The sequence below is a fragment of the Oryzisolibacter sp. LB2S genome (genome assembly GCF_040732315.1).
GTDB lineage: Bacteria > Pseudomonadota > Gammaproteobacteria > Burkholderiales > Burkholderiaceae_C > Alicycliphilus > Alicycliphilus soli.
This window is the reverse complement of the sequence record NZ_CP160388.1, coordinates 2,336,484-2,390,670: the sequence shown is the minus strand read 5'-3', so window position 1 is coordinate 2,390,670 and position 54,187 is coordinate 2,336,484. Positions and strand designations below refer to the sequence as shown.

At 68.5% G+C, this 54,187-nt stretch carries 52 protein-coding genes, 4 tRNA genes and 1 pseudogene (1 of these 57 running past the window's edge); 31 read left to right on the top strand and 26 right to left on the bottom strand.

Annotation, left to right across the window (positions count from 1 at the left end):
• Window positions 1–21: 21 nt before the first annotated feature.
• The 8 genes from ABUE11_RS11305 to ABUE11_RS11270 all read right to left on the bottom strand — a co-directional run bounded on the left by ABUE11_RS11305 (window position 22) and on the right by ABUE11_RS11270 (window position 8,168).
• Window positions 22–1,806, bottom strand: coding sequence for a nitrite/sulfite reductase (locus tag ABUE11_RS11305; protein ID WP_367065415.1), 1,785 nt, complete (start codon window positions 1,804–1,806; stop codon window positions 22–24).
• Window positions 1,807–1,832: 26 nt separating this feature from the next.
• Window positions 1,833–2,636 (bottom strand): sulfite exporter TauE/SafE family protein, encoded by an 804-nt coding sequence (locus ABUE11_RS11300; RefSeq protein ID WP_367065414.1) that lies wholly within the window; start codon window positions 2,634–2,636, stop codon window positions 1,833–1,835.
• A gap of 110 nt (window positions 2,637–2,746) precedes the next feature.
• A complete protein-coding gene (gene mnmC, locus ABUE11_RS11295) occupies window positions 2,747–4,618 on the bottom strand; it encodes an FAD-dependent 5-carboxymethylaminomethyl-2-thiouridine(34) oxidoreductase MnmC (protein ID WP_367065413.1) in 1,872 nt (623 codons plus the stop codon).
• Between the two features lie 12 nt (window positions 4,619–4,630).
• Complete coding sequence (locus ABUE11_RS11290; RefSeq protein ID WP_367065412.1) at window positions 4,631–5,296, bottom strand: trimeric intracellular cation channel family protein; 666 nt, start codon at window positions 5,294–5,296, stop codon at window positions 4,631–4,633.
• A gap of 75 nt (window positions 5,297–5,371) precedes the next feature.
• Window positions 5,372–5,644, bottom strand: a complete 273-nt coding sequence (locus ABUE11_RS11285) for an oxidative damage protection protein (RefSeq protein ID WP_367065411.1) — start codon at window positions 5,642–5,644, stop codon at window positions 5,372–5,374.
• 372 nt (window positions 5,645–6,016) lie between these two features.
• Window positions 6,017–6,445, bottom strand: a complete 429-nt coding sequence (locus ABUE11_RS11280) for a hypothetical protein (protein WP_367065410.1) — start codon at window positions 6,443–6,445, stop codon at window positions 6,017–6,019.
• A gap of 172 nt (window positions 6,446–6,617) precedes the next feature.
• Complete coding sequence (locus ABUE11_RS11275) at window positions 6,618–7,082, bottom strand: low molecular weight protein-tyrosine-phosphatase (RefSeq protein ID WP_367068810.1); 465 nt, start codon at window positions 7,080–7,082, stop codon at window positions 6,618–6,620.
• Between the two features lie 183 nt (window positions 7,083–7,265).
• Window positions 7,266–8,168, bottom strand: a complete 903-nt coding sequence (locus ABUE11_RS11270) for a transglycosylase SLT domain-containing protein (protein WP_367065409.1) — start codon at window positions 8,166–8,168, stop codon at window positions 7,266–7,268.
• A gap of 220 nt (window positions 8,169–8,388) precedes the next feature.
• Between ABUE11_RS11270 and ABUE11_RS11265 the strand changes: the two genes are divergently transcribed.
• From ABUE11_RS11265 to ABUE11_RS11245, 5 genes are all read left to right on the top strand, one after another.
• A tRNA-Ala gene (locus ABUE11_RS11265) sits at window positions 8,389–8,464 on the top strand.
• 27 nt (window positions 8,465–8,491) lie between these two features.
• Window positions 8,492–8,567: transfer RNA gene (locus tag ABUE11_RS11260), tRNA-Glu, on the top strand.
• Between the two features lie 47 nt (window positions 8,568–8,614).
• Window positions 8,615–8,691, top strand: a tRNA-Asp gene (locus ABUE11_RS11255).
• Window positions 8,692–8,970: 279 nt separating this feature from the next.
• On the top strand, window positions 8,971–9,288 hold the full coding sequence (locus ABUE11_RS11250) for a DUF1153 domain-containing protein (protein ID WP_367065408.1): 318 nt from the start codon (window positions 8,971–8,973) through the stop codon (window positions 9,286–9,288).
• Window positions 9,285–9,416, top strand: a complete 132-nt coding sequence (locus tag ABUE11_RS11245; RefSeq protein ID WP_367065407.1) for a hypothetical protein — start codon at window positions 9,285–9,287, stop codon at window positions 9,414–9,416. The genes ABUE11_RS11250 and ABUE11_RS11245 overlap by 4 nt, the downstream gene beginning before the upstream one ends.
• A gap of 56 nt (window positions 9,417–9,472) precedes the next feature.
• Here the strand turns inward: ABUE11_RS11245 and ABUE11_RS11240 are convergent, their stop codons facing one another.
• The 3 genes from ABUE11_RS11240 to ABUE11_RS11230 form a co-directional block, all read right to left on the bottom strand.
• Window positions 9,473–10,198 (bottom strand): class I SAM-dependent methyltransferase, encoded by a 726-nt coding sequence (locus ABUE11_RS11240; protein ID WP_367065406.1) that lies wholly within the window; start codon window positions 10,196–10,198, stop codon window positions 9,473–9,475.
• A 24-nt stretch (window positions 10,199–10,222) separates the two neighbouring features.
• Window positions 10,223–10,310: transfer RNA gene (locus tag ABUE11_RS11235), tRNA-Ser, on the bottom strand.
• Window positions 10,311–10,338: 28 nt separating this feature from the next.
• The gene (locus ABUE11_RS11230) at window positions 10,339–10,710 is read right to left on the bottom strand and encodes an Mth938-like domain-containing protein (protein ID WP_367065405.1); all 372 of its coding nucleotides are present in this window, start codon (window positions 10,708–10,710) and stop codon (window positions 10,339–10,341) included.
• Between the two features lie 118 nt (window positions 10,711–10,828).
• Here ABUE11_RS11230 and ABUE11_RS11225 point away from each other — a divergent pair, with 118 nt between their 5' ends.
• The 6 genes from ABUE11_RS11225 to ABUE11_RS11200 all read left to right on the top strand — a co-directional run bounded on the left by ABUE11_RS11225 (window position 10,829) and on the right by ABUE11_RS11200 (window position 17,132).
• Entirely contained in the window at window positions 10,829–12,061 is a 1,233-nt protein-coding gene (locus ABUE11_RS11225; protein WP_367065404.1) for a pyridoxal phosphate-dependent aminotransferase, read from the top strand.
• A gap of 71 nt (window positions 12,062–12,132) precedes the next feature.
• Window positions 12,133–13,470, top strand: coding sequence for a homoserine dehydrogenase (locus ABUE11_RS11220; RefSeq protein WP_367065403.1), 1,338 nt, complete (start codon window positions 12,133–12,135; stop codon window positions 13,468–13,470).
• A gap of 15 nt (window positions 13,471–13,485) precedes the next feature.
• Complete coding sequence (gene thrC / locus ABUE11_RS11215; protein ID WP_367065402.1) at window positions 13,486–14,910, top strand: threonine synthase; 1,425 nt, start codon at window positions 13,486–13,488, stop codon at window positions 14,908–14,910.
• Window positions 14,911–15,079: 169 nt separating this feature from the next.
• Complete coding sequence (mobB, locus tag ABUE11_RS11210; protein ID WP_367065401.1) at window positions 15,080–15,631, top strand: molybdopterin-guanine dinucleotide biosynthesis protein B; 552 nt, start codon at window positions 15,080–15,082, stop codon at window positions 15,629–15,631.
• Window positions 15,628–16,857, top strand: a complete 1,230-nt coding sequence (gene glp / locus ABUE11_RS11205; RefSeq protein ID WP_367065400.1) for a gephyrin-like molybdotransferase Glp — start codon at window positions 15,628–15,630, stop codon at window positions 16,855–16,857. Before mobB ends, glp begins: the two co-directional genes overlap by 4 nt.
• A complete protein-coding gene (locus ABUE11_RS11200; RefSeq protein WP_367065399.1) occupies window positions 16,854–17,132 on the top strand; it encodes a MoaD/ThiS family protein in 279 nt (92 codons plus the stop codon). Before glp ends, ABUE11_RS11200 begins: the two co-directional genes overlap by 4 nt.
• A gap of 11 nt (window positions 17,133–17,143) precedes the next feature.
• On the opposite strand, the pseudogene ABUE11_RS11195 reads toward ABUE11_RS11200, so the two are convergent.
• From ABUE11_RS11195 to ABUE11_RS11185, 3 genes and pseudogenes are all read right to left on the bottom strand, one after another.
• A pseudogene (locus ABUE11_RS11195) lies at window positions 17,144–17,470 on the bottom strand (hypothetical protein).
• Between the two features lie 87 nt (window positions 17,471–17,557).
• Window positions 17,558–17,698 (bottom strand): DUF3149 domain-containing protein, encoded by a 141-nt coding sequence (locus ABUE11_RS11190; protein WP_367065398.1) that lies wholly within the window; start codon window positions 17,696–17,698, stop codon window positions 17,558–17,560.
• 133 nt (window positions 17,699–17,831) lie between these two features.
• Window positions 17,832–18,086, bottom strand: coding sequence for a hypothetical protein (locus ABUE11_RS11185; protein ID WP_367065397.1), 255 nt, complete (start codon window positions 18,084–18,086; stop codon window positions 17,832–17,834).
• A gap of 52 nt (window positions 18,087–18,138) precedes the next feature.
• Between ABUE11_RS11185 and ABUE11_RS11180 the strand changes: the two genes are divergently transcribed.
• The 10 genes from ABUE11_RS11180 to ABUE11_RS11135 all read left to right on the top strand — a co-directional run bounded on the left by ABUE11_RS11180 (window position 18,139) and on the right by ABUE11_RS11135 (window position 30,184).
• Complete coding sequence (locus ABUE11_RS11180) at window positions 18,139–18,618, top strand: molybdenum cofactor biosynthesis protein MoaE (RefSeq protein ID WP_367065396.1); 480 nt, start codon at window positions 18,139–18,141, stop codon at window positions 18,616–18,618.
• A gap of 132 nt (window positions 18,619–18,750) precedes the next feature.
• Window positions 18,751–18,849, top strand: a complete 99-nt coding sequence (kdpF, locus tag ABUE11_RS11175) for a K(+)-transporting ATPase subunit F (RefSeq protein WP_367065395.1) — start codon at window positions 18,751–18,753, stop codon at window positions 18,847–18,849.
• A 120-nt stretch (window positions 18,850–18,969) separates the two neighbouring features.
• A complete protein-coding gene (gene kdpA, locus ABUE11_RS11170; RefSeq protein WP_367065394.1) occupies window positions 18,970–20,676 on the top strand; it encodes a potassium-transporting ATPase subunit KdpA in 1,707 nt (568 codons plus the stop codon).
• A gap of 13 nt (window positions 20,677–20,689) precedes the next feature.
• Entirely contained in the window at window positions 20,690–21,397 is a 708-nt protein-coding gene (gene kdpC / locus ABUE11_RS11165; protein WP_367065393.1) for a K(+)-transporting ATPase subunit C, read from the top strand.
• A complete protein-coding gene (gene kdpB / locus ABUE11_RS11160; RefSeq protein ID WP_367065392.1) occupies window positions 21,387–23,498 on the top strand; it encodes a potassium-transporting ATPase subunit KdpB in 2,112 nt (703 codons plus the stop codon). Before kdpC ends, kdpB begins: the two co-directional genes overlap by 11 nt.
• 29 nt (window positions 23,499–23,527) lie before the next feature.
• Complete coding sequence (locus ABUE11_RS11155) at window positions 23,528–23,665, top strand: hypothetical protein (RefSeq protein ID WP_367065391.1); 138 nt, start codon at window positions 23,528–23,530, stop codon at window positions 23,663–23,665.
• Window positions 23,666–23,685: 20 nt separating this feature from the next.
• Window positions 23,686–26,430 carry a DUF4118 domain-containing protein gene (locus ABUE11_RS11150; protein ID WP_367065390.1) on the top strand — a complete coding sequence of 915 codons (2,745 nt, stop codon included), beginning with the start codon at window positions 23,686–23,688 and terminating at the stop codon, window positions 26,428–26,430.
• Window positions 26,427–27,113 carry a two-component system response regulator KdpE gene (gene kdpE / locus ABUE11_RS11145; protein WP_367065389.1) on the top strand — a complete coding sequence of 229 codons (687 nt, stop codon included), beginning with the start codon at window positions 26,427–26,429 and terminating at the stop codon, window positions 27,111–27,113. The genes ABUE11_RS11150 and kdpE overlap by 4 nt, the downstream gene beginning before the upstream one ends.
• A 92-nt stretch (window positions 27,114–27,205) precedes the next feature.
• Window positions 27,206–29,809, top strand: a complete 2,604-nt coding sequence (clpB, locus tag ABUE11_RS11140) for an ATP-dependent chaperone ClpB (protein ID WP_367065388.1) — start codon at window positions 27,206–27,208, stop codon at window positions 29,807–29,809.
• 60 nt (window positions 29,810–29,869) lie between these two features.
• Window positions 29,870–30,184, top strand: a complete 315-nt coding sequence (locus tag ABUE11_RS11135) for a hypothetical protein (RefSeq protein ID WP_367065387.1) — start codon at window positions 29,870–29,872, stop codon at window positions 30,182–30,184.
• 60 nt (window positions 30,185–30,244) lie between these two features.
• On the opposite strand, the gene ABUE11_RS11130 is transcribed toward ABUE11_RS11135, so the two are convergent.
• Entirely contained in the window at window positions 30,245–30,649 is a 405-nt protein-coding gene (locus ABUE11_RS11130; protein ID WP_367065386.1) for a GFA family protein, read from the bottom strand.
• Between the two features lie 112 nt (window positions 30,650–30,761).
• On the opposite strand from ABUE11_RS11130, the gene ABUE11_RS11125 reads away from it, so the two are divergent.
• From ABUE11_RS11125 to ABUE11_RS11110, 4 genes are all read left to right on the top strand, one after another.
• The gene (locus ABUE11_RS11125) at window positions 30,762–32,195 is read left to right on the top strand and encodes a coniferyl aldehyde dehydrogenase (protein ID WP_367065385.1); all 1,434 of its coding nucleotides are present in this window, start codon (window positions 30,762–30,764) and stop codon (window positions 32,193–32,195) included.
• A gap of 140 nt (window positions 32,196–32,335) precedes the next feature.
• A complete protein-coding gene (locus tag ABUE11_RS11120) occupies window positions 32,336–32,857 on the top strand; it encodes a GNAT family N-acetyltransferase (RefSeq protein WP_367065384.1) in 522 nt (173 codons plus the stop codon).
• Window positions 32,858–32,888: 31 nt separating this feature from the next.
• The gene (locus ABUE11_RS11115) at window positions 32,889–34,040 is read left to right on the top strand and encodes a class I SAM-dependent methyltransferase (protein WP_367068809.1); all 1,152 of its coding nucleotides are present in this window, start codon (window positions 32,889–32,891) and stop codon (window positions 34,038–34,040) included.
• A gap of 88 nt (window positions 34,041–34,128) precedes the next feature.
• Window positions 34,129–35,079 (top strand): tRNA-dihydrouridine synthase, encoded by a 951-nt coding sequence (locus ABUE11_RS11110; RefSeq protein WP_367068808.1) that lies wholly within the window; start codon window positions 34,129–34,131, stop codon window positions 35,077–35,079.
• Here the strand turns inward: ABUE11_RS11110 and ABUE11_RS11105 are convergent.
• The 6 genes from ABUE11_RS11105 to ABUE11_RS11080 all read right to left on the bottom strand — a co-directional run bounded on the left by ABUE11_RS11105 (window position 35,058) and on the right by ABUE11_RS11080 (window position 41,900).
• Window positions 35,058–35,858 carry a hypothetical protein gene (locus ABUE11_RS11105; RefSeq protein ID WP_367065383.1) on the bottom strand — a complete coding sequence of 267 codons (801 nt, stop codon included), beginning with the start codon at window positions 35,856–35,858 and terminating at the stop codon, window positions 35,058–35,060. The two genes, ABUE11_RS11110 and ABUE11_RS11105, sit on opposite strands and share 22 nt — an antisense overlap.
• 154 nt (window positions 35,859–36,012) lie before the next feature.
• The gene (ribD, locus tag ABUE11_RS11100) at window positions 36,013–37,125 is read right to left on the bottom strand and encodes a bifunctional diaminohydroxyphosphoribosylaminopyrimidine deaminase/5-amino-6-(5-phosphoribosylamino)uracil reductase RibD (RefSeq protein WP_367065382.1); all 1,113 of its coding nucleotides are present in this window, start codon (window positions 37,123–37,125) and stop codon (window positions 36,013–36,015) included.
• A 49-nt stretch (window positions 37,126–37,174) separates the two neighbouring features.
• Window positions 37,175–38,428 (bottom strand): M20/M25/M40 family metallo-hydrolase, encoded by a 1,254-nt coding sequence (locus ABUE11_RS11095; protein ID WP_367065381.1) that lies wholly within the window; start codon window positions 38,426–38,428, stop codon window positions 37,175–37,177.
• Window positions 38,425–40,200, bottom strand: a complete 1,776-nt coding sequence (gene uraD, locus ABUE11_RS11090) for a 2-oxo-4-hydroxy-4-carboxy-5-ureidoimidazoline decarboxylase (protein WP_367065380.1) — start codon at window positions 40,198–40,200, stop codon at window positions 38,425–38,427. The genes ABUE11_RS11095 and uraD overlap by 4 nt, the downstream gene beginning before the upstream one ends.
• A gap of 66 nt (window positions 40,201–40,266) precedes the next feature.
• Entirely contained in the window at window positions 40,267–41,226 is a 960-nt protein-coding gene (gene puuE, locus ABUE11_RS11085; protein WP_367065379.1) for an allantoinase PuuE, read from the bottom strand.
• Window positions 41,223–41,900, bottom strand: coding sequence for a GntR family transcriptional regulator (locus ABUE11_RS11080; protein WP_367065378.1), 678 nt, complete (start codon window positions 41,898–41,900; stop codon window positions 41,223–41,225). Before ABUE11_RS11080 ends, puuE begins: the two co-directional genes overlap by 4 nt.
• A gap of 108 nt (window positions 41,901–42,008) precedes the next feature.
• Between ABUE11_RS11080 and ABUE11_RS11075 the strand changes: the two genes are divergently transcribed.
• On the top strand, window positions 42,009–43,331 hold the full coding sequence (locus ABUE11_RS11075; RefSeq protein WP_367065377.1) for a glycerate kinase: 1,323 nt from the start codon (window positions 42,009–42,011) through the stop codon (window positions 43,329–43,331).
• A 39-nt stretch (window positions 43,332–43,370) separates the two neighbouring features.
• Here ABUE11_RS11075 and ABUE11_RS11070 read toward each other — a convergent pair whose 3' ends face one another.
• The 3 genes from ABUE11_RS11070 to ABUE11_RS11060 all read right to left on the bottom strand — a co-directional run bounded on the left by ABUE11_RS11070 (window position 43,371) and on the right by ABUE11_RS11060 (window position 46,692).
• Window positions 43,371–45,050, bottom strand: a complete 1,680-nt coding sequence (locus ABUE11_RS11070; protein ID WP_367068807.1) for a cation acetate symporter — start codon at window positions 45,048–45,050, stop codon at window positions 43,371–43,373.
• Window positions 45,050–45,370, bottom strand: a complete 321-nt coding sequence (locus ABUE11_RS11065) for a DUF485 domain-containing protein (protein ID WP_367065376.1) — start codon at window positions 45,368–45,370, stop codon at window positions 45,050–45,052. Before ABUE11_RS11065 ends, ABUE11_RS11070 begins: the two co-directional genes overlap by 1 nt.
• 404 nt (window positions 45,371–45,774) lie before the next feature.
• On the bottom strand, window positions 45,775–46,692 hold the full coding sequence (locus ABUE11_RS11060; protein WP_367065375.1) for a LysR family transcriptional regulator: 918 nt from the start codon (window positions 46,690–46,692) through the stop codon (window positions 45,775–45,777).
• 120 nt (window positions 46,693–46,812) lie between these two features.
• Here ABUE11_RS11060 and gcl point away from each other — a divergent pair, with 120 nt between their 5' ends.
• The 3 genes from gcl to glxR all read left to right on the top strand — a co-directional run bounded on the left by gcl (window position 46,813) and on the right by glxR (window position 50,579).
• Window positions 46,813–48,603 (top strand): glyoxylate carboligase, encoded by a 1,791-nt coding sequence (gcl, locus tag ABUE11_RS11055; RefSeq protein WP_367065374.1) that lies wholly within the window; start codon window positions 46,813–46,815, stop codon window positions 48,601–48,603.
• Between the two features lie 208 nt (window positions 48,604–48,811).
• Entirely contained in the window at window positions 48,812–49,612 is an 801-nt protein-coding gene (gene hyi / locus ABUE11_RS11050; protein ID WP_367065373.1) for a hydroxypyruvate isomerase, read from the top strand.
• A gap of 52 nt (window positions 49,613–49,664) precedes the next feature.
• On the top strand, window positions 49,665–50,579 hold the full coding sequence (gene glxR / locus ABUE11_RS11045) for a 2-hydroxy-3-oxopropionate reductase (protein WP_367065372.1): 915 nt from the start codon (window positions 49,665–49,667) through the stop codon (window positions 50,577–50,579).
• 235 nt (window positions 50,580–50,814) lie between these two features.
• Here the strand turns inward: glxR and ggt are convergent, their stop codons facing one another.
• Window positions 50,815–52,605 (bottom strand): gamma-glutamyltransferase, encoded by a 1,791-nt coding sequence (gene ggt, locus ABUE11_RS11040; RefSeq protein ID WP_367065371.1) that lies wholly within the window; start codon window positions 52,603–52,605, stop codon window positions 50,815–50,817.
• A 140-nt stretch (window positions 52,606–52,745) separates the two neighbouring features.
• Between ggt and uraH the strand changes: the two genes are divergently transcribed.
• A complete protein-coding gene (gene uraH, locus ABUE11_RS11035; protein ID WP_367065370.1) occupies window positions 52,746–53,096 on the top strand; it encodes a hydroxyisourate hydrolase in 351 nt (116 codons plus the stop codon).
• 157 nt (window positions 53,097–53,253) lie between these two features.
• On the opposite strand, the gene ABUE11_RS11030 is transcribed toward uraH, so the two are convergent.
• Entirely contained in the window at window positions 53,254–53,700 is a 447-nt protein-coding gene (locus ABUE11_RS11030; RefSeq protein WP_367068806.1) for a hypothetical protein, read from the bottom strand.
• A gap of 131 nt (window positions 53,701–53,831) precedes the next feature.
• Between ABUE11_RS11030 and xdhC the strand changes: the two genes are divergently transcribed.
• A protein-coding gene (gene xdhC, locus ABUE11_RS11025) for a xanthine dehydrogenase accessory protein XdhC (protein ID WP_367065369.1) crosses the window boundary here: on the top strand, window positions 53,832–54,187 show its beginning. The gene runs 466 nt beyond the window's last position; only the first 356 of its 822 coding nucleotides appear in the window; its start codon is at window positions 53,832–53,834; its stop codon lies off the right edge, out of view.

Below are 54,187 nucleotides of genomic sequence, written 5' to 3'. Positions count from 1 at the left end.
TCACCGGGGTGGCTTGTCGTTTCAGTGCAGGGCTTCCTCGGCCTTGGCATGGCGCGCGGCGTTGGCGGCCTGCTTGAAGGGGTCGTGGCCGATGCGGCGCAGGGCGTCGATGAAGAACTCGCCCGGTTGGCGCAGCTCGCGGTAGGTGTCCAGAATGGCCTCGATCACGCCGGGCACCTCGGCCGCGGTGAACGAGGGGCCGACGACCTTGCCGCCGATGGCGGGGCCCGAGAGCTGCGAGCCGTCGGCACCGCCCAGCGTGATCTGGTACCACTCCTTGCCGTCCTTGTCGACGCCGAGGATGCCGATATGGCCGCTGTGGTGGTGGCCGCAGCTGTTGATGCAGCCGCTCATGTGCAGGTCGATGGGGCCGAGGTCGAAAAGCTCGTCCAGATCCTGGTAGCGCTCGGTCACGGCCGCGGCGATGTGCAGCGAGCGCGCGTTGGCCAGCGAGCAGAAGTCCCCGCCCGGGCAGGCGATCATGTCGGTCAAGAGGCCGATGTTGGGCTGGGCCAGGCCCAGCTTGCGCGCGGCCTCGTAGAGCGCGGGCAGGTCGCTCTCGAACACCCAGGGCAGCAGCAGGTTCTGCTCGTGTGTCAGGCGTGCCTCGCCGGCGCTGAACTGCTCGGCCAGCTGGGCCAGGGCGTCCATGGTGTCGGCATCGGCGTCGCCCGGGGCAAAGCCCACGCGCTTGAACGACAGGGTCACGGTCTTCATGCCTGCGAGCTTGTGGCCGCGCACGTTCTGCTGCAGCCAGCGCCGGTAGAGCTGGCCCTGGGGGTCGACTTTGCTGGGCAGGTTGGCGGGCTTCAATTCGGGCACGACGAAGTGGCTGGCCACGCGGTCGAGCTCGGCCTGGGTGATGGTATGCGGCGCGCCGTCGAGCTCGACAATGTCGCGGTATTCCTTCTCCACCGCGTCGATGAAGCCCTGGCCCTCGCTCTTGACCAGAATCTTGATGCGCGCCTTCCACTTGTTGTCGCGCCGGCCGTAGCCGTTGTACACGCGCACGATGGCCTCGATGTAGTTGAGCAGCTGCGCCCAGGGCAGAAACTCGCGCACAGTCGTGCCGACGATGGGCGTGCGCCCCATGCCGCCGCCCACCTTGACGGTGAAGCCCACCTCGCCGGCCTCGTTCTTCGCCGCCTGCAGGCCGATGTCGTACCAGCCAATCGCCGCGCGGTCTTCCACGGCGCCGTTGAAGGCGATCTTGAACTTGCGCGGCAGGTAGCTGAACTCGGGGTGCAGCGAGCTCCACTGGCGCGTGATTTCGGCAAACGGGCGGCAGTCGACGATGCCGTCCTCGGCAATGCCCTCCCAGGCGTCGCAGGTGATGTTGCGGATGTCGTTGCCACTGGTCTGAATGCCGTGCATGTGCACGCTGGCCAGCAGGTCCATTACGTCCGCCGCCTTGGTGATCGGAATCCAGTTGAACTGGCAGTTGGTGCGCGTGGTGAAGTGGCCGTAGCCGTATTTCAGCGGCTTGGCCGCCAGCGTGGCGCCGGGTTGGCTCGCTTCCAGCGCATCCTGCGTCGCCTGGGCGTGGGCCAGCAGCTCGGGCGTGGGCTGGTCGTATTCGCGCGCGATGCGGCCCAGCGTGCGCAGCTGCAGGCTGCTGATCTCGCCATAAGGCACGGCGATGCGGGCCATGGGCGCGTAGCGCTGGATGTACCAGCCGTTCTGCAGGCGCAGCGGCAGCATCTGCTCGTCGGTGAGCTCGCCGCGCTGCCAGCGCTCCAGTTGGTCGCGGAACTGCTGGGCACGCAGCTTGACGAATTGCTTGTCGAAGTCGGTGTATTGGTACATGGCGTGGGGAGGGAGAAATCAGGTATTCAGATCAGGACCAGCTTGGCGCCGGCCCAGGCCAGCAGCAGCGAGAGGATGGAGCGGATCAGCCGCTCGGGCGTGCGGCTGACCAGGCGCGAGCCCAGCCAGATGCCCGGCAGCGAGCCCATGAGCAGCTGAGCGAGCAGCGGCCAGTCGACCGAGCCCAGGGACGCATGGCCCAGGCCCGCGACCAGGGTCAGCGGCACGGCGTAGGCAATGTCGGCGGCGATGATGCGCGGCAGCGGCAGGTGCGGAAAGACGAGCAGCAGCACGCTCACGCCGATCGCACCCGCGCCCACCGAGGTGAAGGTGACCAGCAGGCCGATGACCGCGCCCAGCAGCACGGGCAGGCTCCAGTGGCGCGGCGCGCTGGCGTGGGCGAACTGGGCGCTGCGGCGTGCGGCCTCGGCGGCCGCGCGCTCGGGTGAGAACACCAGCACCTTGTAGAAGGTGGCCGCGGCCGTGAGCAGCAGGGCCACGCCCAGGGTGCTGGTCATGAGGCGCTGGGCGGCGGCGCTGTCCGGCCCCAGGTGGCGCAGCGCCCACAGGGCGGCCAGGGCGGCCGGGATGCTGCCCGCGCACAGCAGCGCCACCACGCGCCAGGGCACGAGGCGCTGGCGTGCCAGACTCACGGTGCCGCCGAGCTTGGTGAAGGCCGCAAACAACAGGTCTGTGCCCACGGCCAGATAGGGCTTGATGCCGAAGAAGAAGATCAGGATGGGCGTCATCAGCGAGCCGCCGCCCACGCCCGTCAGCCCCACGATGAGGCCGACGGCGAAACCAGCGAGGATGAACGCGAAATCAGGCATGGCCGCGACTGTAGAAGTGCGGCTTATGAGTTCAAACTATTGTTTTGTGCTTCCCTTATGCAAATAAGCTTATGCACAAGCGCTGGCGCGGCCTGCGCCAGGGTGCGGCGCTACAGCCGCTCGCAGCCCATGGCCTGGGCCAGTTTGGCCTCCACGGGCAGGGGCTCGCCCATCAGGCGTGCCGCCAGCAGCTCGGCGCACAGCACGGCGCGCGTGAGGCCGCGCGCGCCCATGGCGGTGCTGATCCACAGGCCGGGCAGGGCGGCCGGCGCCACGGGGCCGACGATGGGCATGCGGTCGTGCGCCGTGCAGCGCACGCCGGCCCAGGCGCGCAGGTCGCCGCCCGCCTCGAAGGCCGGGCGCAGCGCTTCGGCGGCCTGCGGCACCAGGGCCTTCAGGCGCTGCCAGTTGTGGGCGTGGGCCGCCGCCTGCTCGTCTGCCGTCAGCGGCAGCCTGTCCATGTCGCGCTCGAAGGTCGCACCCATGTGCCAGGCCAGGCCGCCCTCGCAGGGCACATGGGCCGCGAGTGCACCGCCGCCGTTCACGGCAAACGGCGGCAGGCCGTCGGCATGCGGGGGCTGCAGGCCCCAGGACATCTGGCCGCGCACCGGCTGCAGCGGCAGGGGGGCGGCCCCCAGCGGCGCCAGCAGGGCATTGCTGGCCGGGCCCGTGGCCAGGATGACCAGCTCGGCCTCGGTCAGTGCAGTGCCGGCCTCGTCCAGCGCCTGCCACGGCCCACCGCTGGTGGGCACGAGGCGGGCCACGGCGCTGTGCGGGCGCCAGGTGATGCCGGGCTGTGCGAGCAGCCGCGCGATGAAGCGCGCCGGCCGCACCCAGCCCGCGCGTGCGTGCCAGCAGGCGCTGGCGTCGGCGGGCAGGCCGGCGGCGGCGAGGTGTTCGGCGTCGGCCGGCATGCTCCAGTCGCTGCCTGGGCCGTCCTGCCAGTCGGCGGGCAGGCCCAGCTGGCCCGCGGGGCGGCGTTCGAGCACGCCGGCCGGGTTCCAGTCCACGCCCTGCTGCAGGAGCGCGGCGGACTGCTGCAGCATGGCGCGCACGCCGGCGCGCGAGACGCGCGCGAACAGGTTGTCGTCGGGCGAGAGGTGGGGCGCAAACAGTCCCGCGGGCAGGCCCGAGGCGCCCGCCGCGGGCGTGGCCGCGGCGTCCAGCACCGTCACCTGCCAGCCGCGGCGCGCCAGGCTGGCGGCAGCGGTCGCGCCGGCCAGGCCCGCGCCCAGCACCAGGCAGCGCGCGGGCTGCGTGAACGCCGCGGGCTGGCGGCTGCTGCGCGGTTCCCAGCGTGGATCGAAACTGGCCCGCAGGTTGTCGCGCTTCGGGGGCAGGCCGGGCACCTTGCTGACCTCAAAGCCGCATTGCGTGAGCGCATTGCGCACGCCGCGTGCCACCGACCAGGTGGCCAGCCGCGTGCCACGGCGGCAGTGGCGCGCCATGGCCTTGAGCGTCTCCAGGCTCCAGATCTCGGGGTTGCGCTCGGGGGCGAAGCCGTCGAGGAAGACCGAGTCGACCTCCCACAGTTGCTGGCGCAGCTGGGTCTGGGCGTCGCCCACGCACAGGGTCAGCAGCACGCGCCCGTCCTCGAACCACAGGCGGTGCACGCCGGGCAGCAGGCCCCAGTACTGGGCGTGCAGCTGCTGGGCCAGAGGCAGGAGCTCGGGGAAGCGCCGGGCCGCCTGCAGCAGGTCGTCGCCCGTGACGGGCCAGGCCTCGAGCGAGACGAAATGCAGCAGTCGCGGGCGCTGGGGGTCGGCGCGCCACGCGGCCCAGGTGGTGAGGAAGTTCAGGCCGAAGCCAAAGCCCGTCTCGAGGATGCGCCACTGCTGCGCGCCGGCCCAGGCCTCAGGCAGGCCGCAGCCCTTGAGGAAAACGTCGCGCGCCTGGGCCAGGCCCTGCTCGCCGTGGTAGCGGTCGCCAAACCGGTTGCAAAACGGCGTGCCGTCGGGCAGCCAGGATACGGAATCAGACATGGGGCAAGGCCATCATTCCCAGCGCTGCTGGTAGGAGAAAACGGGCAGTCGCCAGTGCCAGCGTATGGCCGCCAGCCTGAGCGCCAGGCCCAGGGCAAAGCACACGGCGACGCTCAGGTCATGGTCAACGTCCCAGGCGCGCAGTGCGAGGAACAGCAGGCACACGGCAAGCGAGACGCTGGCATAGAGCTCGCGCCGGAACACCACGGGCACCTGGTTGCACAGCACGTCGCGCAGAATGCCGCCGCTGATGCCGGTGATCATGCCGGCCATGACAACCACGAGCTGGGGGTAGGACAGCTCCAGCGCCACACTGCAGCCGATCAGCGAGAACGCGACCAGCCCCAGCGCGTCGAGCACCAGAAAGACGCGCTTGAGGCGGATCATGTAATGCGCCACCAGAGTGGTCAGCAGGCCCGCGCCGATCACCAGGTACACGTATTCGGGGTGCTGCGTCCAGCCCAGAGGGTAGTGGCCCAGAATCATGTCGCGTATCGTGCCGCCGCCCAGGGCAGTGACGAAGGCGATCACCGACACGCCGAAGATGTCCATGTTGCGCCGCCCGGCCGCGAGCGCCCCGGACATGGCCTCGGCCGTGATGGCCAGCAGGTAGATGGCGAGCATGAAGCTCATCTGCGAGGCCTGGAACGACTCCAGCAGCGAGGTCGATGGAAGCAAGGTGAAAGATCCGGTGGGCAAAAAACTGCCGCCTCCTGCGTTGGCAGTGGCGGCAGGGCGGGCAGGGCGAAGTGCTTACGCGCTCGGCGGTACGTAGCCCGCCGCAGCGTCTGCGCCGCTGCCAAAGAAATGATTCTCCATCTGCCGCGCCAAGTATTGGCGGGCGCGGGCGTCGGCCAGGTTCAGGCGGTTCTCGTTGACCAGCATGGTCTGGTGCTTGAGCCACTCACCCCAGGCCTGCTTGCTCACGCTCTCGAAGATGCGCTTGCCCAGCTCGCCGGGGTAGGGGGGGAAGTCGAGGCCTTCAGCCTCCTTGCCGAGCTTGATGCAGTGGACGGTGCGTGCCATGGCGGGAGATCCTTGGAGTGTTTCGGATGTGTTGGTAATAACGAACTGAAATCTTATTGGTTTCAGTTTTGAAGAGTGACTTCCAGAATGCGTTCCATTGACATTCAACGCAACGAAGGCAGTCCATGAAAAATCGCCGCCACTTTATCAAGTTTCCCCTTGCAGCCGCCCCTGCCGCTACCCCGGGTGGGGCCTTTCCCTGCCGGCGCGCGCACAACAGGCCGTACAGATTCTGAACCTGTCCTATGACCTATGACCCGACGCGCGAGCTGTATGCTGAATTCAACCCGGATTTCCCTACAAGGGTGATGCCGCGCAGGACAAAAAAACAGGCGCCCGTGAACGGACGCCTTGTGCTTTGCCTGCCGCCGGTCAGAACGCGAGCGTCTTGACGCCTGGCTTGAGCAGGTGTGCGGCGACCTCTGGCGGCTTGGCAGGGGTCACTCCTTCGATCAGGTCGGCGGGCTTGTGGCCGGTGTTGGGCAGGTACAGCGCGCAGACTTCAACCTTTGCGCCTGCTTTGATGACGCCTTGCAGCATCTGCTGTGTGGTTGCGTCGCGGGGTTTGAGCTTGGGCAGGTTTTGTTGACCGACAAGGGCAATGTCGGCAGCCGCGTCGCACAGCAGCACTCGTACCTGGGCCTTTTGCTCCAGAGCCTGTCCCGCGAGCACCAGTCCGGCGCCCTGGGCCATGGCATTGCCGCTGTGAATATTGACAAACAGCTCTTCGCCGTGGGCCGTGCCTGCGACCAGCAGGGCAGCGGTGGACAGGGCAAGCAAGGGTTTGCGGATCGGTTGCATCGAATGATTCCTTGAGGCGAGTGGAACAGAGTACCGATTTTATATTAGAAAATTCTAAGTTAATGAAATTCTAAATTTTGTCGTTCGGGAGAAGCAGCCTCGGCCAGCATTGGCCCTGCATCCGGCAGCGATGTGCAGGGCGGCAGTTTTGGCGCTGTTCCTATGGCTCGGCCTACTGCGTGCCGGCCCTTTTCACTACGGCGATGCTGTCCAGCAGCCCCGCGCAGGCGTCCTCCACGATGTCCAGCACACGCTCGAAGCCCTGGGCGTTGCCGTAATACGGGTCGGGCACCTCATCCACCGCATGTGTGCGGCAGAAGTCCGTGAGCCGGCGCAGGCGGTGGCGCTCCGTTGGCGGGCAGAGCGCTGCGGCCGCGGCCTCGTTGTCTTCGTCCATGACCAGCACCAGGTCGAATGCGGTGAAGTCCTCGGCACGCAGGCGGCGCGCACGCTGGGCCGACAGGTCGTAGCCGCGTCGCGCGGCATGGATTTGGGCGCGCTTGTCGGGCGGCTCGCCCGCGTGCGCGCCATAGGTGCCGGCCGAGTCCACGGTGACGGCGAGGCGCGCGCGGGTCGCCATGTGCTCGAGTACGCCTTGCGCCGTGGGGCTGCGGCAGATGTTGCCCATGCAGACCATGAGCACGCGCACGGCTTCGTGCGGTGCCTTGTCGGTGAGGTGGGCCAGGGTGGAAAGATTGTCAGTAGTCATCGAGGCGCAGCTTACCGTCATCGCCCGCATTGGGCCCAGTGAGCGGGGTGTCTGGGGGCGCGTAGCACAGCGTGGACGCGCGGTTATATGGTCCCCGACAGCGTGTCCACGCTACTTGGGTTGCAGAGCCAACCGGATTCGATCAAGCGCCGGTGACGGCTGCGTCACGCTGCGGTCGAACGGGTGGAAGGCCGCTCCCACGGCCTTGAGGATGCGCTGCACATAGGCGCGCGTCTCTTGGTAGGGGGGTACGCCGCGGTAGCGCTCGACCTTGCCCTCGCCGGCGTTGTAGGCCGCGGCCACCAGCGCCACGTCGCCCTCGAAGTAGGCCAGCAGCCAGCGCAGGTAGGACAGGCCACCGCGGATGTTCTGGGCCGGGTCGTACGGGTTCTTGACGTTGAAGCGCTCGCTGGTCTCGGGAATCAGCTGCATCAGTCCCTGAGCGTTCTTGGGAGACACCGCCTCGGGGTTGAAGTTGGATTCGGCGGCAATGATGGCCAGCGCCAGTTGCGGCTCGATCTGGTACTGCGGCGCCATTTTGTGCACCAGGTCGACGATCTTGCGCGGCGCGACGGTACGGTAGTCCACACCGGGCTTGCCTGCCTGGGCAATGGCGCGCGCGGCCGGGCGCATGCACTCGGGCACCTCGCCGGTGACGCCCCCGACGACCTTGAGCATGCGTGCGGCCACGTCCAGACCCTGTTCGGCCGCAGCATGGAAGAAATAGGCCGCCGTCGCATCATTGCGCGCCACGCCCCGCCCATGGGCGTACATCCATCCCAGGTTGTACTGGGCCTGCATGTCGCCCATGCGTGCGCTCGCGCAATACAGCTGCACGGCCTTGGCCGTGTCGCGTGGCACCCCTTCGGCATGCTCGTAGGCGATGGCCTCATTGCGCAGCCTTGCGGCCAGCGTGGCATCGCCTGCATTGCCCGGCGCAGCCGTCGCGCCCCAGGCGACGCTGCACAGGAGCATGGCTGTCAGTGGCGTGAGGGCGGAGGGGGGCAGGCGCATGGGCGCGAGTATGCCGTGCCTGCATTGCGCGTGTCACCCGTTTCTGCACATCGCGCGATGTGCCAAAGAAGGGGCCGATCAGGCGTGCTCGCGATTCACAGAGAAAAATGAGCCGTTTCTTGTTTTGCCGCCAAATCTTTCTGCTATAGTTGCGGTCTTCGGTGGTGCAGACATATGGTCAAAAGCCAAAGCCCAATCCACCATGGTTCCGACAAGGTTTGGGGGTATAGCTCAGCTGGGAGAGCGCTTGCATGGCATGCAAGAGGTCAGCGGTTCGATCCCGCTTACCTCCACCAAAAACTGAACGGAAGTTCTTAGGTTTTGACCCTATCGTCTAGAGGCCTAGGACATCACCCTTTCACGGTGAGTACCGGGGTTCGAATCCCCGTAGGGTCGCCAAGTTTTATTGCACTTGGATTCGCAAGAGTCGAACGCAATACCGACGCGGAGTGGTAGTTCAGTCGGTTAGAATACCGGCCTGTCACGCCGGGGGTCGCGGGTTCGAGTCCCGTCCACTCCGCCACCAATGGAAACCCTTGCAAATCTATGGTTTGCAAGGGTTTTTTGCTTTCAGATGCTGAAAAAGCATCGATTTTTCTCCTGAATTTCTGCCCTGAACCGGCCATTCATATTCCACATTGGAGTTGGCGCCTTGAGGGGGCACTAGTTCGCCGATAGTGTCTTCTCGACTCGTTTGGCAAGCTGGACGGGTAATCCCCCCACAAATCCAGCGTGCTGAGAAGTAGAGACTGTATTGACCCAGTGAATTCCTGCACAGGTGTTAACGTTGAAGGAAACGACGATGAGCACCCTGATGGAAGACGACATCAAGCGCTGGACAGCCAAGCGCAAAACCGCCCTGGTTCTGGACATCATCCAGGGCAAGACCACGATCTCAGAGGCCAGCCGGGCCTTCGATCTCAGCCCCTCCGAAGTCGAGCAGTGGGTCGATGACGGCAAGCGCGGCATGGAAAACGCCCTGCGCACCAAGCCGTTGGAAGTCAAAGAGCAGTACGAGAAGCAACTGCGTGAACTGCAGGAGGCCTACGGCGAAGCCATGTTGGAGCTGCGTGCCAGAAAAAAGCTGGCCTCCCTGCTGGGCAACGAGGACGAGAAATGATCCTCAGCCTTCAGCAGGGATTGGCTGAAGACGGCATCCAGGTCAGCCTGGTCAAGCTGTGCCAGTGGTTCGAGGTGCCCCGGCGCACGGTGTACTACCGCAGCACCAAGGCGCCGCCGAAGGTGTAAGAGCACTTGGTCAAGCCCATCAAGGCGATGATTGAAGAGGGTGGGGGAGGGTTGTCTTAGCGCCTGCGCTGCAGCAGCCGCACATGCATGGGTCGCACAAAGCGTGCGCCCTGCGCCGAGCAGTGGGGCGCAAACGCCGCGGCCACGCGCGCTTGCAGGGCGTCGTCGATATGGTGGTCGGCAAATGTCGGGCGCATCATGCGGCGCTCGAACTCGGCAAAGTCGGCAAAGCGCACCGGCATGTCAAAGCGCCGCTCGGCCACTTCCAGCCAGGGGCTGGCGCCGGCGGCCAGCGCGCGATCCACGGCCGCCTGCGCCGCGGCGCGCACGGTGCCCTCGTCGTTGTACAGCCGCGTGATCTCGTTGAGCGGCCCATCATAGACGGGCTCGGAGACATACAGATGGCCGCCCGGGCGCAGCACGCGTGCCACCTCGGCCAATGCCCGGTCCATGGCATCGAGAGGAACATGGTGCAGCGACTTGAGCATCAGCGCCAGGTCGAACAGCCCATCCTCGCAAGGAATGTTCTGCGCGCCCGCGGCAACAAAACGCATGTGTGCGGGTGGGTCCTGCAGATTGCGCGCATGCTGTATGGCATCGACCTCCAGTCCCACATAGGTCATGTCGGGCCAGCGCTGCAGCATCTGCCGCGCCATGCGGGCCGCGCCACAACCGAGCTCGATGACCCGTGGGCCGGGTGCGGGCAGCAACTCGGCGAGGATGTCAATTTCGTCGGTGATCAGGCGGTTCACGGCGGTGCGCAGAAATGCGAAACGGGCCATTCATGCCCGTTCTGTGTGGTGCGGTGGCGGAGACTGTGAGATTCGAACTCACGGACGGTTGCCCGTCGGCAGTTTTCAAGACTGCTGGTTTAAACCACTCACCCAAGTCTCCAGGCAGGCCGGTATTCTAAGCGGCGGATTCAGGTCTCCAGCAGGAGCGCTGCGATCACGTTGCGGCCCTCGCCGGCCAGGATGTTGTAGGTGCGGCAGGCGGCCAGGGTGTCCATGGTCTCCAGGCCCATGCGCCGCGCCATCAGCGGCTGCAGCCAGGCCGGCGGCGGAAAGCGCAGGCGCTGGCCGCTGCCGAAGACGACGACCTCGGCTTCTTGCTCGGCCAGCCGGGCGAAATGCGCGGGCGTCAGGTCTTCGAAGCGCTGGCATTCCCAGGCGATGCGCTGGCCGCGTGCGCCGACGATGATGCTGTGGTCGATGCGGTCGGCATCCACGTTGATCCAGCCCGGGCCGTAGGCCGTGATGGTCTGCACGTCGAAGCGGTCTGGCTGGAATTTCATGGGTGCGTTGCGGTGAGGGCCTGACCGTCTGGTGGGCGGGGCGCAGTGCCCGGCGTGCGGGCGGGGATCTGTGGTCAAATTATAGGTTTCACCTGTCATCCCCGCTCAGGCCTGCGCAATGAAGCCTATCCTCAAGTCCGTCAAGCTCAACAATGTTCTCTACGATGTCCGCGGTCCCATCGTGGATGCGGCCAAGCAGATGGAGGACGAGGGGCAGAAGATCATCAAGCTCAACATCGGCAACATGGCGCCGTTCGGCTTCGATGCGCCCGAGGAGATCCAGCAGGACATGATCCGCAACCTGCCGAACTCGGCCGGCTATTCGGACAGCAAGGGCATCTTTGCCGCGCGCAAGGCGGTGATGCACTACACCCAGCAGCTCGGCATTGCCGGCGTGACGCTGGACGACATCTACCTGGGCAACGGCGCCAGCGAGCTCATCGTGATGGCCACGAATGCGCTGCTCAACGATGGCGACGAGCTGCTCGTGCCCATGCCCGACTATCCGCTGTGGACGGCCGCGACCTCGCTCTCGGGTGGCAGGCCCGTGCACTACCGCTGCGACGAGGACAACGGCTGGCTGCCCGACCTGGAGGACATGCGCGCCAAGATCACGCCGCGCACGCGCGGCATCGTGGTCATCAACCCGAACAACCCCACGGGCGTGCTGTATCCGGTGGAGCTGCTCAAGGGCATCATCCAGATCGCGCGCGAGCACAACCTGGTGCTGCTGGTCGACGAGGTGTACGACAAGGTGCTCTACGACGGCGTCAAGTTCACCTCCATGGCCAGCCTGTCCACCGATGTGCTCACGCTGACCTTCAATTCGCTCTCCAAGGCCTATCGCAGCTGCGGCTACCGCGCGGGCTGGATGGTGCTCTCGGGCCCGAAGTCGGATGCGCGCGACTACATCGAGGGCCTGAACATGCTGGCCAACCTCAAGCTCGGCTCCAACGTGCCGGGGCAGTGGGCCATTCAGACGGCGCTGGGCGGCTACCAGAGCATCAACGACCTGGTCAAGCCCGGCGGGCGCCTGTGCCGTCAGCGTGACCTGGCCTATGAGCTGATCACGCAGATTCCCGGCGTCACCTGCGTCAAGCCCCACGCCGCGCTGTACATGTTCCCGCGCCTCGACCCGGAGATGTACCCGATTGCCGACGACCGCCAGTTCTTCATGGAGGTGCTGCGCGCCACGCGCGTGATGCTGGTGCAGGGCTCGGGCTTCAACTACTCGGACAACCAGCATTTCCGCATCGTCTTCCTGCCGCACGAGGATGACCTGCGTGAGGCCATCGGACGCCTGGCCGGTTTTCTGGCGGCCTATCGCCAGCGCCGCGCCAAGGCGGCATGAAACTATATTTTTAATAGCTTAAGGCGCTTGTCTGGCGGGCGCTACGGGCACTTTTGACTGGTAACCTCGATATGAAACCCATCCAAGTTGGCCTGCTCGGTATCGGCACCGTGGGCAGTGGCGTGTTCAACGTGCTTGCGCGCAACCAGGAGGAGATCCGCCGCCGCGCGGGCCGCGGCATCGAGATCGCCTGCGTGGCCGATCTGGACGTGGAGCGCGCCCGCTCCATCGTGGGCGAGCGCGCCCGCGTGGTGGGCGATGCGCGCGAGGTCATCGCCAACCCCGACATCGACATCGTCGTCGAGCTCATCGGCGGCTACGGCATCGCGCGCCAGCTGGTGCTCGAGGCCATTGCCGCGGGCAAGCATGTGGTGACGGCCAACAAGGCGCTGCTGGCCGTGCACGGCACGGAGATCTTCAAGGCCGCGGCCGAGAAGGGCGTGGTCGTGGCCTACGAGGCGGCCGTGGCCGGCGGCATCCCCATCATCAAGGCGCTGCGCGAGGGCCTGACGGCCAACCAGATCCAGTGGGTGGCCGGCATCATCAACGGCACGACCAACTTCATCCTGTCCGAGATGCGCGACAAGGGCCTGGACTTCGACGTGGTGCTCAAGGAGGCCCAGCGCCTGGGCTATGCCGAGGCCGACCCGACCTTCGACATCGAGGGCGTGGACGCCGCGCACAAGGCCACGATCATGAGCGCCATCGCCTTTGGCATTCCGGTGCAGTTCGACAAGGCCTATGTCGAGGGCATCACCAAGCTCGCCGCGGCCGACATCCGCTACGCCGAGCAGCTCGGCTACCGCATCAAGCTGCTGGGCATCACCAAGCGCACCGACAAGGGCGTGGAGCTGCGCGTACACCCCAGCCTGGTGCCGGCCAAGCGCCTGATCGCCAACGTCGAGGGCGCGATGAACGCCGTCGTCGTGCATGGCGACGCCGTGGGCACGACGCTGTACTACGGCAAGGGCGCGGGCAGCGAGCCCACGGCCAGCGCCGTGATAGCCGACCTGGTGGACATCACGCGCCTGATCGAGGCCGACCCCACGCACCGCGTGCCGCCGCTGGCCTTCCAGAGCCACACGCTGGGCGAGGCCGGCAAGGACCTGCCCGTGCTGCCCATGGCCGACGTGGTGACGAGCTACTACCTGCGCATCCGCGTGGCCGACGAGGCCGGCGTGCTGGCCAGGATCACCGGCCTGCTGGCCGGCGCCGGCATCAGCATCGATGCCGTGCTGCAGCGCGAGGCCGACGAGGTGGGCGGCGAGGGATCGACGCAGACCGACCTCATCATCCTCACGCACGACACGCGCGAGGGCGACATGGATGCGGCGCTGGCCCAGATCCAGCAGCTGCCCACGGTGCTGGCACCGATCACGCGCATCCGCAAGGAAGAGCTGAGCAACTGAGGGGCGCGACCAACCATGCTGTACCTCTCCACCCGCGGCCACCCGGACCGCAAGCGCTTCTGTGACATCCTGCTCGAGGGCCTGGCGCCCGACGGCGGCCTGTACCTGCCCGAGCATTACCCGCAGATCGACGCCGCGCGCCTGGCGCAGCTGCGCGCCACCTACCGCGACCAGGGCTATGCCGCGCTGGCGTTCGAGATCCTCTCGCTCTACATCGACGACATCCCAAGCGCCGACCTGCGCGCCCTGTGCGAGAAGACGTACACGGCCGAGGTCTTCGGCACGCGCGAGATCGTACCGCTGCGCCGGCTCGAGGGCCACCTGTGGATCGAGGCCCTGTCCAACGGCCCCACGCTGGCCTTCAAGGACATGGCCATGCAGCTCCTGGGCAACCTGTTCGAGTACGAGCTGGCCCGCCGCGGCGAGGAGCTCAACATCCTGGGCGCGACCAGCGGCGACACCGGCAGCGCGGCCGAATACGCCATGCGCGGCAAGAAGGGCGTGCGCGTGTTCATGACCAGCCCGCATGGGCGCATGAGCCCATTCCAGCAGGCGCAGATGTTCAGCTTGCAGGACGCCAACATCCACAACCTCGCCATCGAGGGTGTGTTCGACGACTGCCAGGACATCGTCAAGGCCGTGAGCAACGACCACGCGTTCAAGGCACGCTACAAGATAGGCACCGTCAACTCCATCAACTGGGCGCGCCTCCTGGCCCAGGTGGTGTACTACTTTGCGGGCTACTTCCAGGCCACGCAGGACGATGGGCAAAAGGTCAGCTTCACCGTGCCCAGCGGCAACTTCGGCAACATCTGCGCCGGCCATGTGGCGCGCCAGATGGGCCTGCCGATCGCGCGCCTGGTGGTGGCGACGAACGAGAACGACGTGCTCGACGAGTTCTTCCGCACCGGCGCCTACCGCGTGCGCGGCTCGGCGGACACGCACGAGACCAGCAGCCCGTCGATGGACATCAGCAAGGCCAGCAACTTCGAGCGCTTCGTGTTCGACCTTGTCGGCCGCGACGCCGCGCGCACGCGAGACCTGTTCGCGCAGGGCGTGGCGCAGCAGGGCTTCTTCGACCTCGGGGGCGACCCGGTGTTCCAGGCCGCGCGCGCCCAGTACGGCTTCGAGAGTGGCAAGAGCACACATGCCGACCGCCTGGCCACGATACGCGACGTCCACCAGCGCTTCGGCCAGATCATCGACACCCACACGGCCGACGGCGTGAAGGTGGCGCGCGAGCACCTGGGCGCCGAGCCCATGATCGTGCTCGAGACGGCCCTGCCCATCAAGTTTGCCGAGACCATTCACGAGGCCCTGGGCCGTGCGCCCGAGCGCCCCGCGAAGTTCGAGGGCATAGAGCAGCTCCCGAAGCGCGTGCAGCGCCTGCCGGCCGATGCCGCGCAGGTCAAGGCCTATATCGCCGCGCATTGCGACTGATGCGCGCCATGTGGCCGGTGCATGTCCAGCAGGCGTGGGCAATGGCTTGCGCTTGCCCCGTCATCCCCGCGCACGCGGGGATCCAGGGGAACAAAGGGAGCCAGCGTCTCGAAGCCTCACCGCTGTGGATTCCCGCCTGCGCGGCCATGACGCGTCAAGGACGACATCCATGAAGGTGCTCGGCTTTGCCGGTTATTCGGGCAGCGGCAAGACCACGCTGATCGAGCAGCTCATACCCTTGCTGCGCGCGCAGGGCCTGCGCGTGGCGGTGGTCAAGCATGCGCACCACCGCTTCGACATCGACCACGAGGGCAAGGACAGCTGGCGCCACCGCCAGGCCGGCGCCGCGGAGGTCATCGTGGCCTCCGACCGGCGCATGGCGCTGATGCGCGAGTTCGAGCAGCCGCATCGGCTCAGCGTGCACGCGCTGCTGGCCCAGATCGACGCGCGCATGGACTGGGTGCTGGTCGAGGGCTTCAAGGACAGCGACCTGCCCAAGATCGAGGTCTGGCGTGCGCCCACGCCCGACCACCGCGGCGGCCCCGTGCTCTACCCGCATGACGGCCGCGTCGTCGCCGTGGCCAGCGATGCGCCCGCGCTGCCCGAGCCCACGCAACTGCCGCGCCTGCACCCGGGCGAGCCGCACGCCATCGTCCGGTGGATGCTGGCCCAGGGCGCGCGCTTTGACTATGCAAGACCCGCCGAGGAGACCTGCGAATGACCGCGAGAGCGCCCCTGAAACCCCTGGATGAGGCCCTGGCCGAGCTGCTGGAGCGGGCCCTGCCGCTGGCCGGCAGCGACACCGTGAGCACCTTCGACGCCGACGGCCGCGTGCTGGCCCAGGCCATCGTCTCGCCGCTGCAGGTGCCGCCGCAGGACAACAGCGCCATGGACGGCTACGCCCTGCGCTGCGCCGACGTCACGGCCCCGGGCGTCGCGCTCCAAGTGTCCCAGCGCATCGCCGCGGGTCAGACGGGCGCGCCGCTGGCCGCCGGCACGGCCGCGCGCATCTTCACGGGCGCGCCAGTGCCCGCGGGGGCCGACGCCATCGTCATGCAGGAAGACTGCGAGGCGCTCGCCGACGGCGCGCGCGTGCGCATCAACGCCGTGCCGCAGCCGCTCCAGTGGATACGCCGCGCGGGCGAGGACATCCGCCTGGGCGCCCAGGTGCTGGCCGCCGGCACGCGCCTGACCCCGGCCGCCCTGGGCCTTGCGGCCAGCGTCGGCCTGGCCGAGTTGCAGGTGGCGCGGCGCCCGCGCGTGGCGCTGTTTTCCACGGGCGACGAGCTCGTCATGCCCGGCGCTGTGCCGCCCGACAAGATGCCCCCCGGCGCCATCTACAACAGCAACCGCTTCGTGCTGCGCGCCATGCTCGAGCGCCTGGGCTGCGAGGTGACCGACCTAGGCATAGTGCCCGACCGGCGCGAGGCCACCGTGGCCGCGCTGCGCGAGGCCAGCGGCGGCCACGACCTGATCCTGACCAGCGGCGGCGTGTCGGTGGGCGAGGAAGACCATATCAAGCCCGCCGTGCAAAGCCTGGGCAGCCTGGACCTGTGGCAGATCGCCATCAAGCCCGGCAAGCCCTTTGCCTATGGTCATGTGGGTGGCGCGCATTTCATGGGCCTGCCGGGCAACCCGGTATCGAGCCTCGTGACCTTCTGCCTGCTCGTGCGGCCCTTTGTGCTGCGCCTGCAGGGCGTGGTCGATATCGCTCCTAAATCAATAGCTGTAACCGCTGGATTTGATTGGCCCAGGGCCGACAAACGCCGTGAATTCCTGCGCGTGCGCCATGCGCCGGACGGCACGCTCGAGCGCTTTGCCAACCAAAGCTCGGGCGTGCTCACCTCGGCCGCCTGGGCCGATGGCCTGGTGGACAACCCCGCGGGCCAGACGATTGCGCGCGGCGACCGCGTGCGCTTTCTGCCGTTCTCGGAGCTGCTGTCATGACCGTGCCCACCACACCCATCACCATCACCATCACCGTGCGCTACTTCGCCTCCATCCGTGAGGCCGTGGGAGTCGGGCAGGAGCGGCTGCAGACCCGTGCCGCCACGCTGGGCGCGCTGCGCGACGAGCTCATCGCGCGCGGCGAGCCCTGGGCCGGCAGCCTCGCGCGCGAGCGCGCCGTGCGCATGGCGCTCAACCAGGTCATGGGCCAGGAGGCGACGCCGCTGGCCGACGGGGCCGAGGCCGCCTTCTTCCCGCCCGTCACCGGGGGCTGACGGCCTCGGCCTCACACCCTCTCAGGCTCGGGCAGCTCGGGGCTGCGCCAGTTCAGCAGCTCGGCCAGGCGCAGCGTGATCCAGCGCGCCTCCGCCGCGCTCACGCCCGTGCCCGGCGCGGCCAGGCCCGCGTGCATGCCCTGCAGCACCCCTTCCTCGGAGCGTGCGCCGCTCTGGTAGATCTGCCCGGCCTGCTCCACGAGATGGCAGGCCAGGTCCTCGCACAGTTCGTAGCGTGCGCGCAGCTCGTCCAGGGGTAGGCGCAAACGCTGGCGCGCATCGCTTTAGAGCGCGATGAAGGAGGGCGGAATCAGGATCTGGTTGTCGTCTTCGTGCATGGGCGGCATTGTCCCGCACGGCAAACAACAAGGGCGCGGCACCTCGATGGATGCGGCGCCCCGGCGGCGGGTGTCAGCAGCGCCCCATCAGGACTTCTCGCCGTCCTTGGGCGCGTCGTTGCGCGTGAACAGCCAGACGAAGAAGGCCAGCATGCACAGCATGAAGCCGATGCCGACAGCGCTGAACAGACCCACCTCGGTGGTGAAGAGTTGCTTGAGCAATGCCATGACGCTTTTCTCCCGTTGTTGACTCTTGCGTTCATTGCAGCGCAACAGGGCGTGGGCGCCATTGAGGCAGGTCAAGAATACGGGTTTACCCTAGTATCCTGCTCGGGTATTGCCGCAGGGCCGGCGGCCCGGCTCAGTCGGGCACGAACAGGCGCTCGAAGCGCTCGCGGTCGGCCTCGAGCTCGAAGCTCACGAGCTGGCCCATCTTGCCGTCGGCCTTGCGGTAGGCGCCAAACAGGCTGTAGCGGCCCGCCAGGTCGAAGCTCGGCAGGTCGATGAGCGCATAGGGCTGGGCCACGAAGCTCTGGTGCGCAAACACCACGCGGTGCGCGTTCTGCGGCGAGGGGTAGAGCGTGTAGTCGGGTGTGTCTATGGTCTGCTGGGCCATGGGGCGGGGCGGTAAAGTGCTGGAAATCCCGCAATTTTGCCGCCCCGCCACCATGACCCGCGTTTCCATCCAGACCGAGGACTTCGATGTTTCCACCGAGCTTGCCGCTTTGCGTGCCCAGGACGCGCGCGTGGGCGCCGTGTGCTGCTTCGTGGGCACGGTGCGCGACCGCAACGAGGGCGACAGCGTGCGCACCATGGAGCTCGAGCATTACCCGGGCATGACCGAGAAGTCCATAGAGGCCATGATCGATGCGGCCTTCGCGCGCTTTGACCTGTACGGCGCGCGCGTCATCCACCGCGTGGGGCTGCTCGCGCCGCTCGACCAGATCGTGCTGGTGGCCGTGACCAGCGCGCACCGCGGCGAGAGCTTCCAGGCCTGCGAGTTTTTGATGGACTACCTCAAGACCCAGGCGCCGTTCTGGAAAAAGGAACAGACGCCTAGCGGAGCGCGCTGGGTCGATGCGCGCGTGACGGACGACGCGGCCATGGCGCGCTGGGGCCTGGCGCTGCCGCCGATGGCCCCATCTTGATGCGTTCTTGATACCCGCCAGCGCAATCTTGACCCCGGCCTGATACCCCCAAACCTAGCATTCCTCCATCGCACAACGGAGGAATGCCATGCACTTACCACCCCACCCCTTGACCGCTCCCAAGGAGCGCCCATGAGCAGCCCGCTGGTTCTTCAATGGCTGGCCGGCGCTGCCGTGCTGGCCCTGTTCGTCTACCTCGGCTACGCCCTGCTGCGGCCGGAGCAGTTCTGACGCCGGGAGTCGCGACATGGGAGACCTGCTCTTTATCGGCCTGTCGGCCGCGTTCTTTGCCGCTACCGCCTGGGCTGTCCTGGCGCTGCGTCGGCTGTGAATACGTTCCAAGGGGGAACTATGGAAATCAATCTCACCGGCTTTGCGCTGGTGCTGCTGGCCATGGGCGCGCTGGCCCTGCCCATGGGCCACTGGCTGGCCAAGGCCTTTGAAGACGAGCGCCACTGGGCGCTCGAACGCCTGAGCTACCGCGCCCTGGGCGTGGACCCGGCCGAGCGCATGGGCTGGGCGCGCTACGGCCTGGCGCTGCTCTTGTCCAACGCCGCCATGATGGCCCTGGGCTACCTGGTGCTGCGCCTGCAGGGCTGGCTGCCGTGGAACGACCTGGGCAACGCCGCGCAGACGCCGGACCTGGCCTTCAACACGGCGGCCTCGTTCATCACCAACACCAACTGGCAGGCCTACGCGGGCGAGAGCAGCCTGTCCAACGCCACGCAGATGCTGGCCATCACCTTCCTGATGTTCTGCGGCGCCACGGCCGGCGTGGCGGCGGCGGGCGGCTTCATCCGTGGGCTCGCGCGCGCCAGCAGCCAGGACCTGGGCAACTATTGGGTGGACTTCATGCGCGTGCTCTGGCGCGTGATGCTGCCGCTGTGCTTTGTCATGGCGCTGGTCTATGTCTGGCAGGGCATGCCGCAGACGCTCGACAGCCAGGCCGTGGCCACCACGCTCGAAGGCGCGCGCCAGCAGATCGTGCTCGGCCCGGTGGCCAGCTTCGAGACCATCAAGCACATCGGCACCAACGGCGGCGGCTTTTTCAGCATGAACGCCGCGCACCCGTTCGAGAACCCCACGCCGCTGACCAACACCTTGCACATCCTCTCGATGCTGCTGATTCCGTCGGCGCTCACCGTCACCTGCGGCCTGATGCTGGCGCGCCGGCGCCAGGGCTGGGTGTTCCTGGGTGCCTTCGTGGTGATGTTCATCGGCTTTCTGGCCCTGGTGTACGGCGCCGAGCAAAGCGGCAACCCGCTGCTCACCGCAGCGGGCGCGGACCAGCAGCTCTCGGCCAGCCAGAGCGGCGGCAACATGGAGGGCAAGGAAACGCGCTTTGGCATTGCCGCCACGGCCCTGTTCGTGACCACCACCACGGCGGCCACCACCGGCTCGGTCAACGCCATGCACGACTCGCTCACCCCCCTGGGCGGCCTGGTGCCGCTGGCTCAGATGATGCTCAACTGCGTGTTTGGCGGCGACGGCGTGGGCCTCATCAACCTCATCCAGTACGCCATCCTCACCATCTTTCTGGCCGGCATGATGATCGGGCGCACGCCCGAGTTTCTGGGCAAGAAGATCGAGGCGCGCGAGATCAAGCTCGTCATGCTCTCGGTGCTGGCGCACCCGGCATCCATCCTGGGCTTCACGGCGCTGGCCATGCTCTGGCCCGACACGCCCGCCAGCCTGGCCAACCGGGGCGCGCATGGCTTCTCCGAGGTGCTCTACGCCTACAGCTCGGGCACGGCCAACAACGGCTCGGCCTTTGCCGGCTTCAACGCCAACACGCCGTTCTTCAACACCACCATCGGCCTGGCCATGCTCGTGGGGCGTTACCTCACGCTGCTGCCGCTGCTGGCCGTGGCCGGTTCGCTCGCCGCCAAGAAGACCGTGCCCGAGGGCCCTGGCACCTTCCCCACCGCCACGCCGCTGTTCATGGGCCTGCTGGTGTTCGTGGTGCTCATCGTCGGCGGCCTGACCTTCCTGCCCGCCCTGGCGCTGGGCCCCGTGGTCGAGCAGCTGCAAATGCTCGCCGGCCAGGTGCAACCGTGATTGGAAATTTGCCATGACCACCCATACCCTTTCTGTTTCCGCCCGCACCCCGGCGCAGCGCAGCCCGCTGCAGGGGCTGCTTGGCCCCTGCATGCGCGGCGCCTTGTTCGTGGCCCTGGTGACGGGCCTGGCCTACCCGCTGCTCACCACCGGCGTGGCCCAGCTGGTGCTGCCGGCACAGGCCGCGGGCAGCCTGGTGCGCCAGGGCGATGCCATCGTCGGCTCGCAGCTCATCGGCCAGCATTTCACGGCGGCGCATTTCTTTCACGCCCGCCCCAGCGGCACCAGCGCACCCGACCCGCAGGATGCCAGCAAGACGGTGAGCGCGCCCTACAACGCCGGCGCCTCGGCCGCCAGCAACCAGGGGCCGACCAACGCCGCCCTGATCGAGGCCGTGGCCGAGCGTGCCCGCGCCTACCGCAGCGCCAACGGCCTGGCGGCCCATGCCGCCGTGCCGGTGGACGCCGTCACCGCCTCGGGCTCGGGGCTCGATCCGCATATCTCGCTGGCCAACGCCCAGCTGCAGGCGCCGCGCGTGGCCCAGGCACGGGGCCTGGCCCCCGCCCAGGTGCAGGCCCTGGTGGCCGCGCACACCGAGGGCCGCTTGCTCGGCCTGTGGGGCGAGCCGCGCGTCAACGTGCTGGCCCTGAACCTGGCGCTGCTGGCGCAGGCCGCGCCTGCGGTCGCCGTCCTTGCCGAGGAGGCACACCATGCACAATAAAAAATCCCTGTCCCTGTTCGATCCCGCGCTCACGCGCCAGGCGCTGCGCGAGTCGCTCGCCAAGCTCGCGCCCCAGGCCCAGTGGCGCAACCCGGTGATGTTCGTCGTCTACCTGGGCTCCATCCTCACCACGCTCTTGTTCTTTCAGGCCCTGGCGGGCGAGGGTGAGGCGCCGGCGGGCTTCATCCTGGCCGTCAGCCTGTGGCTGTGGTTCACGGTGCTGTTTGCCAACTTTGCCGAGGCCCTGGCCGAAGGCCGCAGCAAGGCCCAGGCGGCCAGCCTGCGCGGCCTGAAAAAGCAGACCTGGGCCAAGAAGCTCGATGGCAGCCGCTACGAAGCGGGCCACCATGCACGCAGCGCATTGCAATGGCTGCCCATCGAGGCCGACAGCCTGCGCAAGGGCGACGTTGTGCTGGTCGAGGCGGGCGAGACCATCCCTGCAGACGGCGAGGTGCTCGACGGCGTGGCCTCGGTGGACGAGTCGGCCATCACCGGCGAATCGGCGCCCGTGATCCGCGAGTCGGGCGGTGACTTTTCCGCCGTCACCGGCGGCACCCGCGTGCTCTCGGACTGGATCGTGGTGCGCGTGGCGGTGAACCCGGGCGAGACCTTTGTCGATCGCATGATCGCCATGGTCGAGGGCGCAAACCGCAAGAAAACGCCCAACGAGATCGCGCTCACCATCCTGCTGGTGGGGCTCACGCTGGTGTTCCTGCTGGTCATTGCCACGCTGCTGCCGTTCTCGCAGTTTGCCGTGGCGCAGGCCGGCAGCGGGGCGGTGGTGGGCATCACGGTGCTGGTGGCGCTTCTGGTGTGCCTGATTCCGACCACCATCGGCGGCCTGCTCTCGGCCATTGGCGTGGCGGGCATGAGCCGGCTGATGCAGGCCAACGTGATCGCCACCTCGGGCCGCGCCGTGGAGGCTGCGGGCGACGTGGACGTGCTGCTGCTGGACAAGACCGGCACCATCACCCTGGGTAACCGCCAGGCCAGCAGCTTCATCGCCGCGCCGGGCGTGGGCGAGGAGCAGCTGGCCGACGCCGCGCAGCTCGCGTCGCTGGCCGACGAAACCCCCGAGGGCCGCAGCATCGTCGTGCTGGCCAAGCAGCGCTTCAACCTGCGCGAGCGTGACGTGGAAAAGCTCGGCGCCCAGTTCGTGCACTTCTCGGCGCAGACGCGTATGAGCGGCGTGGACATGGCGGGCCCTGAAGGAGGGGGCCGCAGCATCCGCAAGGGCGCGGCCCAGGCCGTGCGCCAGCATATTGAGGCGCTGGGCGGGAGTTTTCCGCCCGAGCTGCAGCAGGTGGTGGACGAGGTCGCGCGCCGGGGCAGCACGCCGCTGGTGGTGGCCGAGGGCCGCCGCGCGCTGGGCGTTGTCGAGCTCAAGGACATCGTCAAGGGCGGCATCAAGGAGCGCTTTGCCGAGTTGCGCCGCATGGGCATCAAGACCGTGATGATCACCGGCGACAACCGCCTCACGGCCGCCGCCATTGCCGCCGAGGCCGGGGTGGACGACTTCCTGGCCGAGGCCACGCCCGAGGCCAAGCTGGCGCTGATCCGGGCGCACCAGGCGCAGGGCCAGCTCGTGGCCATGACCGGCGACGGCACCAACGACGCCCCGGCCCTGGCCCAGGCCGACGTGGCCGTGGCCATGAACACCGGCACCCAGGCGGCCAAGGAGGCGGGCAACATGGTGGACCTCGACAGCAACCCCACCAAGCTGATCGAGATCGTCGAGACCGGCAAGCAGATGCTGATGACGCGCGGCGCGCTCACCACCTTCAGCATCGCCAACGACCTGGCCAAGTACTTCGCCATCATCCCGGCGGCCTTTGTCAGCACCTACCCGCAGCTGGCGGCGCTCAACGTCATGGGCCTGGCCAGCCCCAGCTCGGCCATCCTGTCGGCGGTGATCTTCAACGCCCTCATCATCGTCGTGCTGATCCCGCTGGCGCTCAAGGGCGTGCCGTACCGCGCTGCCCCAGCGGCTGCCCTGCTGCGGCGCAACCTGCTGATCTACGGCCTGGGCGGGGTCATCGTGCCCTTTGTCGGCATCAAGCTGATTGATGTATTGATTTCGGCCATAGGGCTTGCTGGATAAGCGCAAGCGGCTATCAAAACATAGTAATGATGGCGCTTGATTCACCCCTTGCCGATGGCCTGGCCGTGCTCGCTGCCCTGGCCGTGCTGCTGCTGCCCGTGGCCCTGGCCTGGCTGCTGGTGCGCCGCAGTGCCGGCGCGCCGGCGCAGGACGACGAGCAGGCCTGATTCCCTCACTACCATTGACCATGCCCGCTGAAATGCACGACGCCGCCGACACCCGCCCCGATCCCGACGCGCTGCTGCGCCAGGTGCACGCCGAGGCGGCGCAGGTCGGGCGCGGGCGGCTGAAGATTTTCTTTGGCGCCTCGGCCGGGGTGGGCAAGACCTACGCCATGCTCGCCGCTGCACACCGGGCGCAGGCGCAGGGCCGGCCGCTGGTGGTGGGCCTGGTCGAAACCCATGGGCGCGCCGAGACCGAGGCCATGGCCGCCGAGCTGCCCCGGCTGGTGCTGCGCGACGTGGCCCACCGGGGTCATGTGCTGCAGGAGTTTGACCTGGACGCGGCCCTGGCCTTTGGCGCGCAGCATCTGGGCGGGGCCGAGCCGCCGCTGGTGCTGCTCGACGAGCTGGCGCACAGCAACGCCCCCGGCTCGCGCCACCCCAAGCGCTGGCAGGACGTGCAGGAGCTGCTGGCCGCGGGCATCGACGTGTGGAGCACGATGAACGTGCAGCACCTGGAGAGCCTCAACGACATCGTTGGCGGCATCACCGGCATCCGCGTGTGGGAGACGGTGCCCGACACCCTGTTCGACAGCGCCGACGAGGTGGTGGTGGTCGATCTGCCGCCCGACGAGCTGCTGGCGCGGCTGGCGGCGGGCAAGGTCTATATCCCGGCGCAGGCCGAGCAGGCGGCGGCCAACTTTTTTCGCAAGGGCAACCTGATCGCGCTGCGCGAGCTGGCGCTGCGCCGCACGGCCGACCGGGTGGACAGCCAGATGCAGACCTGGCGCCGCACCAGCGGCCATGTGGGTGGACAGCCGCAATGGTCCACGCGCGACGCGCTGCTCGCCTGCGTGGGCCCGGGCGCGGGTGGCGAGGCCGTGGTGCGCAGCGCAGCACGCCTGGCGGCGCAAAGCGGCCTGCCCTGGCACGCGGTGTTTGTCGATGCGCCCTCGCAGCAGAACGTGGAGCCGGCCGCGCGCGAGCAGGCGCTGCGCGCGCTCAAGCTGGCGCAGGAGCTGGGTGCGGGCATTGCCACGCCCACCGGGGCCGACGTGGTCCACACCCTGGCGCGCTACGCGCGCGAGCACAATCTCTCGCGCCTGGTGCTGGGGCGGCGCAGCGGGCGCAGGCACTGGCGCGCCTCGCTCACCGAGCGCCTGGCCGAGCTGACGCCGGACATGGACATTCTGCAGGTGCCGCTGCCCGCGCGCGAACGCGTGCCCGAGCGTCGCCCCAGCGCGGCCGCCGCGCCTCTGGCTTGGCAGGGCTATGCGCTGGCTACCGGCGCCTGCTTTGCCGTGGCCCTGCTGGCCACGCCGCTGAGCAGCTGGCTGGAGCTGACCAATATCGTCATGCTGTTTTTGCTGGTGGTGGTGGGTGTGGCGCTGCGCCATGGGCGCGGGCCGGCCATGCTGGCGGCCTTTCTGGGCGTGGCGCTGTTCGACTTTTTCTTTGTGCCGCCGCGCCTGTCCTTCAGCGTCAGCGACGTGCAATACCTCATCACCTTCGCCGTGATGCTGGTGGTGGCGCTGGTCGTGGGCCAGCTCATGGCCAGCCTGCGTACCCAGGCGCGCGCCGCCACCGAGCGCGAGCGCCGCGTGCGCGGGCTCTACCAGATGTCGCGCGAGCTCTCGGCCGTGCTGCAGGTCGAGCAGGTGGCCGAGGTGGCGGCACGCTTTTTGCGTGCCGAGTTTGCGGCCCAGTCGGCCCTGTTGGTGGCCGACGACGACAACCGTTTGGTGCTTCAGCCCGGCGCCACGGCGGCGGTGGACCCGGCCGTGGCGCAATGGTGCTTTGACCACGGCGAGGCCGCCGGCCGGGGCACCAACACCCTGCCCGCCAGCGCCAGCCTGCTGCTGCCGCTCAAAGGCCCCATGCGCCTGCGCGGCGTGCTGGTGCTGCAGCCGGCACAGACCAGCACGCTCACGCCCGAGCAGCGCCAGCTGCTCGATACCTGTGCCTCGCTGCTGGCGATCTCGATCGAGCGCATCCACTACATCCAGGTGGCGCAGAGCACGACGGTGCAGATGGAATCCGAGCGCCTGCGCAACTCGCTGCTCTCGGCCATCTCGCACGACCTGCGCACGCCGCTGGCGGCCCTGGTGGGCCTGGCCGACACCTTGCAAAGGGCGCAGCCGCCGCTGATGCCCGCACACGCCGAGACGGCGGCCGCCATGCGCGAATCGGCCCAGCGCATGAACGCCCTGGTCGCCAACCTGCTTGACATGGCGCGCCTGGAGGCGGGCAGCGTGCCACTGCGCCGCGAGTGGCTGCCGCTCGAAGAGGTGCTGGGCAGCGCCCTGCAGTCCTGCCAGGGCCTGCTGGCGCGGCACCCGGTGGCGCTGCAGCTGCAGGACGATCTGCCGCTCCTGCACCTGGACGGCACGCTGCTCGAACGCGTGCTGGCCAACCTGCTGGAAAACGCCGCCAAGTACACCCCGGCGGAGACGCCCATCCGCATCGCCGCCGCGCCGCTGGCGCAAGAGGTGCGCATCACCGTCGATGACGACGGCCCGGGCCTGCCGCCTGGGCGCGAGGAGGCGGTGTTCGAGAAATTCGAGCGCGGCAGCAAGGAGCAGGCCGCCCCCGGTGTGGGCCTGGGCCTGGCCATCTGCCGCGCCATCGTGCAGGCGCATGGCGGGCGCATCTGGGGCGAAAATCGCCAGCAGGAGGGCCGGGTGGCCGGGGCGCGCTTTGTCATCGTGCTGCCGCGTGGCGAGCCGCCGCAGGACGATGGCAGCCAGGCATTGCCCGCAGAGACACCATGAACGAAATTCGCATCCTGATCGTCGAGGACGAGGACCACATCCGCCGCTTTGTGCGCCTGACCTTGGCAGCCGAGGGCTACGAGGTGTTCGAGGCCGCCAGCTGCCAGCGCGGCCTGATCGAGGCCGGCACGCGCCGCCCCGACATGCTGGTGCTCGACCTGGGCCTGCCCGATGGCGACGGCGTGGGCCTGATCCGCGAGCTGCGTACCTGGTCGGCCCTGCCCATCATCGTGCTCTCGGCGCGCAGCAGCGAGGCCGACAAGATCACCGCACTCGATGCAGGTGCCGACGACTACCTGGTCAAGCCCTTTGGCGCGGGCGAACTGCTGGCGCGCGTGCGCGCCCAGCTGCGCCGCCACCAGGGCCAGACGGCAGCGGGCGAGCCGCTGGTGCGCTTTGGCGATGTGAGCATCGACCTGGTGCGGCGCAGCGTGGAGCGTGCCGGCCAGGCACTGCACCTGACGCCCATCGAATACCGCCTGCTGACCCACCTGGCCGCGCACCCGGAGAAGGTGCTCACGCACCAGCAGCTGCTGCAGGCCGTGTGGGGGCCGGGCCACGCCAGCGACACGCATTACGTGCGCGTGCACATGGCCAATCTGCGCAAGAAGCTCGAAGACGACCCGGCGCGCCCGCGCCACCTGCGCACCGAGGCGGGCATAGGCTACCGGCTGGTGGTGTGAACAGAGCCGCACGCGCTGGCGCTTGAAAACAAGGGGTGTTGCCACAAAGTGCTGGGCAATCAAATTCTGTTTATGGAGAGGATTCCGTTTCCATGCGCATCGACAAGCTCACCACCAAATTCCAGGAGGCCCTGGCCGACGCCCAGTCGCTCGCCCTGGGCCACGACAACGCCTACATCGAACCCGTGCACCTGCTGGCCGCCATGCTGCGCCAGGAGGACGGGCCGCGCGCGCTGCTCGAGCGTGCCGGCGCCAGCGCCCCCGGCCTGCTGAAGGCGGCCGAGGCGGCCATCAAGCGCCTGCCCCAGGTGCAGGGCCATGACCAGGTGCAGCCCAGCCCCGAGCTCGGCCGCGTGCTGCAGGCCACCGAGAAGGAGGCCATCCAGCGCGGCGACCAGTTCATCGCGAGCGAGCTGTTCCTGCTGGCCCTGGTGGACAGCAAGGGCGAGGCCGCGCAGATCGCCAAGGAGCATGGCCTGTCGCGCAAGAGCCTGGAGGCCGCGATCGATGCCGTGCGCGGCGGCCAAGGCGTGGACAGCGCCGAGGCCGAGGGCCAGCGCGAGGCGCTCAAGAAATACTGTCTGGACCTGACCGAGCGCGCCCGCGCCGGCAAGCTAGACCCCGTGATTGGCCGCGACGACGAGATCCGCCGCGCCATCCAGGTGCTGCAGCGGCGCAGCAAGAACAACCCGGTGCTGATCGGCGAGCCCGGCGTGGGCAAGACCGCCATCGTCGAGGGTCTGGCCCAGCGCATCGTCGCGGGCGAGGTGCCCGAGAGCCTCAAGGGCAAGCGCGTGCTGGTGCTGGACATGGCGGGGCTCTTGGCCGGCGCCAAGTACCGCGGCGAGTTCGAGGAGCGCCTGAAATCCGTGCTCAAGGAGGTGGCGCAGGACGAGGGCCGCATCATCCTGTTCATCGACGAGATCCACACCATGGTCGGCGCCGGCAAGGCCGAGGGCGCGATCGACGCGGGCAATATGCTGAAACCCGCCCTGGCGCGCGGCGAGCTGCACTGCATTGGCGCGACCACGCTCGACGAATACCGCAAGTACATCGAGAAGGACGCGGCGCTCGAGCGGCGCTTCCAGAAGGTGCTGGTCGAGGAACCGTCGGTGGAGGACACCATCGCCATCCTGCGCGGCCTGCAGGTGCGCTATGAGGCGCACCACGGCGTGGACATCACCGACCCGGCCATCGTCGCCGCGGCCGAGCTCTCGCACCGCTATATCACCGACCGCTTTCTGCCCGACAAGGCCATCGACCTGATCGACGAGGCCGCGGCGCGCATCAAGATCGAGATCGACTCCAAGCCCGAGGCGCTGGACAAGCTCGACCGGCGCATGATCCAGCTCAAGATCGAGCGCGAGGCCATGAAGAAGGAGCAGGACGAGGCCTCGCAAAAGCGCCTGCAGCTGATCGAGGAGGAACTCGCCGGCGCCGAGCGCGAATACGCCGACCTGGAGGAAATCTGGAAGGCAGAGAAGGCCAGCGCCCAGGGCAGCGAGCAGATCCGGAAGGACATAGACGCCATCCGCATCCAGATGGATGACTTGAAGCGCAAGGGCGACTACAACAAGGTCGCCGAGCTGCAGTACGGCCGCCTGCCTGAGCTGGAAAAGCGCCTGAAGGAGGCGCAGGACAGCGAGGCCGGCGGTGGCGCGGCCAAACACCAGCTGCTGCGCACCCAGGTGGGCGCGGAGGAGATCGCCGAGGTCGTGAGCCGTGCCACGGGCATTCCCGTGGCCAAGATGATGCAGGGCGAGAAGGACAAGCTGCTGCACATGGAAGGCCGCCTGCACGAGCGCGTCGTGGGTCAGGACGAGGCCATCTCCGCCGTGGCCAATGCCATCCGCCGCTCGCGCTCGGGCCTGTCGGATCCGAACCGACCGCTGGGCAGCTTCCTCTTCCTCGGCCCCACGGGCGTGGGCAAGACCGAGCTGTGCAAGGCGCTGGCGGGCTTTCTGTTCGACAGCGAAGAGCACCTGGTGCGCATCGACATGAGCGAGTTCATGGAAAAGCATAGCGTCGCGCGCTTGATTGGCGCGCCTCCGGGCTATGTGGGCTATGAAGAGGGCGGCTACCTGACGGAGGCCGTGCGCAGAAAGCCGTATTCCGTGCTGCTGCTCGACGAGGTCGAGAAGGCGCATCCGGACGTGTTCAACGTGCTGCTGCAGGTGCTCGACGACGGACGCCTGACCGACGGCCAGGGCCGCACCGTGGACTTCAAGAACACGGTCATCGTCATGACCAGCAACATCGGCTCGCCGCTGATCCAGGCCATGGTGGGCCAGGACGCGGATGACATCAAGGAAGCGGTCTGGGGGGAACTAAAAACCCATTTCCGGCCCGAATTCCTCAACCGCATCGACGAGACGGTGGTCTTCCATGGGCTCGACGCCAAGCACATCGAGGCCATTGCGCGCATACAGCTCAAGCTGCTGGAGGCACGCCTGGCGAAGATGGACCTGGAGCTGCGGGTGTCGCCGGCCGCGCTGGCCGAGCTCGCCAAGGTGGGGTTCGACCCGGTGTTTGGCGCGCGACCCTTGAAGCGCGCGATACAGCAGCGCATCGAGAACCCGCTGTCCAAGCTGCTGCTCGAGGGCCGCTATCCGCCCAAGAGCGTGATCGCCGTGGATGTCGATCCGGTGCAGGAGCCAGGGGTATTTCACTTTGGCAGTGCCGCTGCGGCGGATTGAGTCCTACCATAGAGGCGTGCGGCGCAGACCGCACGCCCATCTGTCTGAAAGGGGCATGGTTTGAATGAAGTTGTCACCGGCGTGATCCGCTGGACCTTGCGACTCGTGGTGTTTGCCATGGGCGTGCTCTTCTTCCTGAGCCTGGTGGCCGCCGCGGCGGTGCTGGCGCTCGTGTGGGGCGTGCGCGCGCTCTGGGCGCGCCTGACGGGCCGGCCCGTCACGCCCTGGGTCATGCGCATGGACCCGCGCACTGGCTGGAGCACGGTCTACCGCAGCACGGCCCGCTGGACGGCGAACAAGCCCGGCCAGCCGCGCCGCAGCGAGGGCGCGCCGGCGCATGACATCACCGACGTGGTGCCCCGCGAGCTTCCCTGATTTGCTCCTGAAACATGAGCTGCCGGCGCTGGCTGAACAAGCGCCGGCAGTTTTTTTTATTCAATTTTCCGGCGGCGCGTACTGCGCGATCACCTGCGCCTCGGTGAGCATGGGCGTCTGATTGGCGAAGGCGTAGTAGGTGGGCTTGTTGTCCACGTAGATCTGGCTGGCCAGCACGAAGTCCTGCGTGTCGAAGCAGCCGGCCGGGATGAAGTACTCGCCCGTGGCCAGCAGCCTGTAGTACAGGTGCGTGCCGCAGTGCCTGCAGAACGCGCGCTCCGCCCAGTCCGAGGAGGCGTAGACGGTGATCTGGTCCTCGCCCGCAAAGCGCACCTGCGGCCCGCAGTGCACGGCCAGCAGCGGCCCGCCGCCCCAGCGGCGGCAGAAGCCGCAGTGGCAGGCGCCGATTTCCTTGGTGTCGGGCGCCGTGAAGGAGACTGCGCCGCAGAGGCAATGACCGTTCATCGCAATGGCCTTTCAAACCAGGGGAGGGGGGGAGCGCGCCATCTTACGGGCCGGCATGCGCCGGCACAATGCGCGCCGCGCTGGCCTTCATCGCCCACCTATCATGACCGCCATGCATCCCAACCGTGTTCGCCACCTGTTCGATATCCAGCATCATGCCAGCCGGGCCCAGCCCGATGTGCCCGTCACCCTCAGGCGCGAGCGCCTGCTGCGCCTGTCCAAGCTCCTCAATGGCCATGGAGCGGAGCTCGCGGCCGCCGTGCAGGCGGACTTCGGCGTGCGCTCGCCGCGCCTGACCGAGATCGCCGATCTGTTCGTGCTGCGCACGCAGCTAGCGCACACGCTGCGCCACCTCGCGCGCTGGTGCCGGCGCAGCCGGGTGCGCACGCCGCCGCATCTGCAGCCGGCGCAGGCCTGGATAGAGCGCCAGCCGCTCGGCGTGGTGGGCGTGATCTCGCCCTGGAACTATCCCGTGCAGCTGGCCCTGGCTCCGGCCATCGACGCGCTGGCCGCGGGCAACCGCGTCATGCTCAAGCCCAGCGAGCTCACGCCCCACACCTCGGCGCGGCTCGCGGAGCTCGTGGCGCAATACTTTGCGGCCGACGAGTTCTGCGTCGTGCCGGGTGATGCCGCCGTCGCGGCGCTCGTGGCCTCGCTGCCGTTCGACCATCTGGTGTTCACGGGCTCCACCGCCGTGGGTCGCAAGGTGGCGCAGGCGGCAGCGGCCAACCTCACGCCGACCACGCTCGAGCTCGGCGGCAAGTCACCCGCCATCATCGATGCCGATTGCGACCTGCAGGATGCCGCGCTCAAGATCGCGCACGGCAAGCTCATCAACGCCGGCCAGACCTGTATCGCGCCCGACTATGTGCTGCTTGCGCGTGGCAGCGAGGCCGCGTTTGCCGAGGCCTACCGCACCGCCGTGGCGCGGCTCTTCCCCTACTTCGAGGGCAACCCGGACTACGCCGCCATCATCAGTCCGCGCCACCTCGCGCGCCTGCGCACCATGCTGCAGCAGGCGCAGACCCTGGGCGCGGACGTCCAGGTGCTGCAGAGTGCGCCGGGCACGCCCGCACCGCCCCAGGGCATAGGCGACGGGGTGGGGCGGCAGATGGCGCCGGTGCTGGTGTTCGGCGCCACGCCGGCCATGCAGATCCTGCAGGAGGAGATCTTTGGCCCGGTGCTCCCCGTGCTCTCCTACGAGCGGATCGACGACGCCATCGCCCACATCAACGCCGGTCCGCGGCCGCTTGCGCTGTACTGGTTCGGCCGCAGCGATGCCGTGCGCGATGATGTGCTGCGCCGCACCGTGAGCGGCGGCGTGTCGGTCAACGACACGCTCACCCACATCGCCCATGACAACCTGCCCTTTGGCGGCGTGGGCGACAGTGGCTGGGGCGCCTACCACGGCGAGGCCGGGTTTCTGCGCTTTAGCCACCAGAAGTCGGTGCTGGTGCAGTCGCGCTGGTCCATGGGCCACCTGCTGTACCCGCCCTACGGTGCGCGCTTCGACAGGCTCATGGGACTGGTGCGCCGGTTTTTCTGACGCCGGCGTGCATGCCACAGCCGGCGGCACTTGCGTGGAATGGCGGGGATGGGAGCAAGGAAACTTGAACCCCTAGCGCAGAAAAGGGCAATTGAGGGAAAATACTGAGTTTCGCCAAATTCATCCGTTGTTGTTTCCCCATGTCCAGTATTCAGGTTCGTCCCGCCACGCTTCGTGATGCCAAAGCCATTGCCCAGGTCCATACCGCCTCGGCCCTGGAGGCATACCGGGGGCTGGTGCCGGACGATCAATTGAAATCCATGTCTTCGGTCGAGAAGCGCCAGGCCTACTGGCGCGAGGCCATTGAGTATTGCGAGCCCCAGGTCCAGGTGGCCGTGGACGGCGACAAGATCGTCGGCTTCGTCGGCTTCGACCGCTCGCGCGATGAAAAGACCCGCAACACCACGGGCGAGATCTGGGCCATCTACGCCGCGCCCTCCCACTGGGACAAGGGCGTGGGCGTGGCCCTGTGGGACGCCGCGCGCGACGGCCTGCACGAAGAGGGCTGCACCACCGTCACGGCCTGGGTGCCGCTGCGCAACGAGCGCGCCCTGCGCTTTCACGAAATGGCCGGCTTCAAGCGCGAGATGAACACCGCCAAGACGGCCGTGATCGGCGGCGTGAAGATCGAGGAAGTGCGCCTCAAGCGCTCGGTCAACTGATCGACTTTCCATGACCACAGGCGGCCCGGCCATGATCGAATGGAGCGAGCAAGGCCAGGCGCGCAGCGCGCTGTGGCGCTCCGAGGGCGGTGCGGCCGCGCCGCGCCGCGTGCAACTGGCCGACGACACCCTGCCCGCCGACACGGCCTTTCGCCTGGCCTGCGAGGGCACGGCCCTCGTCTGGCGCGGTGACTTCCAGAACGCGCGCCAGCTCTTGCAGGCCCTGATGCGCCGCACCGACCGCAAGACGCCGAAGGCAGCGGCCAGGGCGGCGCAGAAGCTCGCCAGCGCCAGCCCCGCCGAGCGCTTTCACCTGCACCGCCAGGCGCAGGCGCAGCGTGCACGCACGCTGGGCGCGCTGCTGATTCCGGTCGAGGGCGACTACTCCATCGCCCTGCGCCGCGCGCCCGACCTGCGCGCCGCCTGCACCGAGGCCTGGGGCCCGGCCGACGGTCGGCCCAGCCTGGTCGCGCTGCGCGAGCTGCTGGGCATCGTCGGCGCGCACGAGTGGCGCAAGAAGGGCGTGGAGATCCCCGCCCTGGGCGCGCGCATCCACCCGCATTACGGCGTGTTCTCGCCCATCAGGGGCGAGTACATCGACCTGGTGGCCGAGGCGCCGCTGCCGGCCACCGACCTGGCCTTGGACATCGGCACCGGCACCGGCGTGCTCGCGGCCTTGCTGGCACGCCGGGGCGTGGCCCGCATCGTCGCGACCGAGCTCGCCCCGCGTGCGCTGGCCTGCGCGGCCGACAACCTGGGCCGCCTGGGCCTCGAGCAACGCGTGGAGCTGCTCGCGGCCGACCTGTTTCCGCCCGGGCGCGCGCCGCTCGTGGTCTGCAACCCGCCCTGGGTGCCGGCGCGGCCGAGCTCCGCCATCGAGCAGGCCGTGTACGACGAGGGCAGCCGCATGCTGCGGGGCTTTCTGGCCGGGCTGCGCGATCACCTGACGCCGGGTGGCGAGGGCTGGCTGATCCTGTCCGACCTGGCCGAGCACCTGGGCCTGCGCACGCGCGATGAGCTGCTCGGCTGGATCGCCGCGGCGGGCCTGCGCGTGCTGGGCCGCCTGGACGCCCGCCCGCGCCACGGCAAGGCGCAGGACGCCGGCGACCCGCTGCACGCGGCGCGCGCGGCAGAGGTCACATCGCTGTGGCGCCTGGCCGTCGCGACGCCGGAAGCTACGTAAACAGTAGCTGCTGGCGCTTGTCTGCTGGGCCCTGGAGGCCGATTTGACTGAAAAGTCCGACACGCACAAACCACTGCTGCTGGCCCCCATGGAGGGCCTGCTCGACTTCGTGCTGCGCGACGTGCTCACGCGCGTGGGCGGGGTGGACCGCTGCGTGTCCGAGTTCATCCGCGTCTCGGGAAATCTGCTGAGCGACAAGACCTTTGTGCGCTACATCCCCGAGCTCAACAACGGCGGGCGCACGCTCGCCGGCGTGCCGGTGCGCGCGCAGCTGCTTGGCTCGGACCCGGTGAGCATGGCCGAGAACGCCGCGCGCCTGGCGGCCCTGGGCCCCGAGGGCATAGACCTGAACTTCGGCTGCCCGGCCAAGACCGTGAACCGCCACGGCGGCGGCGCGGCCCTGCTGCGCGAGCCCGAGACCATTGCCGCCGTGGTCGCCGCCGTGCGCCGCGCCGTGCCCGCGCATCTGCCCGTCTCGGCCAAGATGCGCCTGGGCTACGACGACGCCGGCCGCGCGCGCGAATGCGCCCAGGCCATGGAGCAGGGCGGCGCCTGCGAGCTCGTGGTGCACGCGCGCACCAAGCAGGATGGCTACCGCCCACCCGCGTACTGGGAGCAGATCCCCGCCATCCGCGCGGCCGTGCGCGTGCCCGTGGTCGCCAACGGTGAGATCTGGACCCTGGCCGACGCGCTGCGCTGCCGCGCCGAGTCGGGCTGCGATGCGCTCATGCTGGGCCGCGGCATCGTCGCCGACCCGGGCCTCGCGCTGGCCATTCGCGCCCATGACGCCGGCGCCGAGCCTGCGCCCCTGGCCTGGTCCGCGCTGGTGCCGCAGATCGCGCGCTTCTGGGATCTGGTCTGCGCCGACCTCGATCCGCCCCAGCGCGCGGGTCGTCTCAAGCAATGGCTGAACCTGCTGCGCCGGCGCTACCCCGAGGCGCAGCAGGCCTTCGACCAGGTGCGCGTCATGACCGACCAGCGCGCGATCACGGCCTGGGTGCGGCAGGCGGTGGCCGATCAGGAAACGAGCAGGTCATAGGCCGCGCGCATGCGCTGGGCATCGCGCCCCCAGCGCCGGTCCTGCGGCAGATGGCGCAGCCAGGCCAGGCGCGGCAAGGTGGCCTGCAGCGCGGCACGGAAGTCGGCGCCGCGCTGCGGGCCGGCCAGCCAGTCGTTCCACGCCATGCGCGCGCCCTCCTGTGCGCCGGCCTGCACGAGCGCCAGCGCCGTGGAATGCACATAGGCCAGCGCATCGCGCAGCTGGCACAGGTGCAGGGGCAGGGCGCGCGAGGGGTCGTCCTCGAAGTCTATGCAGGCGATCTGCCCGTCCGTGCAGCGCACCATGTTGCGCGCAAAGGCCTGGCTCAGGCATTGGCCCTGGCCGTGCACGGCGTTCAGTGTCTCAAGGCCCAGGCGCCACAGCGAAAGCACGGCGGCGGGCCCCGCGGGCACGGCGGCCTCGATCTCGTCGCCGAGCGAGGGCGTGGGCCGGCCCGGCGTGCCCAGGTCGCGCATCAGAAAGGCGTCGTCGCACGCGGCCAGCACCTCGGGTACGCGCAGGCCCAGTGCCGACAGGCTGCGCAGGCGCATGAGCTCTGTGCCTATGGCCGCGCGCCCGCCCAGGTTGGGCACGGGCTGCAGCACGGGCAGCCCCAGCACGCGCGCCGCCAGCCCCAGCAGGCGGTAGCGCCACATGCCATGGCGCGGCCCCGCGCGCTTGAGCCAGACCCGCTCGCCGTCCAGCGTGTAGGCGGCGACCAGGGGCTGCTGGCGCGGCCATTGCTGCTGCAGAAAGTGGCGGTAGTCGGGGGCGGTCAAGTTGGGGGCGGCTTGTGTGGATGGGTGCGCCGATCATATCGGCGCGCAGGCGATGGGCCGGCCATGGGCGCGGCGCTTCGTCATCCCGGCGAAAGCCGGGATCCAGGCGCCCTGAACGTTTGCGTGCGCGCGAATGGCTTGGTCTTTGCGAGCGCTAGAAATCCGCGCGCCCCGCCACGCGCGCGACGAGGCGCAGGTCGGGGCCGAGCTGCTGCACGTCGTGGAACTCCAGGCGCAGGCCGTCGGTGAGTTTTTGCAGCGCGCCCCAGCTCGACAGCCCATGGGCGCCGCTGCCCAGCAGCAGGGGCGCGAGGTAGAGCAGCACCTCGTCGACCAGGCCCTCGCGCAGAAAGGAGCCGTTGAGCTTGTGCCCGGCCTCCAGGTGCAGTTCGTTCACGCTGCGCCGGCCCAGGTCGTGCAGCATGGCGGGCAGGTCCACCTTGCCATGGGCGTTGGGCAGATGGATGACGGTGGCGCCGCGCGCCTGCAGCGCGGGAAGGCGCTCGGGGTGCTCCTGGGCGGCGTAGATCAGCACCTCGCGCCCGGGCACGTCAAACAGCCGCGCGCCGGGCGGCGTCTGCAGCCGGCTGTCCACGATCACCAGATGCGGCTGGCGCGGCGTGGCCACCTCGCGCACGTTGAGCAGTGGGTCGTCCTCGAGCACCGTGCCAATGCCCGTGAGCACCGCGCAGGCGCGCGCGCGCCAGGCATGGCCGTCGGCGCGCGCGGCCGGCGAGGTGATCCACTGGCTCGCGCCATTGGCCAGCGCCGTCACGCCGTCGAGCGAGGCCGCGGCCTTCATCCGCACCCAGGGCGTGCCGCGCACCATGCGGCTGAAGAAACCGATGTTGAGCTCGCGCGATTGCGCCGCGCCCGGCCCCACCTCGACCTCGACGCCCGCCGCGCGCAGGCGCGCAAAGCCCTGGCCCGCCACGAGCGGGTTGGGGTCGGCGATGGACGCCACCACGCGGCCCACGCCGGCGCGTATCAGCGCCTCGCAGCAGGGCCCGGTGCGGCCCTGGTGGGCGCAGGGTTCGAGCGTCACATAGGCCGTCGCGCCGCGCACGTCGTTGCCGCGCGCCTGGGCGTCGCGCAGCGCCACCACCTCGGCGTGCGGGCCGCCGGCCTGCTGGGTGAAGCCCTGGCCCAGCACCCGGCCGTCGCCGGTCGTGATCACGCAGCCCACGCGCGGGTTGGGGTTGGAAAGACAAAGCGCCTGGGCGGCAAGCCCAAGCGCCTGGGTGATGAAGGGATGCGGGTCAGTCATGGCGCCGGCGATGGTAGCGCGGCGCGGTGGCTGGCCTCATGTCCGCAGGTCATGTCAGCAGGTCATGCAGCGCGCGCGCCACGACCTTGGTGGCGCGGCGCAGGTCTTCGAGCTGCACGCGCTCGTCGGCGCGCTTGGCGTGCGATTCGAGCACGGTGCGCGGGCCCGCGCCATAGATCACGCCGGGAATGCCGCGCTCCACATACAGGCGCACATCGGTGTACAGCGGCGTGCCCACGGCCGGCGGGCGCGCGCCGAACACGGCCTCGCCATGCTGCTGTATGGCATCGACCAGCGGCTGGTTGCCGGCCAGCGGCGTCATGGCGTTGGCCAGCAGCAGGCGCTTGATATCGACGCGCACGGCGTCCTCGCCCGTGTAGCCGCGCTGCTGGTTGAACTGCGCCACGGCCTCGGCGATCACGGTGCGGATGCGCGCCTCGACCTCGGCCGGGTTCTCCTCGGGGATCATGCGGCGGTCGAGCTTGAGCACCACCTTGCCCGGTATCACGTTGGTGTTGGTGCCGCCCTCGATGCGGCCGATGTTGAGGTAAGGGTGCTTGATGCCCGGCACCTGGGACGTGACCTGGCTGTACTGCTGGTTCTCGGCATACAGCGCGTTCATGATGGCCACCGCGCCCTGCAGCGCATCGACGCCGGTGTGTGGCACGGCGGCGTGGGCCATCCTGCCGTGCACCGTGACCTCCATTTGCAGGCAGCCGTTGTGCGCCGTGACGACCTCGTAGGAGAAGCCCGCGGCAATCATGAGGTCGGGCTTGGTCAAGCCCTGCGCGAGCAGCCAGCCGGGGCCGAGGATGCCGCCGAACTCCTCGTCGTAGGTGAAGTGCAGCTCGATGGCACCCTTGGCTGGCCGGGCCACGGCCTCGAGCGCGCGCACGGCGAAGGTGAAGGTGGAGAAGTCGCTCTTGCTCACGGCCGTGGCGCGGCCGTACATGGCGCCGCCCTCGATCTCGGCGCCGTAGGGGTCGTGCGTCCAGCCCTCGCCGGGCGGCACCACGTCGCCATGGGCGTTGAGGGCAATGGTCTTGCCGCCGTCGCCATAGGGCCGGCGCACGATGAGGTTGGTGATGGACTCCATGCCATAGGCCTGGACCTCGGCGGCGGGCACGGCGTGCTTTTCGGCCTCGAAGCCCCAGGCCTGGATCAGCGCGGCCGTGCGTTCGGCGTGCGGCGCGTTGTTGCCCGGCGGGGTGTCGGTGGGCACCTGCACCAGCGCCTGCAGAAAGCGCACCTGCTCGTCGAAATGCTGGTCTATCCAGGCGTCCAGTTGTTGGTAGGTGCTCATGCGCCCTCCTGCGCAAGTTGGTTCAAGACATGGGAAAAGGCGTCCACGGCCAGCTGCATGTCGTCGGCCGTAGTGGATTCAAGCGGGTTGTGGCTGATGCCGCTGTTCTGCCCGCGCACGAACAGCATGGCCTGGGGCATGACCTCGTGCAGCTTCATGGCGTCGTGGCCGGCGCCGCTGGGCATGCGGTAGAGCTGCACGCCCAGGGCCTGCACGGCGCGCTCCCAGCGCTGTTGCCAGGCGCTGGCGCTGGGCGCGGCGGCGGCCTGCATGGTGAGCTCGGTGCTGTACTGCAGGCCGCGGCGCTCGGCGATTTCCTTGAGCCTGGCGAGCACGTCGGCCGCGAGCGCGTCGCGCTGCGCATTGGTGGGCGCGCGCAGGTCCAGGCTGAACCGGCAGCGCCCCGGCACCACGTTGATCGAGCCATTGGGCACCTGCAGCATGCCCATGGTGGCCACGCTGTCGCCGTCCTGCGCGGCGCGGGCCTCCATGTACAGGGCCAGCTCGGCCACGCCCAGGGCCGCGTCGCGGCGCCGGTCCATGGGCGTGGTGCCGGCGTGGCTGGCCATGCCGACCATCTCGCCGACATAGCGCACGCTGCCGTTGATCGAGGTGACGATGCCGAGCGGTATGTCGAGCTCGTTGAGCACCGGCCCCTGCTCGATGTGCACCTCGATGAAGCCCAGATAGCGCGCGGCGTCGCGCTTCAGTTTGGGGATGTCGTCGATGCACAGGCCCGCGTGGCGCATGGCCTCGCGCATGGTGATGCCATCCTGGTCCTGCTGGTCCAGCCACTCGGGTTGGAAGTCGCCGATGAGCGCGCCCGAGCCCAGAAAGGTGGCCTTGTAGCGCTGGCCTTCCTCCTCGGCAAAGGCCACGACCTCGATGCCGAAGGGCAGGCGCCTGGCCTGGCGGTGCAGCTCGCGCACGCAGGCCATGGGCACGAAGATGCCGAGGCGCCCGTCGTACTTGCCGCCGTTCCTGACGGTGTCGTAGTGGCTGCCGGTCATGAGGTACTTGGCACCGTCGCTGGCGCCGTGGTAGCGCCCCACGACGTTGCCCACAGCGTCGATCTCGACCTCGTCAAAGCCGCAGTCGCGCATCCAGTGGCTGATGCGCTGGGCGCAGGCGCGGTGCGCGTCGGTGAGGTAGGTCACGGTGAGCTGGCCGAGCTCGGCATAACCGGGGTCGGTGTGCTGTGCGAGCTTCTCCTGCCAGTCCCAGACGTCGTTGCCCAGCTGCGGCTCGTAGCCGAACTTGTCATTGAGGCGGATCTCGGCGATGCGGTGGATGTTGCGCAGCGCCTCGGCGCGCTCGAAGTCGGGGTGGTTGGAGAGGCGCCGCGCAAAGGTGTCGATGATCTCCGCCTTGGTCAGGCCCAGCCCGCGCGGCCCGCGCACGGCCAGGATGAAGGGAAAGCCAAAGCGCGCGTTGTAGTCGGCATTGAGCCGCTGGATGCGCGCGAATTCCTCGGGCGTGCACTGGGTGAGCCCGGCCTTGCTCTGCTCGTTGGTCGACTCGGCCGTGAGCTGGTTGCTGACCATGGCCTTGCCGGCGAGCTCCGGGTGGGCGCGGATCAGCGCGAGCTGTGCCTCGACGCCGGCGTTCTGCAGCACCTGCACCATGGCGTGCTTGAGCTGGGCGAGCGACTTGAAGGGCCGCCGGGCCAGCGCGGCCTCGGCAATCCAGGGCGAATGCTCGTACAGGCCGTCGAGCAGGGCCACGGCCTCGGCGGCGGGGGCGGCGTTGAGTTGGTCCAGGGTCAGGGCCATGGTGTCTCCTATCAAAAAGTGAGCTGCTCGCGCTTGTATGACAAGCGCTGCGGCCTTTTTTTGTTCTTATTCCGCGGGACGCGGAAAGCGCTCGGCCCAGTGGCGCGCGATGTCGATGCGGCGGCAGATCCAGACCTTGTTGTGGCTCTGGACATGGTCCAGAAAGCGCTGCAGCGCCGTGATGCGCCCGGGGCGGCCAAGCAGGCGGCAGTGCATGCCTATGCTCATCATCTTGGGCGCGTTGTCGCCGGCAGGGTCGCCCTCGGCATAAAGGGTGTCGAACGCATCCTTCATGTACTGGAAGAACGGGTCGGCGTGCGAATAGCCCTGGGGCAGGGCAAAGCGCATGTCGTTCACGTCCAGCGTATAGGGCACGACGAGCTGGTGGTGCGTGCCGCCGTCGCTCCTTTGCAGCTTCATCCAGAACGGCAGGTCGTCGCCGTAGTAGTCGCTGTCGTAGGCAAAGCGGCCGTCGTCGGCCACCAGGCGGTGGGTGCGGGGACTGTCGCGGCCCGTGTACCAGCCCAGGCCATGGTCGCCGCGGCCGCCGTAGAGCTCGCCGAAGATCTCCATGCACTGCGCCATGTGGGCACGCTCGACCTCCTCGGGCACGCCCTGGTAGTGGATCCACTTGAGGCCGTGGCAGGCCACCTCGTGGCCCAGTTCGTCAAAGGCCTGGGCCACCTCGCGGTGGCGCTGCAGGGCCGTGGCCACGCCGAACACGGTGAGCGGCAGGCCGCGCCTTTCAAACTCGCGCAGCAGGCGCCAGACGCCGGCGCGCGAGCCGTATTCGTAGATGCCCTCCATGCTCATGTGGCGCTCGGGGTAGGCCGCGGGGTTGAACATCTCGGACAGGAACTGCTCGCTCGCCGCATCGCCGTGCAGCACGCAGTTCTCGCCGCCTTCCTCGTAGTTGAGCACGAACTGCACGGCCACGCGCGCGCCGCCGGGCCACTGCGGGTGGGGCGTGTGGCGGCCGTAGCCGATGAGGTCGCGGGGGTAGGGGGCAGAGGCGTCGTAGGTCATGGGGCGATGGCGGAAAGTGCCATGGAGAGATCGTTGGCGGGCGGCTCGCGGTCCAGGGTCAGGCCCGCCTGCACGTTGTCCAGGTGCTGCTGCATGAGGCGCACGACGGCCTCGGCGTCGTCGCCCGCCAGGGCGGCGACGATGGCCTCGTGCTCCTCGTGCGAATGCGCGGCCGCGCTGCTCGATTGGTACATCAGCGTGATCAGCGCGCAGCGCGAGAGCAGTTCCTCGAGCAGCTGGGCCAGCACCTCGTTGCCCATGAGCTCGGCGATGCGCACGTGAAAGTCCGCGAGCAGCTCGGTGCGCTGGCCCACGTCCTCGCGCTCCATGGCCTTGTGCTCGGCGGCGATGTGCTGCTTGAGCGCGCGCAGCATGGCCGGGGTCTTCTGCGCCATGAAGGCGCGCACCATCTCGGTCTCGAGCATGCGGCGCACGGCAAACACCTGGCGCGCCTCCTCGGCCGAGGGCGTGGCCACGAAGGCGCCGCGCGCCGGCTCCAGGCGGATGAGCCGGTTCTGCGAGAGCTGAAACAGGGCCTGGCGCACCAGCGTGCGCGACACGCCAAAGTGGTCCGCGAGCTTTTGCTCGGCCAGCTTGGTGCCGGGCAGCAGGCGGTGCTCGACGATGGCGCGCGTCAGGCTCTCGACGATGACATCGGTGGTGGAGGGTTCCATGCCGTCATCATAGCCCTGGGACACAATTGTTGTATACAATTTTTGTAAACCGACAATGGGTGTAGGGGCTGGCGTGTCATGCCAGAGTCCCGCCCTTCAGGAGACACCATGACCGCGACCCCAACGCCGCCCGGCGCAGACCCGCAGGCCTTTTTGCTGGAGCTCTTTCGCATTGCCGTGCAGCGCGCCCAGCCGCTGCACAGCATGGCGCGGCATCTGCCGCCGGTTCCGAAGGGCCGCACCCTGGTGCTGGGTGCGGGCAAGGCGGGCGGCTCCATGGCCCAGGCACTCGAGGCACTGTGGCCGCAGGACGCGCCGCTGTCGGGCCTGGTGGTCACGCGCTACCACCATATTCCGCCGCGCCCTGAAGGCCTGGCGCAGCGCATAGAGCTTGTCGAGGCGGCCCACCCCGTGCCCGACGCCGCGGGCCTGGCGGCGGCCGAGCGCATGCTGGCGCTGACCCAGGGGCTGACCGAGGACGACCTCGTGCTGTGTCTGATCTCGGGCGGTGGCTCGGCGCTGCTGACCTTGCCGGCAGAGGGCCTGGACCTGGCCGAGAAGCAGCGCATCAACCAGGCGTTGCTGGAAAGCGGTGCGGCGATTGGCGAGATGAACTGCGTGCGCAAGCATCTCTCGCGCATCAAGGGCGGACGCCTGGCCGCGGCCTGTCATCCGGCCCGCGTGGTCACGCTGACCATCAGCGACGTGCCGGGCGACGACCCCTCCGTCATCGCGAGCGGCCCCACGGTGCCCGATGCGAGCAGCTGCGCCGATGCGCTGGCCATTCTGGACCGCTACCGGATCGCTGTGCCTGCGGCCGTGCGCGCCGCGCTCGAGGCCGGGACGCTGGAGACGCCCAAGCCGGGCGACGCGCGCCTTGCCGGCCATGAGGTGCACTTGATCGCCACGCCCCAGCAGTCGCTCGAGGCCGCGGCCGAGGCGGCGCGTGCGGCCGGCGTCGCGGCCCATGTGCTGTCCGACGAGATCGAGGGCGAATCGCGCGAGGTGGGCAAGGTGCATGCGGCGCTCGCGCGCGCCGTGGCCCGGCGCGGCCAGCCCTTTGCGCGCCCCTGCGTGATCCTCTCGGGCGGCGAGACCACGGTAAGCATTCGTCCACGCCAGCCTGGTGCGCCCAAGGGGCGCGGCGGGCGCGCGGGTGAGTTCTGCATGGGCCTGGCCCAGGCGCTGCAGGGCCAGCAGGGGGTGTGGGCGCTGGCGGCCGACACCGACGGCATAGACGGCGTGGAGGACAACGCCGGCGCGCGCGTCGCGCCCGACACGCTGGCGCGCGCCGCGGCCCGGGGGCTGCGCATCGCAGACCATCTGGACCGCAACGATGCCTATGGCTTCTTCGAGCCGCTGGGCGATCTGGTGTTCACCGGGCCGACGAACACCAATGTCAACGACTTTCGCGCGCTGTTGATTCTGTAGCCCCGGGGCGCTGGTCCGCGCCGCCGGGGGCTGGCACGCTCAGTGCGCGGCCGCGCTGGCGGCGCCCACGCCGGTCTGGGCGCGCACGTACTGGTCGTCAAACGCCAGGCGCTCCTGCTGGGCCTGGGCGCTGCTGTCGAGCTTGGAGAACACGTAGATCGCGAGGAAGGCCAGCGGCATGGCGAACAGCGCGGGCTGCGTGTAGGGGAAGAGCGGGGCGGCATTGCCCAGCACATCGACCCACACCGACTTGGAGAACAGCACGAACAGCACCGAGCTGATCAGGCCCGTGTAGCCGCCGGCGAGCGCGCCGCGTGTGGTCAGGCCCTTCCAGTACATGGACATGAGCAGCACCGGGAAGTTGGCGCAGGAGGCCACGCCAAATGCCAGGGCCACCATGAAGGCCACGTTCATCTTCTCGAACGCCATGCCCAGCAGCACGGCCACCACGCCCAGGCACAGGGTGGCTATTTTTGACACGCGGATCTCCTTGGCCTCGCTGGCCTTGCCCTTCATGATCACGCGCGCATACAGGTCGTGCGAGATGGCCGAGGCCCCGGCCAGCGCCAGGCCCGCGACCACGGCCAGGATGGTGGCAAAGGCCACGGCCGAGAGGAAGCCCAGCAGCAGGTTGCCGCCCGCGGCCTTGGCCAGGTGCAGCGCCACCATGTTGCCGCCGCCGATGAGCTTGCCGCCCACCTGGCCGCCCTCGAAGAACTCGGGGTTGGTGCCCACCAGCACGATGGCGCTCAGGCCCATGATGGCGATCACGTTGAAGAAGAAGGCGATGATGCCCGAGGCGTAGAACACCGACTTGCGTGCCTCCTGCGCGTTGGTCACGGTGAAGAAGCGCATCAGGATGTGGGGCAGCCCGGCGATGCCGAACATCAGGCCCAGGCCCATGGAGATGGCCGTGACCGGGTCGGCCAGCAGCTTGCCGGGCGAGAGCATGTTGGCGCCCAGCTTGTGCACCTCCATGGCCTTGGTCGTCAGGGTTTCAAAGCTGAAGCCGAACTGCGAGAACGCCAGCAGCATGATGGCCGTGCCGCCCGCGAGCAGCATGCAGGCCTTGATGATCTGCACCCAGGTGGTGGCGACCATGCCGCCGAAGATCACGTAGACCATCATCAGCACGCCGACCACGACCAGGGCCACGTTGTAGTCCAGGCCGAACAGCAGCTTGATGAGCTGGCCCGCGCCGACCATCTGCGCCACCAGGTAGAAGCACACCACGGTGAGCGAGCTCACGGCCGCCATGGTGCGCACCGGGCCCTGGCTCAGGCGGTAGGCCGTGATGTCGGCAAACGTGAACTTGCCCAGGTTGCGCAGCCGCTCGGCCATGAGGAACAGGATGATGGGCCAGCCGACGAAGAAGGCCACCATGTAGATGTAGCCATCGACACCGTCGCCATAGATCATGGCCGTCAGACCCAGCAGCGTGGCCGCCGACATGAAGTCACCGGCGATCGCCAGGCCGTTCTGCTTGCCGGTGATGCCGCCGCCCGCCGTGTAGAAGTCGGACGCCGACTTGGAGCGCCCGGCGGCCCAGTAGGTGATGCCCAGCGTCATCAGCACGAAGACGAAGAACATGCCGATGGCGTGCCAGTTCAGCGGTTGTTTCTGCGTGGCGCCCAGGTCGGGCGCGGCTGCGGCCAGCGCGGGCAGCAGCAGGGACAGGGCCGCCAGAGCGCGGCCTGCAAGGGTGAGGTGGCGTTGCATCATGCGGCTTTCTTGAGGGCGTCGGCGACGATCTGGGCGTTGCGCGCGTCAAAGTCGGTGTTGGCGCGGCGCACGTAGAACCAGGTGAGCAGACAGAAGAACACGAACTGCGAGAACCCCAGGGCAATGCCCAGCGTGAGGTTGCTGCCCTCGAACAGGCGCGTGGCGATCACCTGCGGCATGAAGGCCACGAGCAGCACAAAGCCAAAGAAGGCGGCGATGACCAGCAGCGCCAGTGTGGCCGCGTAGCGGCTGCGGTCGCGCACCAGCGCGGCGTAGCGCGGGTCGCGCTTGATGTGTTCGTACAGGGGGTTGGACATTGAGGCTCTCTCCATCGTTATGGCCCGCCGCGCACGAAATTGTGCAGTGCAGCATTTGGCGGGCGGATTCTAGGAAGCGAGCCTGTAGCAAGACTTACAGCGTGGCATCGGCGGCAATTCTTTTGCGCGTGACTTCGCAGGCCCGTCATCCCCGCGCAGGCGGGGATCCATCGGCACATCCAGCCGCATGGGTCACGCATGGATCCCCGCTTGCGCGGGGATGACGGTGGCTATACGGGGATGACGGTGGCTATACGGGGATGACGGTGGCTACACGGGGATGACGGTGGCTGCACGGGAATGGCGGCAGGCCTCGCTGGGATGACTGCGCTGTGCGACCGTGGCTGACGCGGGCACTGCGCGCGGGCGCAACGGCAATGGCTGGGCGAGTCTTCGCGAGCCGTCTATCCGCCCCTGGGCAGGCTCTCCCACCAGTCCTTGTCAAAGCGCCCCTGCAGGAATGCGATGAATGCCTGGACCTTCTGCGGCACCAGGCGCGGTGAGGGGTAGACGGCGTGGATCTCCTGCTCGGGCAGGCGGCAGGTCTTGAGCAACTCCACCACACGCCCGGCCCGGATCGACTCGTGCGCCACATAGCAGGGCAGGGCGGCAATGCCCATGTGTGCGCGCGCCGCGGCCAGCAGGGCCGAGAGATTGTTCGAGCGCAGCCGCCCCGTCACGGGCACGGACACGGCCTCGCCGCTGGCGCCCCGCAGGCGCCAGACATCGTTGCCCTGCACGCTGCTGTAGATCAGCGTGGCGTGGTCCTTCAGGTCCGAGGGGCGGCGCGGCGTGCCGTGCTTCTTCAGGTACTGCGGCGAGGCCACGAGCACCCAGGGGTTCACGCCCAGGGTGCGCGCGCCCAGCGACGAGTCGGCCAGCTTACCCAGGCGCAGCGCCACGTCGATGCCATTGGCCACGAGGTCGGTGTAGCGATCCTCGAAGCTCAGATCCACCTCGACCTGCGGGTTGTGCTGCATGAACTCGAGCGCCAGCGGAATCACCACGCGCCGCCCGAAGGCCACCGAGCTGCCTATGCGCAGCTGGCCGTGCACCTGATGCTGGCGCACCTGCACCACGCTCTCGGCCTCGGCCACGTCGTTCACGATGGCCTTGCACTTCTCGTAGTACAGCGTGCCGGGCTCGGTCAGGCTCACGCCGCGCGTGTTGCGGTTCAAGAGGCGCACCTTCAGGCGCGCCTCCATGGCCGCGATCTGCTTGGTCACCGTGGGCTGGGTGGTGGCGAACTCCTGCGCCACGCGTGTGAAGCTGCCGGTCTCCACCACGCGCACAAACATCTGCATGGCATCGAGCCTGTCCATGGCCGGTCTCCTTGTCCATTCGTTGTTCATTCCTGTGGGGAATAAATTTTATGGTCCGCGCCCGCCTTCCGCTGCTGCGGACAGTTTTCTACAGTTGTCTCCACTTCAAGGAGACAAACCATGGCAAGAATGAAAGCGATCGAGGCCGCGGTCCGCGTGCTGGAAAAGGAGGGCGTGAGCGTCGCCTTCGGCGTGCCCGGCGCCGCCATCAATCCGCTGTACGCGGCGATGAAGGAGCACGGCGGCATCGCCCATATCCTGGCGCGCCATGTCGAGGGCGCAAGCCACATGGCCGAGGGCTACACGCGCGCCGTGGCCGGCAACATCGGCGTGTGCATAGGCACGAGCGGCCCGGCCGGCACCGACATGATCACCGGCCTGTATTCGGCCAGCGCCGACTCCATCCCGATTCTGTGCATCACCGGCCAGGCCCCGCGTGCGCGCCTGCACAAGGAGGACTTTCAGGCCGTGGACATTGCAACGATTGCCAGGAGCGTGACCAAGTGGGCCACCACGGTGCTCGAGCCGGCCCAGGTGCCGCGCGCCTTCCAGCAGGCCTTTCACCTGATGCGCTCGGGCCGCCCCGGCCCGGTGCTGATCGACCTGCCCATCGACGTGCAGCTGGCCGAGATCGAGTTCGACATCGCCACCTACGAGCCGCTGCCCGTGTACAAGCCAGCGGCCACGCGCGCCCAGGCCGAGAAGGCCATGCACATGCTCAACGAGGCCGAGCGTCCGCTGATCGTCGCGGGCGGCGGCATCATCAATGCCGATGCCGCGGCGCTGCTGGTCGAGTTTGCGGAGCTCGTGAACGTGCCCGTGATACCCACGCTCATGGGCTGGGGCAGCATTCCCGACGACCACCCGCTGATGGTCGGCATGTGCGGCCTGCAGACCAGCCACCGCTACGGCAACGCCAACATGCTCGCGTCCGACTTCGTGTTCGGCATTGGCAACCGCTGGGCCAATCGCCATACGGGCTCGGTCGAGGTCTATACCAAGGGCCGCAAGTTCGTGCATGTGGACATCGAGCCCACGCAGATAGGCCGCGTCTTCGCGCCCGATCTGGGCATCGTCTCGGACGCGGGCGCCGCGCTGGCGCTGTTCGTCGAGGTGGCGCGTGAATGGAAGGCTGCGGGCTTGCTCAAGGACCGCGCGGCCTGGGTGGCCGAATGCCAGGGGCGCAAGAACAGCGTCGAACAGCTGCGCAAGACCCACTATGACAACGTGCCCATGAAGCCGCAGCGCGTCTACCAGTGCATGAACCGCAACCTGGACCGCGACACCTGTTTTGTCTCCACCATAGGCCTGTCGCAGATCGCGGGCGCGCAGTTTCTGCATGTCTACAAGCCGCGCCACTGGATCAACTGCGGCCAGGCCGGCCCGCTGGGCTGGACGGTGCCCGCGGCCCTGGGCGTGCGCGTGGCAGACCCCAAGCGCCCCATCGTCGCGCTGTCGGGCGACTATGACTTTCAGTTCATGCTCGAGGAGCTGGCCGTGGGCGCGCAGTTCAGGCTGCCCTACATCCACGTGCTGGTCAACAACAGCTATCTGGGCCTGATCCGCCAGGCGCAGCGCGCGTTCTCCATCGACTACTGCGTGCAGCTGGCCTTCGACAATATCAACATGGCCGAGGACGAGGCCGCGCGCGGCTACGGCGTGGACCATGTCAAGGTCGTCGAGGGCCTGGGCTGCAAGGCGATACGCGTACACCGCCCCGAGGACTTCGCACCGGCCATGCGCCAGGCCCAGGCCTGGATGGCCGAGCACCGCACGCCGGTGGTCATCGAATGCATCCTCGAGCGCGTGACCAATATTTCCATGGGCACCGAGATCGACAATGTGATCGAGTTCGAGGAACTGGCCCACAGCAAGGCCGACGCACCGAGCGCGCTGGCCATGCTCGATTGATGGCGTTGGATTGGTTGCTGTTGACGCGCAACCCGTCGTCATCCCCGCGCAAGCGGGGATCCATGGCGGCAACGCCTTGGCCGCCTGCATGCCAGCTGGATCCCCGCTTGCGCGGGGATGACGAGCCGGGTGCGCGGTGCGTGCCGTGGCTGCGTGAAACAACAGCCGCCGAGAGCCGAGTCTTGTTTTTCTTTACTGGAGTTTTGCCATGCCCCGTTTTTCCGCCAACCTCAGCATGCTGTTCACCGAGGTGCCGTTTCTCGATCGCTTCGAGCGCGCTGCCGCCGCCGGGTTCGAGGCCGTGGAGTTTCAGTTTCCCTACGCCCACACGGCGGCCGAGATCAGGCAGCGCCTGGATGCCACGGGCCTGAAGGCCGTGCTGCACAACCTGCCCGCGGGTGACTGGGACGCGGGTGAGCGCGGCATCGCCTGCGACCCGGCGCGCGTTGAGGAGTTTCGCGCCGGCGTCGTCAGGGCCGTGAGCTATGCCACGGCCCTGGGCGTGCCGCAGCTCAACTGCCTGGCGGGCAGGGTGCCGGCCGGTGTCGATGCGGCGCAGGCGCACGCCACCTTTGTGAGCAATCTGCGCCACGCCGCGAGCGCCCTCAAGGCCGCCAACCTGCGTCTGCTGATCGAGCCCATCAATCCGTTCGACATCCCGGGCTTCTTTCTGAGCCGCACGGACCAGGCCCTGTCCATCCTCGACGAGGTCGGCGCCGACAACGCCTATGTGCAGTACGACATCTACCACGCCCAGCGCACCGAGGGAGAGATCGCCGGCACGCTGCACAGGCACCTGGCGCGCATAGGCCATGTGCAGATCGCCGACAACCCCGGCCGCAACGAGCCGGGCACGGGCGAGCTCAATTTCCCCTTCCTGTTCGCGCACCTGGACCGCATCGGCTACGGCGGCTGGGTGGGCTGCGAATACAAGCCTGCCACGGACACCGAGTCCGGCCTGGTCTGGCTGGAAAGAATGGGGCAAAAAATGGCTGCAGCGCCCGTCTGATAAGCGCGAACAGCTATCAATATTGAATTGACGACAACAAGGAGACTCCACCATGACCTCATCCCCCCTCCGGCTCGGCTTCATCGGCCTGGGCATCATGGGTGCGCCCATGTGCGGCCACCTGATCGCGGCCGGCCACCAGCTCTTCGTTCACACGCGTGGCAAGGTGCCAGGCCCGATCGCCGAGAGCCGTGCCACGCAATGCACGACGGCGCGCGGCGTGGCCGAGCGCGCCGACATCGTCTTTCTGATGCTGCCCGACACGCCCGACGTGGAGAAGGTGCTGTTCGGCGAGGATGGCGTGGCCGCCGGCCTCAAGGGCGCAAGCGGCAAGGTGGTGGTGGACATGTCCTCGATCTCGCCCGTGGCCACCAAGGACTTTGCGCGGCGCATCGAGGCCCTGGGCGCGCGCTACCTCGACGCGCCGGTCTCGGGCGGCGAGGTGGGCGCGAAGAACGCCACGCTGTCCATCATGGTGGGCGGCCCCGAGGAGGTGTTTGCGCGCGTGCGGCCGCTGTTCGAAACCATGGGCAAGAACATCACGCTGGTCGGCGACAATGGCGACGGCCAGACCGCCAAGGTGGCCAACCAGATCATCGTGGCGCTCAACATCGAGGCCGTGGCCGAGGCCCTGCTGTTCGCCTCGCGCGCCGGCGCCGACCCGGCCCGCGTGCGCGAGGCGCTGCTGGGCGGCTTTGCCTCGTCCAGGATCCTCGAGGTGCATGCCGAGCGCATGATCAAGCGCACGTTTGATCCGGGTTTTCGCATCGCCCTGCACCAGAAGGATCTGAACCTGGCCCTGTCCGCGGCCAGGGAGCTGGGCGTGGCCCTGCCCAACACGTCCACGGCGCAGCAGCTGTTCAATGCCTGCGTGGCCCATGGCGGCGCGGCCTGGGACCATTCGGGCATGGTGCGTGCGCTCGAGACCATGGCCAACTTCGAGGTGGGCCAGAAGGCGCCGGCCTGAGCCTTTCGGCAGAGAAAAAGGCCACATCCGTTGGTGCGTGGCCTTTTGACGTTGGCGCAAGCAGCGCCATTGGTTGACCAAGCACATTGCCAGCACAACCCGCCGTCATCCCCGCGAAGGCGGGGATCCACTGCATGGACGAAGCAACGCCTTGGACAGCACCTGGATCCCTGCCTTCGCGGGGATGACGGGGCGACACGCGTGGTTGCGTGAGCCTTTGCGTTGTCGAGGGCCGTCAGTACCCCAGCGTCTGCCCGTCCGGGTTGCGCGGATCGGAGGCGCCGTAGAGCATGCCGTCCCTGATCTGAATGGTCTGCGTGCGGCCCATGCTGGGCTTGAGCGCCACGTTGTGGCCCCATTGCCTGAGCAGCGCCAGCGTGTCGGCGCTGAAGCCCTTTTCTATGCGCAGCTCGTCGGGTGTCCACTGGTGGTGAAAGCGCGGCGTGGCCGCGGCCTCGGCGGGGTTCATGCCGAAGTCTATGGTGTTGACCACCGTCTGCAGCACCGTGGTGATGATGCGCGCGCCGCCGGGGCTGCCGGTCACCAGCCAGGGCTTGCCGTCCTTGAGCACGATGGTCGGCGTCATCGACGACAGCGGGCGCTTGCCCGGCGCCACGGCGTTGGCGTCGCCACCTACGAGGCCGTAGGCATTGGCGACGCCGGGCTTGGCCGAGAAGTCGTCCATCTCGTTGTTGAGCATGATGCCCGTGCCCTTGGCCACGATGCCGCTGCCGAAGTTGGTGTTCAGCGTATAGGTCACGGCCACGGCATTGCCGGCCTTGTCCACCACCGAGTAATGCGTGGTCTGGTCGCTCTCGTAGGGCTGGGGCTTGCCGGGCTTGATGTCCTTGGCCGCGCGCGCCTGGGTGGGCGCGATGGTGGCGGCGAGCTCGTCCGCGTAGCGCTTGCTGGTCAGGCCCTTGAGCGGGACCTTGACGAAGTCCGGGTCGCCCAGGTACTCGGCGCGGTCGGCGTAGGCCAGCTTCATGCCCTCGGCCATGTGGTGGATGCTTCTGGCGCTGTTGGCGCCCCACTGGTTCATGGGCCAGCGCTCCATCATGTTCAGGATCTGGATCAGGTGCGCGCCGCCCGAGGACGGCGGCGGCATGGTCACGATCTGGTAGCCGCGGTAGCTGCCGCGCACCGGCTCGCGCTCGACCACCTTGTAGTTCTTCAAATCCTGCAGCGAGATGGCGCCCGCGTGCGGCGCCATCTCGGCGGCAATCTTCTGCGCGATCGCACCCTCATAGAAGGCCTTTGCGCCCTGCTCGCCGATCAGGCGCAGCGACTGCGCCAGATCCTTCTGCAACAGCATGTCGCCCTGCTGGAGCGGCGCGCCGTTCTTCCAGAAGATGGCCTGGGTGGCGGGCCAGCGGCCCATGTTCTTCTTTTCCTGCTGCAGGATCTTGGCCAGGGTCTCGCTGACCGGAAAGCCCTTGTCGGCCAGCTCTGCGGCCGGTGCCACGACCTTGGACAGCGGCAGCGTGCCCCATTTCTTGAGCGCATGCTCCATGCCGGCCACGGTGCCAGGCACGCCCACGGCGTAGTGGGTGTAGAGCGACTTGCCGTCTATCACCTTGCCCTGGGCGTCGAGATACATGTCGCGCGTGGCCCTGGAGGGGGCGACCTCGCGGAAGTCCAGCGCCACGCTCTTGCCCGTCCTGGCGTCGTGCACCATCATGAAGCCGCCGCCGCCGATGTTGCCCGCGTTGGGCAGGGCCACGGCCAGCGCAAAGCCCATGGCCACGGCGGCGTCCACGGCGTTGCCCCCGGCCTTGAGCACGTCCAGGCCGATGCGCGAGGCCAGCTCCTGTTCGCTGGCCACCATGCCGTTTTTGGCAGCCACCGGGTGGAACACGTCCATGTCGAAGTCATAGGCCGCGGCGGCGGCCTGGGCGGCGCCGCTCTGTGCCGTGGCCGGAGCCTGTACCGATGGGGCGGATGGCGATTGCGGGCTGCTGCACGCAACCAGGCTGGCCAGGGCCAGGGCCAGGCTGGCCGCCAACGCGGTGGAACGAAGTTGCATCGAGGTCTCCTGCGGTTGGAAATGGGCTGCAGGGTAAACGCGGCCTTGTCCGATGACAAGCGCACACAAAATGTGTATACACTTTCTTCGACCGACCGGAGTCATCTGCTCCGGCGCCGCCAATGTTTCAGGAGACACCCATGGGCCTTAGCACCCACGTACTGGACACCATGCACGGCTGCCCCGCGGCGGGCATGGCTGTTGCGCTCTATTCAACCGAGGGCGAGCGGGCCACGCTGATCAAGCGCCTGGTGCTCAACCACGACGGGCGCACCGACGCGCCGCTGTTCGACAACGCCAGCCTGCGCACAGGCACCTACCGGCTGACGTTCGACGTCGCCGCGTATTTCAAGGCCAAGGGCGTGCTGCTGCCCGAGCCGACCTTTCTGGACCGCGTGAGCCTGGACTTCGGCGTGGCCCATGCCGACCAGCATTACCACGTGCCGCTGCTGGTCAGCCCTTGGAGCTATTCCACCTACCGGGGCTCCTGAATTTCTGTCAGGCCATTGCCGGCAGCCCACCCATGACACTGGCGCGACCCAAGCGAGGGCCGCCGTGCAAGGGCCGCCCCGCAGCACGGGTGGCGTCCCCCTTCCCGCGCGCAGCGCGAGAGAAGGGGGAAGGCGCGCAGCGCCACAGGGGGATGCTTCAATGTTGGCCTTCGGTGAGCGTGTCGAGCTGGAAATGCCCGGACTTGTCCCACAGCCAGGTGTCGGTGTAGGTCACGCGCTGCATGCGTGCGGGCACCGGAAAGGGCGCGGCGGCGCGCACGGTGCGCTCGATCTCCCGGACCACCTCGGGCGCATGGCGCGGCGCGCGCATCCAGCGCAGCGCCGTCACGCGGCCGCTGCGGTCTATGTCGACCTCGAGCACGCCGATGGCGTAGAGAAGCGGCGGCAGCTTGCCCTGGTAAATGCGCTGCGCGTTGTGCGCGTAGAGATGGCGCGCCGCGTCCTGGCGGTAGGCGCGTGGCGTGCCCGCGGCCGAGCTGCGCGGGGCGGCGCTGGGACTGGCCGCCGGTGGCTGCGCGTCCTGGGGCGAGGGTGCGGGCGGGCCGGACTTGCATGCGGCCACAATGGCTGCCACCAGGGCCATGAGGCCCGCGGGTTGCCACCAGGGGCGCCTGCGGGCGCGGCCGGCGGGATCGGATGTGGAGGTCATGGTGTGTATCGCGGTATCCACGGCGCAGCCTGGTGGCGCGCCGTACAGGGGGAAGGTGGTTGCCGGTGAAGGTATTGAATCGCTTGCTCGAGCGCATACAGACGCAGAGCGTCTGCCTGGTGACGGTGGAGTCTACCCAAGGCTCGGTGCCGCGCGAGAGCGGCGCCTGGATGGCCGTGTGCGCCGACATGGACGAGCCCCTGGGCACCATAGGCGGCGGCCATCTGGAGCTGCAGGCCATGCAGGAGGCGCGCGAGCGCCTGGCCGACCACCTGGCGGGCCGGCCGGCGCGCGCGAGCGTGCTGCGCCAGGCGCTGGGGCCGAGCCTGGGCCAATGCTGCGGCGGTGTGGTGCATCTGCGCTTTGAATGCGTGACGGCCGCGGACGCGCCCCGGCTGCGCGAGCGCCTCGCGCCCCGGCT

What these genes read in the sequence shown, in the direction of transcription:
- kdpC (WP_367065393.1), top strand. Translation starts at nt 20,690, where the DNA reads ATGACCACCCATACCCTTTCTGTTTCCGCCCGCACCCCGGCGCAGCGC.
- ABUE11_RS11245 (WP_367065407.1), top strand. Translation starts at nt 9,285, where the DNA reads ATGATCCTCAGCCTTCAGCAGGGATTGGCTGAAGACGGCATCCAGGTC.
- ABUE11_RS11280 (WP_367065410.1), bottom strand. Translation starts at nt 6,445, where the DNA reads ATGCAACCGATCCGCAAACCCTTGCTTGCCCTGTCCACCGCTGCCCTG.
- ABUE11_RS11275 (WP_367068810.1), bottom strand. Translation starts at nt 7,082, where the DNA reads ATGGTCTGCATGGGCAACATCTGCCGCAGCCCCACGGCGCAAGGCGTA.
- kdpF (WP_367065395.1), top strand. Translation starts at nt 18,751, where the DNA reads ATGAGCAGCCCGCTGGTTCTTCAATGGCTGGCCGGCGCTGCCGTGCTG.
- puuE (WP_367065379.1), bottom strand. Translation starts at nt 41,226, where the DNA reads ATGACCTACGACGCCTCTGCCCCCTACCCCCGCGACCTCATCGGCTAC.
- ABUE11_RS11230 (WP_367065405.1), bottom strand. Translation starts at nt 10,710, where the DNA reads ATGAAATTCCAGCCAGACCGCTTCGACGTGCAGACCATCACGGCCTAC.
- clpB (WP_367065388.1), top strand. Translation starts at nt 27,206, where the DNA reads ATGCGCATCGACAAGCTCACCACCAAATTCCAGGAGGCCCTGGCCGAC.
- kdpB (WP_367065392.1), top strand. Translation starts at nt 21,387, where the DNA reads ATGCACAATAAAAAATCCCTGTCCCTGTTCGATCCCGCGCTCACGCGC.
- mobB (WP_367065401.1), top strand. Translation starts at nt 15,080, where the DNA reads ATGAAGGTGCTCGGCTTTGCCGGTTATTCGGGCAGCGGCAAGACCACG.
- uraH (WP_367065370.1), top strand. Translation starts at nt 52,746, where the DNA reads ATGGGCCTTAGCACCCACGTACTGGACACCATGCACGGCTGCCCCGCG.
- ABUE11_RS11200 (WP_367065399.1), top strand. Translation starts at nt 16,854, where the DNA reads ATGACCGTGCCCACCACACCCATCACCATCACCATCACCGTGCGCTAC.
- ABUE11_RS11155 (WP_367065391.1), top strand. Translation starts at nt 23,528, where the DNA reads ATGGCGCTTGATTCACCCCTTGCCGATGGCCTGGCCGTGCTCGCTGCC.
- uraD (WP_367065380.1), bottom strand. Translation starts at nt 40,200, where the DNA reads ATGGCCCTGACCCTGGACCAACTCAACGCCGCCCCCGCCGCCGAGGCC.
- ABUE11_RS11030 (WP_367068806.1), bottom strand. Translation starts at nt 53,700, where the DNA reads ATGGCCCTGGTGGCAGCCATTGTGGCCGCATGCAAGTCCGGCCCGCCC.
- ABUE11_RS11065 (WP_367065376.1), bottom strand. Translation starts at nt 45,370, where the DNA reads ATGTCCAACCCCCTGTACGAACACATCAAGCGCGACCCGCGCTACGCC.
- ABUE11_RS11080 (WP_367065378.1), bottom strand. Translation starts at nt 41,900, where the DNA reads ATGGAACCCTCCACCACCGATGTCATCGTCGAGAGCCTGACGCGCGCC.
- ABUE11_RS11060 (WP_367065375.1), bottom strand. Translation starts at nt 46,692, where the DNA reads ATGGACAGGCTCGATGCCATGCAGATGTTTGTGCGCGTGGTGGAGACC.
- ABUE11_RS11075 (WP_367065377.1), top strand. Translation starts at nt 42,009, where the DNA reads ATGACCGCGACCCCAACGCCGCCCGGCGCAGACCCGCAGGCCTTTTTG.
- hyi (WP_367065373.1), top strand. Translation starts at nt 48,812, where the DNA reads ATGCCCCGTTTTTCCGCCAACCTCAGCATGCTGTTCACCGAGGTGCCG.
- ABUE11_RS11305 (WP_367065415.1), bottom strand. Translation starts at nt 1,806, where the DNA reads ATGTACCAATACACCGACTTCGACAAGCAATTCGTCAAGCTGCGTGCC.
- ABUE11_RS11240 (WP_367065406.1), bottom strand. Translation starts at nt 10,198, where the DNA reads ATGGCCCGTTTCGCATTTCTGCGCACCGCCGTGAACCGCCTGATCACC.
- kdpE (WP_367065389.1), top strand. Translation starts at nt 26,427, where the DNA reads ATGAACGAAATTCGCATCCTGATCGTCGAGGACGAGGACCACATCCGC.
- ABUE11_RS11190 (WP_367065398.1), bottom strand. Translation starts at nt 17,698, where the DNA reads ATGGCATTGCTCAAGCAACTCTTCACCACCGAGGTGGGTCTGTTCAGC.
- ABUE11_RS11120 (WP_367065384.1), top strand. Translation starts at nt 32,336, where the DNA reads ATGTCCAGTATTCAGGTTCGTCCCGCCACGCTTCGTGATGCCAAAGCC.
- thrC (WP_367065402.1), top strand. Translation starts at nt 13,486, where the DNA reads ATGCTGTACCTCTCCACCCGCGGCCACCCGGACCGCAAGCGCTTCTGT.
- kdpA (WP_367065394.1), top strand. Translation starts at nt 18,970, where the DNA reads ATGGAAATCAATCTCACCGGCTTTGCGCTGGTGCTGCTGGCCATGGGC.
- ggt (WP_367065371.1), bottom strand. Translation starts at nt 52,605, where the DNA reads ATGCAACTTCGTTCCACCGCGTTGGCGGCCAGCCTGGCCCTGGCCCTG.
- ABUE11_RS11115 (WP_367068809.1), top strand. Translation starts at nt 32,889, where the DNA reads ATGATCGAATGGAGCGAGCAAGGCCAGGCGCGCAGCGCGCTGTGGCGC.
- ABUE11_RS11070 (WP_367068807.1), bottom strand. Translation starts at nt 45,050, where the DNA reads ATGCAACGCCACCTCACCCTTGCAGGCCGCGCTCTGGCGGCCCTGTCC.
- gcl (WP_367065374.1), top strand. Translation starts at nt 46,813, where the DNA reads ATGGCAAGAATGAAAGCGATCGAGGCCGCGGTCCGCGTGCTGGAAAAG.
- mnmC (WP_367065413.1), bottom strand. Translation starts at nt 4,618, where the DNA reads ATGTCTGATTCCGTATCCTGGCTGCCCGACGGCACGCCGTTTTGCAAC.
- ABUE11_RS11300 (WP_367065414.1), bottom strand. Translation starts at nt 2,636, where the DNA reads ATGCCTGATTTCGCGTTCATCCTCGCTGGTTTCGCCGTCGGCCTCATC.
- glxR (WP_367065372.1), top strand. Translation starts at nt 49,665, where the DNA reads ATGACCTCATCCCCCCTCCGGCTCGGCTTCATCGGCCTGGGCATCATG.
- ABUE11_RS11180 (WP_367065396.1), top strand. Translation starts at nt 18,139, where the DNA reads ATGACCCGCGTTTCCATCCAGACCGAGGACTTCGATGTTTCCACCGAG.
- glp (WP_367065400.1), top strand. Translation starts at nt 15,628, where the DNA reads ATGACCGCGAGAGCGCCCCTGAAACCCCTGGATGAGGCCCTGGCCGAG.
- ABUE11_RS11130 (WP_367065386.1), bottom strand. Translation starts at nt 30,649, where the DNA reads ATGAACGGTCATTGCCTCTGCGGCGCAGTCTCCTTCACGGCGCCCGAC.
- ABUE11_RS11110 (WP_367068808.1), top strand. Translation starts at nt 34,129, where the DNA reads ATGGAGGGCCTGCTCGACTTCGTGCTGCGCGACGTGCTCACGCGCGTG.
- ABUE11_RS11250 (WP_367065408.1), top strand. Translation starts at nt 8,971, where the DNA reads ATGAGCACCCTGATGGAAGACGACATCAAGCGCTGGACAGCCAAGCGC.
- ABUE11_RS11185 (WP_367065397.1), bottom strand. Translation starts at nt 18,086, where the DNA reads ATGGCCCAGCAGACCATAGACACACCCGACTACACGCTCTACCCCTCG.
- ribD (WP_367065382.1), bottom strand. Translation starts at nt 37,125, where the DNA reads ATGACTGACCCGCATCCCTTCATCACCCAGGCGCTTGGGCTTGCCGCC.
- ABUE11_RS11270 (WP_367065409.1), bottom strand. Translation starts at nt 8,168, where the DNA reads ATGCGCCTGCCCCCCTCCGCCCTCACGCCACTGACAGCCATGCTCCTG.
- ABUE11_RS11220 (WP_367065403.1), top strand. Translation starts at nt 12,133, where the DNA reads ATGAAACCCATCCAAGTTGGCCTGCTCGGTATCGGCACCGTGGGCAGT.
- ABUE11_RS11225 (WP_367065404.1), top strand. Translation starts at nt 10,829, where the DNA reads ATGAAGCCTATCCTCAAGTCCGTCAAGCTCAACAATGTTCTCTACGAT.
- ABUE11_RS11095 (WP_367065381.1), bottom strand. Translation starts at nt 38,428, where the DNA reads ATGAGCACCTACCAACAACTGGACGCCTGGATAGACCAGCATTTCGAC.
- ABUE11_RS11150 (WP_367065390.1), top strand. Translation starts at nt 23,686, where the DNA reads ATGCCCGCTGAAATGCACGACGCCGCCGACACCCGCCCCGATCCCGAC.
- ABUE11_RS11285 (WP_367065411.1), bottom strand. Translation starts at nt 5,644, where the DNA reads ATGGCACGCACCGTCCACTGCATCAAGCTCGGCAAGGAGGCTGAAGGC.
- ABUE11_RS11125 (WP_367065385.1), top strand. Translation starts at nt 30,762, where the DNA reads ATGCATCCCAACCGTGTTCGCCACCTGTTCGATATCCAGCATCATGCC.